Source organism: Aeromonas media (genome assembly GCF_000819985.1).
GTDB lineage: Bacteria > Pseudomonadota > Gammaproteobacteria > Enterobacterales > Aeromonadaceae > Aeromonas > Aeromonas media.
Map to the genome: position 1 here is coordinate 57,672 of NZ_CDBZ01000205.1, position 45,920 is coordinate 103,591.

The 45,920-nt window shown below is 62.0% G+C and carries 36 protein-coding genes and 1 pseudogene; 10 read left to right on the forward strand and 27 right to left on the reverse strand.

Annotated features, from left to right (window positions below; translation table 11 throughout):
* Positions 1–21: 21 nt before the first annotated feature.
* Entirely contained in the window at positions 22–276 is a 255-nt protein-coding gene (locus tag BN1127_RS18225; RefSeq protein WP_042650385.1) for a hypothetical protein, read from the reverse strand.
* 133 nt (positions 277–409) lie between these two features.
* On the opposite strand from BN1127_RS18225, the gene BN1127_RS18230 reads away from it, so the two are divergent.
* Positions 410–838 (forward strand): YccF domain-containing protein, encoded by a 429-nt coding sequence (locus BN1127_RS18230; protein WP_042650386.1) that lies wholly within the window; start codon positions 410–412, stop codon positions 836–838.
* Between the two features lie 90 nt (positions 839–928).
* Positions 929–1,519, forward strand: a complete 591-nt coding sequence (gene yfbR, locus BN1127_RS18235; protein ID WP_042650387.1) for a 5'-deoxynucleotidase — start codon at positions 929–931, stop codon at positions 1,517–1,519.
* 100 nt (positions 1,520–1,619) lie between these two features.
* Here yfbR and lolE read toward each other — a convergent pair whose 3' ends face one another.
* The 3 genes from lolE to BN1127_RS18250 form a co-directional block, all read right to left on the reverse strand.
* Complete coding sequence (gene lolE, locus BN1127_RS18240) at positions 1,620–2,861, reverse strand: lipoprotein-releasing ABC transporter permease subunit LolE (protein WP_042650388.1); 1,242 nt, start codon at positions 2,859–2,861, stop codon at positions 1,620–1,622.
* Positions 2,861–3,559: a lipoprotein-releasing ABC transporter ATP-binding protein LolD gene (lolD, locus tag BN1127_RS18245; RefSeq protein WP_042650389.1), complete on the reverse strand. Its 699-nt coding sequence runs from the start codon at positions 3,557–3,559 to the stop codon at positions 2,861–2,863. Before lolD ends, lolE begins: the two co-directional genes overlap by 1 nt.
* Before the next feature lie 97 nt (positions 3,560–3,656).
* The gene (locus BN1127_RS18250) at positions 3,657–4,892 is read right to left on the reverse strand and encodes a lipoprotein-releasing ABC transporter permease subunit (RefSeq protein WP_042650390.1); all 1,236 of its coding nucleotides are present in this window, start codon (positions 4,890–4,892) and stop codon (positions 3,657–3,659) included.
* A 312-nt stretch (positions 4,893–5,204) separates the two neighbouring features.
* On the opposite strand from BN1127_RS18250, the gene BN1127_RS18255 reads away from it, so the two are divergent.
* Positions 5,205–5,780: a PilZ domain-containing protein gene (locus tag BN1127_RS18255; RefSeq protein WP_042650391.1), complete on the forward strand. Its 576-nt coding sequence runs from the start codon at positions 5,205–5,207 to the stop codon at positions 5,778–5,780.
* A 40-nt stretch (positions 5,781–5,820) separates the two neighbouring features.
* A complete protein-coding gene (gene mfd / locus BN1127_RS18260; protein WP_042650392.1) occupies positions 5,821–9,273 on the forward strand; it encodes a transcription-repair coupling factor in 3,453 nt (1,150 codons plus the stop codon).
* 78 nt (positions 9,274–9,351) lie between these two features.
* Here the strand turns inward: mfd and fbp are convergent, their stop codons facing one another.
* Positions 9,352–10,386, reverse strand: coding sequence for a class 1 fructose-bisphosphatase (gene fbp, locus BN1127_RS18265; RefSeq protein ID WP_042650393.1), 1,035 nt, complete (start codon positions 10,384–10,386; stop codon positions 9,352–9,354).
* A gap of 372 nt (positions 10,387–10,758) precedes the next feature.
* On the opposite strand from fbp, the gene BN1127_RS18270 reads away from it, so the two are divergent.
* On the forward strand, positions 10,759–12,375 hold the full coding sequence (locus BN1127_RS18270; protein WP_042650394.1) for a peptide ABC transporter substrate-binding protein: 1,617 nt from the start codon (positions 10,759–10,761) through the stop codon (positions 12,373–12,375).
* Between the two features lie 49 nt (positions 12,376–12,424).
* Here BN1127_RS18270 and BN1127_RS18275 read toward each other — a convergent pair whose 3' ends face one another.
* From BN1127_RS18275 to sixA, 3 genes are all read right to left on the reverse strand, one after another.
* Positions 12,425–13,345, reverse strand: a complete 921-nt coding sequence (locus BN1127_RS18275) for a DMT family transporter (protein ID WP_042650395.1) — start codon at positions 13,343–13,345, stop codon at positions 12,425–12,427.
* Between the two features lie 198 nt (positions 13,346–13,543).
* Positions 13,544–13,750, reverse strand: a complete 207-nt coding sequence (locus BN1127_RS18280) for a DUF1107 domain-containing protein (RefSeq protein ID WP_005324080.1) — start codon at positions 13,748–13,750, stop codon at positions 13,544–13,546.
* Between the two features lie 133 nt (positions 13,751–13,883).
* A complete protein-coding gene (sixA, locus tag BN1127_RS18285) occupies positions 13,884–14,351 on the reverse strand; it encodes a phosphohistidine phosphatase SixA (RefSeq protein ID WP_005324078.1) in 468 nt (155 codons plus the stop codon).
* A gap of 162 nt (positions 14,352–14,513) precedes the next feature.
* Between sixA and BN1127_RS18290 the strand changes: the two genes are divergently transcribed.
* Positions 14,514–17,288: an insulinase family protein gene (locus BN1127_RS18290; RefSeq protein ID WP_042650396.1), complete on the forward strand. Its 2,775-nt coding sequence runs from the start codon at positions 14,514–14,516 to the stop codon at positions 17,286–17,288.
* A gap of 300 nt (positions 17,289–17,588) precedes the next feature.
* On the opposite strand, the gene BN1127_RS18295 is transcribed toward BN1127_RS18290, so the two are convergent.
* Together BN1127_RS18295 and BN1127_RS18300 are read right to left on the reverse strand one after the other, a co-directional pair.
* Positions 17,589–18,236 carry a thiopurine S-methyltransferase gene (locus BN1127_RS18295; protein ID WP_042650397.1) on the reverse strand — a complete coding sequence of 216 codons (648 nt, stop codon included), beginning with the start codon at positions 18,234–18,236 and terminating at the stop codon, positions 17,589–17,591.
* Positions 18,237–18,353: 117 nt separating this feature from the next.
* Positions 18,354–19,715 (reverse strand): leucine-rich repeat-containing protein kinase family protein, encoded by a 1,362-nt coding sequence (locus tag BN1127_RS18300; protein WP_042650398.1) that lies wholly within the window; start codon positions 19,713–19,715, stop codon positions 18,354–18,356.
* Positions 19,716–19,877: 162 nt separating this feature from the next.
* On the opposite strand from BN1127_RS18300, the pseudogene BN1127_RS18305 reads away from it, so the two are divergent.
* Positions 19,878–20,504, forward strand: a pseudogene (locus BN1127_RS18305) (methylated-DNA--[protein]-cysteine S-methyltransferase); the annotation flags it as partial.
* A 393-nt stretch (positions 20,505–20,897) separates the two neighbouring features.
* Here BN1127_RS18305 and BN1127_RS18310 read toward each other — a convergent pair.
* The 5 genes from BN1127_RS18310 to BN1127_RS18330 form a co-directional block, all read right to left on the reverse strand.
* Positions 20,898–22,181 carry a hypothetical protein gene (locus BN1127_RS18310; RefSeq protein WP_042650399.1) on the reverse strand — a complete coding sequence of 428 codons (1,284 nt, stop codon included), beginning with the start codon at positions 22,179–22,181 and terminating at the stop codon, positions 20,898–20,900.
* 917 nt (positions 22,182–23,098) lie between these two features.
* Positions 23,099–24,688: a glutamine-hydrolyzing GMP synthase gene (gene guaA, locus BN1127_RS18315; protein WP_042650400.1), complete on the reverse strand. Its 1,590-nt coding sequence runs from the start codon at positions 24,686–24,688 to the stop codon at positions 23,099–23,101.
* An 84-nt stretch (positions 24,689–24,772) separates the two neighbouring features.
* Positions 24,773–26,236, reverse strand: a complete 1,464-nt coding sequence (gene guaB / locus BN1127_RS18320; RefSeq protein WP_042650401.1) for an IMP dehydrogenase — start codon at positions 26,234–26,236, stop codon at positions 24,773–24,775.
* Positions 26,237–26,503: 267 nt separating this feature from the next.
* Positions 26,504–27,139: a YitT family protein gene (locus BN1127_RS18325; RefSeq protein WP_152565407.1), complete on the reverse strand. Its 636-nt coding sequence runs from the start codon at positions 27,137–27,139 to the stop codon at positions 26,504–26,506.
* Positions 27,140–27,769: 630 nt separating this feature from the next.
* Positions 27,770–30,976: an alpha-amylase family glycosyl hydrolase gene (locus BN1127_RS18330; RefSeq protein ID WP_231557515.1), complete on the reverse strand. Its 3,207-nt coding sequence runs from the start codon at positions 30,974–30,976 to the stop codon at positions 27,770–27,772.
* A gap of 383 nt (positions 30,977–31,359) precedes the next feature.
* Between BN1127_RS18330 and BN1127_RS18335 the strand changes: the two genes are divergently transcribed.
* Both BN1127_RS18335 and xseA read left to right on the forward strand, forming a co-directional pair.
* A complete protein-coding gene (locus tag BN1127_RS18335) occupies positions 31,360–32,274 on the forward strand; it encodes a DMT family transporter (protein ID WP_042650403.1) in 915 nt (304 codons plus the stop codon).
* Between the two features lie 161 nt (positions 32,275–32,435).
* Positions 32,436–33,800 carry an exodeoxyribonuclease VII large subunit gene (gene xseA / locus BN1127_RS18340; protein WP_042650404.1) on the forward strand — a complete coding sequence of 455 codons (1,365 nt, stop codon included), beginning with the start codon at positions 32,436–32,438 and terminating at the stop codon, positions 33,798–33,800.
* A gap of 55 nt (positions 33,801–33,855) precedes the next feature.
* Here xseA and hutW read toward each other — a convergent pair whose 3' ends face one another.
* The 12 genes from hutW to pspA all read right to left on the reverse strand — a co-directional run bounded on the left by hutW (position 33,856) and on the right by pspA (position 45,047).
* The gene (hutW, locus tag BN1127_RS18345; protein WP_042650405.1) at positions 33,856–35,229 is read right to left on the reverse strand and encodes a heme anaerobic degradation radical SAM methyltransferase ChuW/HutW; all 1,374 of its coding nucleotides are present in this window, start codon (positions 35,227–35,229) and stop codon (positions 33,856–33,858) included.
* A gap of 271 nt (positions 35,230–35,500) precedes the next feature.
* The gene (locus BN1127_RS18350; protein ID WP_042650406.1) at positions 35,501–35,989 is read right to left on the reverse strand and encodes an outer membrane lipoprotein YfiB; all 489 of its coding nucleotides are present in this window, start codon (positions 35,987–35,989) and stop codon (positions 35,501–35,503) included.
* 28 nt (positions 35,990–36,017) lie between these two features.
* Positions 36,018–37,259: a diguanylate cyclase DgcN/YfiN gene (locus BN1127_RS18355; RefSeq protein WP_042650407.1), complete on the reverse strand. Its 1,242-nt coding sequence runs from the start codon at positions 37,257–37,259 to the stop codon at positions 36,018–36,020.
* A complete protein-coding gene (locus BN1127_RS18360) occupies positions 37,256–37,771 on the reverse strand; it encodes a regulatory sequestration protein YfiR (RefSeq protein ID WP_081805885.1) in 516 nt (171 codons plus the stop codon). Before BN1127_RS18360 ends, BN1127_RS18355 begins: the two co-directional genes overlap by 4 nt.
* A 228-nt stretch (positions 37,772–37,999) precedes the next feature.
* Positions 38,000–39,547, reverse strand: coding sequence for a transcriptional regulator TyrR (gene tyrR, locus BN1127_RS18365; protein WP_042650408.1), 1,548 nt, complete (start codon positions 39,545–39,547; stop codon positions 38,000–38,002).
* Positions 39,548–39,687: 140 nt separating this feature from the next.
* Positions 39,688–40,026, reverse strand: coding sequence for a 4a-hydroxytetrahydrobiopterin dehydratase (locus BN1127_RS18370; protein ID WP_041205882.1), 339 nt, complete (start codon positions 40,024–40,026; stop codon positions 39,688–39,690).
* Positions 40,027–40,074: 48 nt separating this feature from the next.
* Positions 40,075–40,869 carry a phenylalanine 4-monooxygenase gene (gene phhA, locus BN1127_RS18375; protein ID WP_042650419.1) on the reverse strand — a complete coding sequence of 265 codons (795 nt, stop codon included), beginning with the start codon at positions 40,867–40,869 and terminating at the stop codon, positions 40,075–40,077.
* 220 nt (positions 40,870–41,089) lie between these two features.
* On the reverse strand, positions 41,090–42,121 hold the full coding sequence (locus tag BN1127_RS18380; RefSeq protein ID WP_042650409.1) for a YcjF family protein: 1,032 nt from the start codon (positions 42,119–42,121) through the stop codon (positions 41,090–41,092).
* 30 nt (positions 42,122–42,151) lie between these two features.
* Positions 42,152–43,558: a YcjX family GTP-binding protein gene (locus BN1127_RS18385; protein ID WP_042650410.1), complete on the reverse strand. Its 1,407-nt coding sequence runs from the start codon at positions 43,556–43,558 to the stop codon at positions 42,152–42,154.
* 75 nt (positions 43,559–43,633) lie between these two features.
* The gene (gene pspC / locus BN1127_RS18390; protein ID WP_042650411.1) at positions 43,634–44,035 is read right to left on the reverse strand and encodes an envelope stress response membrane protein PspC; all 402 of its coding nucleotides are present in this window, start codon (positions 44,033–44,035) and stop codon (positions 43,634–43,636) included.
* Positions 44,036–44,129: 94 nt separating this feature from the next.
* Positions 44,130–44,366: an envelope stress response membrane protein PspB gene (pspB, locus tag BN1127_RS18395; RefSeq protein WP_042650412.1), complete on the reverse strand. Its 237-nt coding sequence runs from the start codon at positions 44,364–44,366 to the stop codon at positions 44,130–44,132.
* Positions 44,367–44,369: 3 nt separating this feature from the next.
* Positions 44,370–45,047: a phage shock protein PspA gene (gene pspA / locus BN1127_RS18400; RefSeq protein ID WP_042650413.1), complete on the reverse strand. Its 678-nt coding sequence runs from the start codon at positions 45,045–45,047 to the stop codon at positions 44,370–44,372.
* Positions 45,048–45,242: 195 nt separating this feature from the next.
* Here pspA and BN1127_RS18405 point away from each other — a divergent pair.
* Positions 45,243–45,920: sigma 54-interacting transcriptional regulator (locus tag BN1127_RS18405; protein ID WP_042650414.1), on the forward strand; the 678-nt coding region annotated here is incomplete at its 3' end.

Here is a 45,920-nt window from a genome sequence, read left to right on the forward strand (position 1 = left end):
GCACTGTGTGCTGACCCTTTATTACCCCTGGGCAAAGCCCGGAGTCTTCCTGTTTATAAAGACAACGACTGTCTTTGTGATGAGAAAATATGACGCGACATTATAGCGGCGCACATTGGTCGCGTCGAGCCGCACATCCCCCATCCGGGGCACAGACAGCACAATTTGCGCAAGACTGCCTCCTATATGGGGAAGCCTTGCGCCTACTTCAAGCATCCGGCCCGCAATAATTTGCGCTTGCTCACCCTTTTGTGCGCCACACCATGCTTTTTTCATCTTCCTGCGTCGTCAGGGTGCATCCGATCAGCGGGTCTGCGACCCAAATTGTCCACCTTCTCGCATCAGCCATTGCGTCCCTCTGCGCCGCTCGCTATGGTGACTGCCAATTTATGAGTCTGGAGTGACCCACATGTCCTTTTTCCGCTTCTTGTTCAATCTGCTCTGGTTCGTACTGGGAGGCGTCTTCATGGGGCTGGCCTGGTGGCTGGCCGGGCTGCTCTGCTTCGTCTCCCTGATAGGGATCCCCTGGGGACGGGCCTGTTTCGTCATCGGCACCTTCTTCCCGTTTGGCAAGCAGGCGGTGAGCCGCAAGAGCATGACCGGCCAGAGCGACATCGGCACAGGTGCGCTCGGGATGATTGGCAACATCCTCTGGTTCCTGGTGATCGGGATCTGGCTGGCCATCGGCCACATCGCCTCGGCCCTGGCCTGCTTCGTGACCATCATCGGCATTCCGTTCGGCATCCAGCACCTCAAGCTGGCCCTGATTGCCCTGGCCCCCATAGGCCAGATGGTGGTGACCAACCACGAGGCCGAGTCCGGTCGCTATATTCGCTAAACAAGAATGCATCGCCAGGCTATGCCTGGGATGTCAAAAAAGGGCAGACTAGGGTCTGCCCTTTTTCATTGCCCCAGTTCGAGGTCTTCCATGCTGCCCAGCCACTTCTTCGCCAACCTCGCCCGCATGCGGCTCATCTACCGCTGGCCGCTGATGCGCAACATACAGCCGGAAAACATCGCCGAGCACAGCCTGCAGGTCGCCATGGTGGCCCACGCCCTCGGCGTCATCAGCAACCGGCTGTTTGATGGCAAGGTGGATGCCAACCACGCCGCCGTCATGGCCCTCTACCACGACAGCAGCGAGGTGCTGACCGGCGATCTGCCCACCCCCGTCAAGTATTTCAATCCCGAGATAGCCCGCGAGTACAAGAAGATTGAACTCGCCGCCGAACAGCGCCTGCTGGGCATGCTACCCCCCGAGCTGGTGGAAGACTTTCGCCCCCTGCTCGACTCCGGCGCCCAGGACGACACCCTGGCCCGGCTGGTGAAGGATGCCGACACCCTCTGCGCCTATACCAAGTGCCTGGAGGAGATAAATGCAGGCAACCGGGAGTTCGAGCCCGCGCGCAAGCGCCTCGAACAGATGCTGGAGGCCAGGATGAACCCGGCAATGCGCTACTTTATCGATGTGTTCGTGGCGAGCTTCTCGTTGCCCCTCGATGAGCTCAACGCCCACTAAGCCAGTCGGAACGACCAGAAGAGAGAAGGGCCCGCCGGTGCAGACCGGCGGACCCTTCTTTTTCAGTATATTGCCAGGCTTGGCAGACCTGGCTCGCGGATCAGTGACCCAGCTCCCGGGAGGGCACCAGAGCGCTCGCCCGCCAGGCGGGATAGAGGGTGGCCAGCAGACTCATCAGGATGGCGGCACTGGTCACTATCACCAGATCCTGCATGTGCAGTTCGGTCGGCAGGAAGTCGATGAAGTAGATGTCCGGGTTCAAGAAACGATGGCCGATCACCCCTTCGATGAAGCTCAGGATCTGAGTCAGCTTGCTGGAGAGCAGGCCCCCCAACAAGGCCCCGAGCAAGGCCCCGAGCACCCCGTTCACCATCCCCTGGATGACGAAGGTGAGCCGGATCTGGCCCGGGCTCGCCCCCATGGTCTTGAGGATGGCGATCTCGCTGCGCTTCTCGTTCACCGCCATCACCAGGGTGGAGACGATGTTGAAGCAGGCCACCGCCACCACCATCAGCATCACCACGTACATGACGGTGCGCACCATCTGGATGTCCTGATAGAGGTAGCCCTGGCGGCTCATCCAGCTGCTGATGTAGACGTAGTGCGGGAATTTGCGGGCGGCCGCCACAGTGATGGACTGCGCCTTGAGCACGTCGTTCACCTTGAGGCTGAAGCCTTCCACCGCGCTGCCCATGCCGGTGATGGACTGGGCATCGGTCAGGTGCATGAAGCCGAGCACGCCGTCGAGCTGGCCGCCGATCTCCAGCAGCCCCACCACGGTCAGGGTCTCCCGCCGGGGATTCTTGATCCCCGTCTCGTCTCCCCCTTGGGGCAGCAGCAGGGTCACGGGGTCACCTATCTTGACCCCCAGTTTGTCGGCGATGGTCTTGCCGAGGATCACCCCGTGCTCGCCCGCCTGGAGTTCACGAAAACCCAGCCCCGTCATGTAGTTGCCTGCATCTGACAGGTTCGCCTCGAGCTCGGGCAGCACGGCGCGCACCTGTACCCCCTTGATGGCGGAGCCGTGCTCCAGCAGGCCATCGAGGCGGATGACCGGGGCCGCAGCCTCGATCCCGGGCTGGGCCAGCAGGTAGTCCCGAAGCCTCGGCCAGTCCGGCAGGGGCGCCTCCATTCCGATGAGCTCACCGTGGGGCACCACAGAGAGCACTCTGTTTTTAAGTTCCCGCTCGAAGCCGTTCATGGCGGAGAGGCCAAGAATGAGGGCCATCACCCCGAGGGCTATACCGATCAGGGAAGAGGCGGAAATAAAGGCGATGAAGCCGTTGCGACGGCGGGAGCGGCTGTAACGCAGGCCCAGAAAGAGGGGCAGCGGCTTGAACATCAGGCGACCTCCGCCATGATGCCGCTCACCAGGGTCACCCGGCGGTGCAGCTTGGCAGCCAGGCTCAAGTCATGGGTGACCACCACGAAGGCCGTGCCCAGCTCCCGGTTGAGCTCGCAGAGCAGCTCGTACACCGCAGTGGCACTGGCATGATCCAGGTTGCCGGTGGGCTCGTCCGCCAGCACCAGGCTCGGCTCGTTGACCAGGGCACGGGCGATGGCCACCCGCTGGCGCTCGCCACCGGACAGCTCGGAAGGCCGGTGATTGAGACGGTGGGAGAGCCCCACCCGTCCCAGCATCCGGGTTGCCTTGTCGGTGGCGCTCGCCACCGACTCGCCGGCGATCAGCAGCGGCATGGCGGTGTTTTCCAGCGCAGTGAACTCGGCCAGCAGGTGGTGGAACTGATAGACGAAGCCCAGCTCCTGATTGCGAAAACGGGCCTGGGTCTTGCTGTCCCAGTGGTGGATGTCCTGCCCCTTGAACAGCACGGCGCCGCTCGAGGGGTTGTCCAGCGCCCCCATCAGGTGCAGCAAGGTGGTCTTGCCCGAGCCCGAGCTCCCCACCACCGCCAGCATCTCGCCGGGGGCGACGCAGAGATCTATCCCCTTGAGCACCTGGGTTTCCAGATTGCCCTCTTTATAGACATGGTTGAGGGCCTGACAGCGCAGCAGAGGCTCACAGGACTGGGGTTCATTCATAACAGGGGCTCCACTTATACCAGTGACCACATTGGCACCAGTCACAACGCCGGCACTCGCACCGGAGGTAACAACAGAAGATGATGGATTCACAGCGCTATTCATAACGTAATGCCTCGGCCGGTTTGACCCGGGCCGCACGGGCCGCCGGATAGAGGGTGGCACTGAAGCTCAGCAGCACGGCCCCCAGCAAGATGGTCATGACCTGGGCGGGTTCGACGATGACCGGCAGACCGCTGCCCCCCGCCGCCATATAGAGGTTGAGCCCCACCGCATCGAGCAGGGGGTTGAGTCCGAACGACAGGGCCAGCCCCGCCAGACCGCCAAACAGGGCGCCGATGACGCCGCTCGACGCCCCCAGCACCATGAAAATCTTGACGATCCCCGACTCGCTCATGCCCATGGTACGCAGTATGGCCACCTCCCCTTCCTTGTCGGTGACCACCATCACCAGGGCGGAGAGGATGTTGAAGGTGGCGACCGCGATGATCAGCACCAGCATCAGCCCCATCATGCGTTTCTCCATGGCCACCGCCTGGAAGAGCTCACCCCGCTCCCGGCGCCAGTCCTGCCACTCCAGTCCGTCCGGCAGCGCGGTTTTCACCACCTGGTCGGCGGCGAAGGGATCGTCGAGCCAGAGGCGGATGCCGCCCACCGTCTCCTCAGGCAGGCGCAGCAGGCGCTGGGCGTCCCCAAGGGCAATCAGCGCCACCTGGCTATCCACATCGGCGCCGACCCCGAAGATGCCGGAGACGGTGAAGATCCGCTGGGCCGGAACCCGGCCAAAGGGGGTGAAGCGAGTCCCTTCAGTCAGGATGAGACGCACCTCGTCGCCAATGGAGACCTTGAGGCGGTTGGCCACCCCCTGCCCCAGCACTATGTGGTATTGGCCGCGCTGCAGGCTGTCCAGCCGTCCCCCCAGCATCTGGGCATGGAGGATGTCATCCTTGGGCCAGCGGGCAGGATCTATCCCCTGCACGCTCACCCCGGTGAGCTGGCCCGGGCTTTGCAACATGCCTTCGCTGTCGAGCATGGGGGCCGTGGCCACCACGTGGGGCAACTTGTCGAGATCGGGCAGGCCGGGCGGATGGGCATCGATGCGCCCCGCCGGATTGGTCACCACCACGTGGGGGATCACCCCGAGAATGCGCCCCTTGAGCTGCCCCTCGAATCCGTTCATCACCGAAATGACCACCATCAGGGCAGCAACCCCGATGGCGATGCCAAAGGTGGAAAACAGGGAGATAAAGGAGACGAAGCGGTTACTGCGTCGCGAGCCTGCATAACGCAGGCCTATGGCCAGCGAGAGTGGCTGAAAAAGTCCAGTCTTCAAGGATATCTACGTTGCCAACAAAATAAGATGCCGGATAATAGGGTCTGTTGACGCCTCAACGCAAGCCGCGTTGCCGCAGCAGATGACGCCGGAGCTGGCGCAATGGCCCATTCCCCTGAGCCCAGGAGGCAGCCCATGGTGCCATGTTTAACCCAATGCGCAGGCCCCCGCCGCCATGTTGCGCCCCCACAGTGACGGGAGAGCCCCAGGGGCGGCTGGAGATGGCGTCTCGCACCAGGCCGGGGACGCCGCGGCGGGGCAAGGTCAACAGTGCCTATAAAAAATCGTCTATGACAACAAGGGATAGCCTCCATGCAGGAACAGTTCTTCAGCGTCACCCATGCCACGCCGGTCAATGTGATCCCCATGCCGGCCGACTTTCACCTGCCGACGCAGGAGGCCCTTGATGCCGAGCTACCCGAGCCCTTTCGCATCGCCTCCGCCATCACCTCCATCGACCTGGTGAGCAGCCGCCTGCTGCGCAACCAGAACGAATCCATGCACGATCTGGTGGAGATCATCAATCAGCAGTCCCGCAAGATCGACATGATCATGGGTTTCGTGCTGGCGGCGCAGGATCACCCCGAGCATCGCTTCCACACCCTGCGCTTTGGCGCCGGCCAGCTCACCTACCTGCACCCACGCCAGGGTCACGGCGAGCCGCCGCAGTTGCACCAGATAGTGCGGCTCAAGATCTTCCTGCGGGAAGAGGCCTCCGCCGTCTACTGCTATGGCGAAGTCAAGCAGCGGGAGCCCGGCGAGCATGGCACCCATGTGGTGCTCGACTATGTGCGGATCCGCGAGGATGACAGGGAGCTGCTGGTGCGTGCCAGCCTGCATGTGCAATCGAAACAGCTCAAGCTGCGTGCCCAAGAGCGTCAGCGCTAATCACAGCCAACGTCAACGTTAAAAGAATCAAACGATGCCAATGAAACTCCCCGCCTTGCCCGCCAAAGCGGGCCAGAAATTGACCCTGGGCCAGCTGGTCGGCAGCAGCCTGGCGCTGGTTGCAGCCCGCCTCACCCGGGAGGCCAACCGCCCCGTCCTGCTGGTGACTGCCGATACCCCGAGTGCCCTGCGCCTCGAACAGGAGTTGCAGTACCTGCTGGCCGACCAAGGCTGCCCGGTGCTGATGTTCCCGGACTGGGAAACCCTGCCCTACGACACCTTCTCCCCCCATCAGGACATCATCTCCCAGCGGCTCGAGACCCTCTACAGGCTGCCTCAGATGAGCAGCGGCGTGCTGATCGTGCCCATCTCCACCCTGATGCTGCGCACGGCGCCCCAGGCCTATCTCGACAAATACAGCCTGATGGTGACCAGCGGCCAGCGCCTCAACCTGCAACAGTTGCGGGGGCGTCTGGCCGAGGCGGGTTATGTGGCGGTGGAGCAGGTGCTGGAGCACGGCGAATTCGCCGCCCGCGGCTCCCTGCTGGATCTCTTCCCCATGGGCAGCAACCGGCCCTATCGCATCGACTTCTTCGATGACGAGGTGGACTCCATCCGCCCCTTCGATCCCGAGAGCCAGCGCTCCAGCGAGCCGGTCAAGTCGGTGAGCCTGTTGCCCGCCCGGGAATTTCCCACCGACGAGGCCGCCATCGAGCTGTTTCGCGGCCAGTTCCGCGAGCAGTTCGAGCTGTCGCGCGCCGAGGGCTCCGTCTATCAGGAGGTGAGCAAGGGGCGCTGGCCCGCCGGCATCGAATACTACCTGCCACTCTTCTTCAGCCAGACCGCCAGCCTGTTTGACTACCTGCCGGGCAACACCCTGCTGCTCACCGTGGGGGAGATCTACCCGGCGGCCCAGCGCTTCTGGAACGACATAGGCCAGCGCTATGAAGACAGGCGCTGGGACAACACCCGCCCCCTGCTGCCCCCCCAGCAAATTTACCTGCCGGTGGAGCAGCTGTTTGCGGCGCTGGGCCAGTATGGCGCCGTGCGCCTGCAGGAGGCCGCCACCGACGGCGGTGCGGGCCAGCACGACTTGCCCATCGCTCCCCTGCCCGACCTGCAGCTCGATCACAGCAAGGAGCAGCCCCTGCTGGCCCTCAGCCAGTTCCTGCAAGGCTTTGCCGGCCGCACCCTGTTCGCGGTGGAATCCGAGGGGCGGCGCGAGGGGCTCGGGGATCTGCTGGCGCGGATCGCGCTGCAACCCAGGGAGTTCGCCTCCCTCGAGGAGTTCGTCGGGAGCAAGGCACGTCATGGCCTGCTGGTCAGCCCGCTGGAGCGGGGCTTCCTGCTCGAACCCGCCGGGGCAGAGGCCCTGGCCCTCATCACAGAGACCGAGCTGCTCGGCGGCAAGATCAGAAGCAAGCGGCAGCGGGAGAAGAGCAAGAACCTGAGCTCGGATGCGGTGATCAGAAACCTCGGCGAGCTGACCCAGGGCCAGCCCGTGGTGCACCTGGATCACGGGGTCGGCCGCTATCTCGGGCTCGAGACCCTGGATGCCGGCGGCCTGCCCACCGAGTTCCTCACCCTGGAATACGCCGGTGGCGACAAGCTGTTCGTGCCGGTCACCAACCTCCACCTCATCAGCCGTTACACGGGGTCGGATAACCCCCCCAGCCACAAGCTCGGCGGCGAGGCCTGGGTCAAGGCCAGGCGCAAGGCGGCGGAGAAGGTGCGCGACGTGGCGGCCGAACTGCTCGATGTCTATGCCATACGCGCGGCGCGGGCTGGCTTTGCCTTCAAGCACGACAAGGAGAGCTACCGCCAGTTTGCCGCCAGCTTCCCGTTCGAGGAGACCGAGGATCAGCTCAATGCCATCAATGCGGTGCTGGGGGACATGTGCCAGGCCAAGAGCATGGACCGGCTGGTGTGCGGCGATGTGGGCTTTGGCAAGACCGAAGTGGCCATGCGGGCGGCCTTCGTGGCGGTGCACGGCGGCAAGCAGGTGGCCGTGCTGGTGCCCACCACCCTGCTGGCCCAGCAGCACTACGACAACTTCCGCGATCGCTTCGCCAACTGGCCGGTGCGGGTGGAGGTGCTGAGCCGCTTCCGCTCCGCCAAGGAGCAGACCAGCGTCTTGAAGGAGCTGGCCGATGGCAAGGTGGACATCATCATTGGCACCCACAAGCTGCTCGGCTCGGATCTCACCTTCAAGGATCTGGGGCTGCTCATCGTCGACGAGGAGCACAGATTCGGGGTACGCCAGAAGGAGAAGATCAAGGCGCTGCGGGCCGACGTGGATATCCTCACGCTCACGGCAACACCTATCCCGCGCACCCTCAACATGGCGATGTCCGGCATGCGGGATCTCTCCATCATCGCTACCCCGCCCGCCAAGCGGCTCGCCATCAAGACCTTCGTGCGCCAGCACGAGCCAGCCGTGGTGCGCGAGGCTGTGCTGCGGGAGCTCAAGCGCGGCGGTCAGGTCTACTACCTGCACAACGACGTGGAGAGCATCGAGAAGTGCGCAAGCGATCTCGCCGAACTGGTACCGGAGGCGCGCATCGGCATCGCCCACGGCCAGATGCGCGAACGCGACCTTGAGCGCATCATGTCGGACTTCTACCACCAGCGCTTCAACCTGCTGGTCTGCACCACCATCATAGAGACCGGCATCGACGTGCCGAGCGCTAACACCATCATCATGGACAGGGCGGATCACCTGGGGCTGGCCCAGTTGCACCAGTTGCGGGGTCGGGTCGGCCGCTCCCACCACCAGGCCTATGCCTACCTGCTCACCCCCCATCCCAAGCTGATGACCAAGGATGCGGCCAAGCGGCTGGAAGCCATTGCATCGCTGGAGGATCTCGGGGCCGGCTTTGCGCTCGCCACCCACGATCTGGAGATACGGGGCGCAGGCGAGCTACTCGGCGACGATCAGAGCGGCCAGATCGAATCGATCGGCTTCACCCTCTACATGGAGATGCTGGAGCAAGCGGTGGAGGCGCTGAAAAACGGCAAGGAGCCGTCGCTCGAACAGCTGATGAGCCAGCACACCGAGGTGGAGCTGCGCCTGCCGGCGCTGTTGCCGGACGACTACATCCCGGACGTCAACATGCGTCTGTCCATGTACAAGCGCATCGCCAGTGCGGCGGACGAGCAGGAGCTGCGCGAGCTGAAGGTGGAGCTCATCGACCGCTTCGGCCTGCTGCCGGAGCCGACCAAGACGCTGATGGAGATCGCGGCCTTCCGCCAGCGCGCCACGGCCCTGGGTATTCGCCGGGTAGAGATGAGCGATCGCGGCGGCTACCTGGACTTCACCCAGGAGACCAAGGTCAACCCGACTTATCTGGTAAAACTGCTCTCCGAGCAGCCACGTATCTATAAAATGGATGGACCCACCCGATTGCGCTTCCAGGTACCGAACCAGGAGAGAGCCATGCGCCTGAAACTGGTGGATGCCCTGCTGACGGATCTCGCCAGCCACAGCCTCTAGTGGCTAGGAGCGCCAAACAAAACGGGAGCCATATCGGCTCCCGTTTTTTATGTGACTATCGCCGCGACACGCCTGGCATCATCCCTGACGGGCCGGATCCTCGTGGGCGGAGAATTCCCGCATGAAGGCCTCGGCCCGCTCCACCATCTTGGTGGAGCCCACGAAATAGGGGGTACGCTGGTGCAGCGCCGTGGGCTGGATATCCATGATGCGACCAAAGCCGTCGGACGCCTTGCCACCGGCCTGCTCCACCAGGAAGGCCATGGGGTTGCACTCGTAGAGCAGGCGTAGCTTGCCGTTCGGGGAGTTGGTGCCGGACGGATAGATGTAGATGCCGCCCTTGAGCAGGTTGCGGTGGAAATCCGACACCAGGGAGCCGATGTAGCGGGAGGTGTAGGGCCTGTGGGTCGCCTCGTCCCGCTCCTGGCAATATTTCAGGTATTTCTTCACCCCGTCCGGGAACTTGATGTAGTTGCCCTCGTTGATGGAGTAGATCTTGCCCTCCTCCGGAATACGGATGTTCTCGTGGGAGAGGCAGAAGCAGCCGATGGAAGGGTCGTAGGTAAAGCCGTTGACCCCAAAGCCCGTGGTGTAGACCAGCATAGTGGAGGAGCCATAGACAACATAACCGGCGGCCACCTGACGGTTGCCCGGCTGCAGGAAGTCCTCCAGGGTCACCCCGGCGCCCGGCTTGCTGACCCGGCGATAGATGGAGAAGATGGTCCCGACCGAGACGTTGACGTCGATGTTGGAAGAGCCGTCGAGCGGATCGATCAGCACCACATACTTGGAGTGGCGGGAGAGCTCGGAATCGAAGGAGACGAAGTCCTCCTCCTCCTCGGACGCCATGCCGCACACCTCGCCACGGGCCTCCAACGCCGCCTTGAAGCGCTCGTTGGCGTAGACGTCCAGCTTCTGCTGCACCTCCCCCTGCACGTTTTCGGCCCCCATGGAACCGATGATGTCCGCCAGCCCCGCCTTGTTGATCTCCCGGTTCACCACCTTGGCGGCCAGGCGAATGGAGCTGAGCAAGGAGGTCAGCTCGCCGGTCGCGGTAGGGTAGTCCGCCTGTTTCTTGACGATGAACTCGCCCATGGTGATCATGTTTCGCATTCTTGTTCCTTTAAGATCGTTTCCGTTGGCCGTTGAAAACGTTTGCAAGTGTCGGCAAAAAAAGTGCCGATCCTCGGCAGCGTTATTTTGTAACCCAATGTAACGCCTGTTTTTTGTTTTTGCAGCGAATTAAGCCGGCGTATAAATCACCAGAAAACCCCGTCAGTACGGCATGCGGCGCTGAAAAAAGGGCTTCGATTGGTGTCTTTCATCATGTTAATTTGTGACGAGAATGCTACTTCACACTTCCTGTCTCCACTCTTCCCCATCCGGCATCCGCCTCGCAATGCCAGTCGGTCCCCCTCTTGAGATCTCACCATCAATCCCGCACACTGCTCTGGCTTTGGAAGCAAAAAAACATAAGGATATTCAATGAAAAGGACTCTCATTGCCGGTGCGGTTGCCGCCCTGCTCGCGCTCCCCGCGCTGGCGGCCCAGGTACCGGCCGGTACCAAGCTGCTGCCAGCAGAACAGCAAACCTTCATCCGCAACATCGGCACCGAACCCGCCTCCATCGACCCCCAGATGGTGGAAGAGACCGCAGGCAGCGACATCGTCAACGATCTGTTCGAGGGGCTCTACACCCTAGATGGCGACGGCAAGCTGCAGGCGGCGGGGGCGCTCGGGTACGAACTCGATGACTCCGGCACCGTCTACACCTTCAAACTGAGACCCGATGCCAAGTGGTCCAACGGCGAGCCGGTGACGGCAGCCGATTACGTCTATGGCTGGCAGCGGGCGGCGGACCCCAAGAATGCCTCCAACTATGCCTGGTTCATCGAGCTGACCGGTGTCACCAACGCCAGTGACGTGGTGCAGGGCAAGAAGAACCCAGATGCGTTGGGCATCAAGGCACTCGACACCCATACCCTGCAGATCACATTGAAGAACCCGGTGCCCTTTTTCCTGAAGACCCTCTCCCACTACACCACCTTCCCAGCGCCGAAGGCGACCATAGAGAAGTTCGGACATGAGTGGGTCAAGCCGGGCAACATCGTCTCCAACGGCGCCTTCGTGCTCAAGGAGTGGACTCCCAACGAGCGTCTCATCTCCGAGCGCAACCCCTATTACTGGGACAACCAGCATACGGTGCTGAACAAGGTGCTCTATCTGGAGATAGTCTCCGACACTGCCGCCTACAACCGCTATCGCGCCGGCGAGCTGCACTACACCAGCTATCCGCTGGAGCAGTACAAGCAGCTCAAGCAGCAGAGTCCGCAGGAGCTGGTGAGCGTACCGACCCTGGCCACCTACTACTACGTGTTCAATACCCAGCGCAAACCGTTCGATAACCCCAAGGTACGCAAGGCGCTGTCTCTTGCCATCGACAGGGACACCATCACCGAGAAGATCCTGGGACAGGGCCAGCTCTCTGCCTTCAGCCTGACACCGCCCATTGTGGACGGCTTCGAACTCAAGCGCCCGGCGAGCGAGCTGATGAGCAAAGAGAAGCGGATCACCCAGGCCAAGGCGCTGCTGAGCGAGGCCGGCTACGGCCCGGGCAAGCCCCTGGACGTGGATATCCTCTACAACACCAACGAGGGACACAAGAAGATAGCGCTGGCCATCTCCTCCATGTGGAAGCACAACCTGGGCGTCCAGGCCAAGCTCAACAACATGGAGTGGAAGACCATGGTATCGGCCCTCAACGAGGGAGATTTCGGGGTCAGCCGCTACGCCTGGAACGGGGATTACAACGATGCTTCCACCTTCCTCGACATCATGACCTCCAGCAGCAGCGCCAACAGCGGCAAGTGGTTCAACAAGCAGTATGACGCCCTGCTGGCCAAGGCCCATGACGCCAGAGATCCGGCCGAGCGCAACCAGCTCTATCAACAGGCCGAAGCCCTGATCGATGCGGAGGCCCCCATCGCTCCGGTCTACTTCTACGTCAAATCCCGCCTGCTCAAGCCCAACATCAAGGGTTACCCCTATCAGAACCCGCAGGATTTGGTCTACTCGAAAGACCTCTATCTGACCGCGCAATAAGGTTCGCTATCCCGTATACAAAAAGACCGCCTTTCGGCGGTCTTTCTTCTTAATCTTCCCGGCAGGTGGCCATCGCGAGCCGGGCCCGCCGCCGCACCATCACCGGTTTGACCAGCAGCTGCGCCAGCAGCACGCCAAGCAGTGTCATGCCGCCACCAATCAGGTGATAGCTGGTCAGCTCCTCCCCCAGCCAGCTGATGGCCAGCGCCGACGTCATCACCGGCAACAGGTTCATGAAGATGGCGGTACGGCTGGCCCCCAGCAGGGCTATCCCCTGCATCCAGAGCCAGGGCGAGAGGGCCGAGGTCGGGATCCCCGCATAGAGGATGAGCCAGAGCGCGCTGCCATCCGGCCATTTGCCATCCACCAGCAGGTAGAAGGGGGTGAGGAACAGCAGGCTGCAGAGCACCTGGCCGTAGAGCATGGACCAGTTGTCGAGCCCCAGATCCCAACGCTTGAGCAGCACGCTGTAGAGCGCATAGGTGGCCGCCGAGAGCAGCATGTAGACGGAGCCGATATGAATACCCTGGGTGAACAAGCGGGTCGGGTTACCTTGCCCCAGCAAGATGGCCAGCCCCAGGATGGAAATGACACCGCCTATCAGCGCGCCCCAGGTGGGGCGCTCGCGCAGCAGCCAGATGCTGAGCAGCACCGTCATCAGCGGGGTCAGTCCCATCATCAGCCCGATCTCGGTGGCTCCCAGGGTCTGGGCCGCGTAGTAACCGAAGGTCTGGTTCAACACCATGCCGAGCAGGGCCAGCATGGCCAGCCGGGAGAAACCGGCCCGCAGTTGGTCACGCATGCGCCAGGCCCGCCGCGCGAGGAAAGGAGTCAGTACCAGGGCCGCCACCATCCAGCGGGACCAGGCCAGAGCGGCCGGCGAGAGCACCCCCACCGCCAGCTTGCTGACGATGCCGTTGCCGGCCCAGATGGCCATGCAGGAGAAGGGGAACAGAAAGGCAAGGGGCATCACTATGTCCAGAGAAAGGGGGCAGATATTTCGCGGGAGTATAGAGAGGCAAACAGGATAAGCAAGCGCACTGATGCGGGGCGCGACAACCTCATCCAGAAATCGACTTGAACGGGCTCAAACTGCTTCACTCAGCCCCAGATACAATCATGCCCGCACAGGGCGGGCATGAGGGGGAGATGGCCATGCTGATGCAACTCAAGCGGCATCCATGTGCAGTCTCGATATCAACTCGTTGACTTCGAGCACCGTCTGACGATGGGGAATATCGGCTTGCAGTGGCATCATCAGCAGGCCCGACTGGAAATCGAAGCGCCCCCTGCCGTGGATGTAGATCCGTCCCTTGAAGAAGGTTTTGACATGCTTTGCCACCATCAGTGGCAGGTACTTCTTGAACACTCTCATCGTTTGCAACCTCTTGCAGTTGTATCCGTATGACAGCAGCTTATGCGAGATAATTCCGTTAAATTTGTATAAAAAACCGGAAAAATCGACTCTCTCTTCCCCAAAAAACCAACCTGTAACTTTTTATTAACTTTTATCGTATTGTATGCGGTCCTTCCAGCCAGAGCAAGACCCCCTTGCCATCTTGCCACTCGATGCAAGCCAGACCCGAGGTGGCAAACATGGGCGCACCTGCCGCCGGGCAGAGACTTTGCACCAGATACCCGACCAGGGGCAGGTGACTGACCATCAGGATATTGTCGTGGGTCGCCGCCAGCGCGGTGAGATAACTCGCCACGAAGGCCGGATCCCCGTAGGGGGTGATCTCGCCGCTCTCCTCGACCTTCAGGGCCTCGGGCAGCTCGGCAGAGATGGCCTGCCAGGTCTGTCTGGCACGCAGGTAGTTGCTGTGGATCACCAGGCTCAGAGAGCCTGTCAGCTGAGGGGCCAACCAGCCCGCCATGTGGATGGACTCTTCGATGCCTTGCTCGGTCAGTGGACGCTGTTCATCAGTCTTTGCGTTCATGCCAGCCTGGCCATGACGCATGATGTAGATTTTCATTACAACCTCGCCCAGGGGGCCTGTTTAAATAGCGGGGGGATCTTACCCCGCCATGCAGGGGGAAACAATTGCGCTACCTCTCAGAAAAGGGTTTGCCTCGTGAGATAGCGGGGTCGATAATCATGTTTAAATTCAAATAAATTCACCGCGAGTCACTCCCCAATGAGCCCATATGCCAGTCCCAACGACCATCGGCGGTATCACTATCTGGAGCTGGCAAACCGGCTCAGGGTCTTGTTGATCTGCGATCCCGAGACCGATAAATCGGCCGCCTCCCTGGCCGTCAACACCGGCCACTTCGATGACCCTGTCGATCGCCAGGGCATGGCCCATTTCCTTGAGCATATGCTGTTCCTCGGTACTCGTACTTATCCCAAACCCGGCGAGTACCAACAGTTCATGAGCCGCCATGGGGGCAGCAACAACGCCTGGACCGGCACCGAGTTCACCAACTTCTTCTTCGACATCGACAACGGCTTCTTCGAAGCGGGGCTGGACCGCTTCTCCCAGTTCTTCATCTGCCCCACCTTCGCCCCCGAGTGGGTCGACAAGGAGCGCAACGCGGTCGACTCCGAATACCGCCTCAAGTTGCAGGACGATGTGCGCCGCAGCTATCAGGTGCACAAGGAGACGGTCAATCCGGCCCACCCCTTCTCCAAGTTCTCGGTCGGCAACCTGGATACCTTGGCAGACCTGCCCGGCCGGGATCTGCGCTCCGACCTCATTGCGTTCTACGAAACCCACTACAGTGCGGATCGCATGGCGCTGGTGATGCTCTCTCCGGCATCCATTGAAACCCAGCTTGGCTGGTGTGATCGCTTCTTTGGCACCATTCTGGATCGCCGCCTGGGCCCTCCTGCCCTCTCGGCCCCCCTCTACCGGCTCGATGACCTCGGCATCCGCATCCAGATAGCCCCGGTCAAGGAGACCCGCAAGCTGGCGCTGACCTTCCCGCTGCCGAGCGTGGATGCGCTCTACGACAAGAAACCCCTCACCTTCCTGAGCCACCTCATCGGCTACGAAGGGGAAGGCAGCCTGCTCTCTCTGCTCAAGGCAAGAGGCTGGGTCAACCAGCTCGCCGCCGGAGGCGGCATCAGCGGTGCCAACTTCAAGGACTTTGGGGTGAGCTTCGGCCTCACTCCCTTGGGGCTTACCCATGTGGACGACATCATCGCCGACCTGTTCGGCTACCTGAAGCTCATCGAACGCGATGGCCTGCAGGCCTGGCGTTATGACGAGAAGCGCAGCGTGCTGGAATCGGCCTTCCGCTTCCAGGAGCGGGGCCGGGCGCTGGACACCGTCTCTGGCCTCGTGCTCAACCTGTTCAGCTATGCCCCGGACGATCTGATCCACGGCGACTACATGATGCGCGAGTACGATGAGCCCCTGATCCGGCGCTTCCTCGCCAAGCTGACCCCCCACAACCTGCGCGTGACCATACAGGCGCCGGAGGTGAGCACGGATCGCCTCGCCCGCTGGTATCAGACCCCCTACAGCGTCCAGAGCATCACCGAGGCGGAGAAGATCCGCTGGCAGCAGAGCGAGCCGGATCCCGCCTTGCACCTGCCCTCTCCCAACCCCTTTATCAGCAGCCGCCTCGATGCCAGAACGCCGGCCCTCAGCGCCGACATGCCGGCCTGTCTGGTCGACCGCCCCGGTTTTCGGCTCTGGCATCTGCACGAGCACCTGTTTGGGGTGCCCAAGGGGAGCCTCTATATCTCCATCGACAGCGAGCATGCGGTCAGAAGCCCTCGCCACATCGCCATGGCCAGGCTTGCGGTGGAGCTGCTCACGGATCACCTCAATGCCCTCACCTACCCGGCCGAGCTCGCCGGGCTCGGCTACCAGATCTATGCCCATCAGGGGGGCTTCACCATCAACCTGAGCGGCTTTGCCGACAAGCTGCCGCTGCTGCTCGACATGATCCTCGGCAACCGCACCCTGGGCTACCCGGATCCGGCGCGCTTCAGCGAAATCAAGGAGCAGCTCATCCGCAACTGGGAGAACCAGTCCAAGACCAGGCCCATCTCCCAGCTGTTCAACCAGCTCACCAGTTTGCTGCAACCGAACAACCCGCCGTTCGAGCAGTTGCTGCGCCACCTGCGCACCATAGCACTCGACGAAATGCCTGACTTCGTCAGCCGGCTCTTTGCCGAGGTGCACATAGAGACCCTGGTGCACGGCGACTGGACCGCCGCCGAGGCGCTTGAACTGGCCGCCCTGCTGGAGCGTCACCTCGGCGTCAGCAGCCAACCCAGTGCCGAGACCCGCCGCCCCCTTATCTCCATTCAGGACAGGGGCACCCTCATTCGCGAGCAGGGGTGCGATCACGAAGACTCGGCGCTCCTGGTCTATTACCAGTCCCGCACCACCCGGGCGCGGGATCTCGCCTGCTTCACCCTGGCCAACCACATCATGTCCTCCACCTTCTTCCACGAGCTGCGCACCCGCCAGCAGCTCGGTTACGTGGTGGGGGCCGGCAACCTGCCCCTCAATCGCCACCCCGGCCTCATCTTCTATATACAGTCGCCGGTGGCGGGACCGCAGATCCTGCTGGATGCGGTGGAGGAGTTCATCGATCTCTTCCCGCTGGCCATGCTGGAGTTTACCGAGCAGCAGTGGCAGGACAGCAAGGCGGGGCTGCAAGCCCAGCTCAGCGAGCGGGATGCCAACTTGCGCAGCCGCGGCCAGCGACTCTGGGGCAGCATAGGCAACAAGGATCTGGGCTTCGATCAACGGGAGCGGGTGCGCGAGGAGGTGGGCAGTCTCAGCCGCGCCGATCTGGTGCGCTTCATCACCCAGTTGCGCTCACGCACCTCGGATAGGCTGATCCTCTGCAGCTATGGCCTGGGCCACGAGCACGACGAGCGGATCACCGGCCAGTTCATTGACGATCCCCGGGCCTTCAGGCTCAATGCCGCCACCTTCGAAGCCTAACCAAGCCTCGACTCCCTCCCCACGGCAGATTGCGGGCAATAAAAAGCCGACCCCTGAGGGTCGGCTGGAAAAACCATAATCAATTGCGACCAGAGCCGCCAAAAGTGAACATGAGCGTGAAAATCAGACACTGAGTCGATGAACGGCCGAATGGTTCAAACCAGAGCGTATCGGTCGACACCTGCAGTGATTGAGAAACAGCCTCATCTTAGGCATTCCCCCGATTTGTCACGTTGATCTATGTCAAAGGAGGTAAAGAAGCGCGCTTTTCCTCTTCAGTGGCGGGATCACGCAGTCACCTCAGCCCCGACGGATCAGGCGATAGGCCACCTCATCGAAATAGGAGAGCTGCCCCGAGCGCACCCTGGGGTGATCCAGCTCGGCGGCGCGCCCCAGCACTTCCACGCTAAAGTCGCGTTCGAACAGGGTGCGCACCTCCATCTCCCCCACCGAGAACGGCGGCTGCACCTGCTGCTCCGGCTGATACTCGAGGGTCACCAGCAGCACCTGACCACCCGCCTCGATGAGGCGGCTCATCAGGGTCGCATACTGGCGGCGCATGGCCGTCGGCAGGGCGATAAGGGCGGCCCTGTCATAGGCGAGCCGGTAGCGGCGGCCAAGCTCGGGGACGGCGAAGAAATCCCCCTGATAGATGCGCAGGTCGTCGTGCAGGTGGCACCGATAGGGGCCCACCTCGCTTGTCTCTGCACTCAGATTGTTCTCGTCAAAAAACTGGGTAATGGCGAGCTCGGAGAGCTCGAAACCATCCACCGGATGCCCCTGACCGCTCAGCCAGAGCAGGTCGCGGGACTTGCCGCACAGGGGCACCAGCACGGGCTCACCCTGCTGCTGCGCCGACCACCAGGATTGCAGCCAGCGGTTGAAATCTGCCTGATGAAAGCCAATCCGGTTCTCTTTCCACTTCTGATGCCAAAACGCCGCTTCCATCATCTTCCTCTCGTCATCTGCAATGATGCATCAATATCACAACTTCATCGGGACGGCGCAAGCCTTGTTGTCCACTGCACAGGGAGCGAGGGTCCGATGACGTCCAGCCGACCGCACTCAGGCGCAGGCGGGCTCAGCCGCCATGGTGGTGGCCACGGCGTCTATCCGGGCAGCAATCTGTGTAAACGAGGGGCGCTGCAACACAGTCTCCAACAGACACGCTTCGGCCAGTGAATGGAGCGCCCCAAGCGCCTCGTCCCTGGGATGGCAGCGCGCCAGCAGCTCCTCCAGCAAACAGCCAAAGGCCCTGACCTCCAGACGCTCGAGCCGGGCAGCCCGCTCGCGGTCGGCGCGGTCATAACAGGAGGCGGCGCCGAAATCCCCGAGCAGCACCCGGCCCTGTTCCTGAACAGAGTGCAGCAGAGAGTGCAGCAGGTTGTGCGCGTAGAGATCCCCGTGCAGGATGCCGCGCTCATGCAGATGCAGCGCGGCGCTTGCCACCCCCTGCGCCATGGCAAGCAGCGCATTCGGAGTGAAGGTCAGATCCGCCGGATAGACATCCCGGGTGCAGGAGTCCAGGCTCGGCGGCCCCGCCAGGTTGACAAACCCGGGGTCTATCAGCGTCATCACCAGGGCCGGCATGCCAGAGGGGTGGCCGCTGACTCGGCCCGCCACCCCGATGAGATTGGGATGCCTGCCTGCGGCGAGCGACACCGCCATCTCGCAGCGAGGCAGGCCATCGCTGGTCACGGCCCCCTTGAAGAGCTTGACCGCCACCCCCTGCGTCTCCTCATCAGAGCGCAGTGCTGCGCGGTGGATCACGCCGGACGCCCCCTGCCCCAGTTGCTCCCCCAGCGTCAATGTATGCCAGGGGATCTCGGCCGCGGTTGCCGTCTCGCCGAGTCGGCGCTCCTGCTCGTCGCTAAAGGGGTTGCCTGCATAGGCCAGCCAGGCGAGGCGCGGCAAATCGAGCAGCCACTCGGGAAGCGCCTCCAGCCGGTTGGCGGCGATGCGCAACAGCTCCAGACGCTGGCAGTTGGCAAGGCTCGCCGGCAGCTCGCGCAGGCGGTTGCCGGAGAGCATCAGCTTTTGCAGGGCGGCGCACTGCCCCAGCGCGTCCGGCAGACCTTCAATCTCGTTATCGGTCAGGATCAACCAGCGCAGCCCCGCAGGCAGTGACGCGGCGGGAACCGTGGCGATCCGGTTGGCCTTGAACCCCACCATGGTGAGTGCAGGGCAGCGCCCCAACACCTCGGGCAGCTCGGTGAAGCAGTTCTCGGAGCAGAAGATAATGCGCAGCCTGGTGAATTCGGCCAGCTCGTCAGGGAGCCGATCCAGATCGTTGCCGGTGAGATCCAGCACCTCCAGCGTCTCCTTGAGGTTCAGGATCTCGGAGGGGAACACCGTCAGGTTTTCGGCAAGTTTGAGGTGGCGGGCGCCGCAGAGTTCGCCTGCGCGCAGCTGTTCCAGGGTATGCATGGGATCGTCTCTATCGGGGTGGTCGGCTCGCGGCCAACGGCGCCGCCGAGCACTCGCCCGGCGGCCACAAAGGAGGGGCATTATAAAGAACGACGGCCAGAGATCCCCTGTTTTGCTGCCACCAGGACTCAGGCACAAGAGCCTGCCGCGTAAAGAAAGTACGAGTCGCGCTCCCTGCTGGAGGTGGCCGACACCCTGGGCCTTAGCAGCGGCTCGCGGCTCTACGATCACTTCGTGCAGCTCGAAGCGGTGACGCCGGGCGAGTACAAGCAGCGTGGGGCCGTGCTCGTTATCGAGCACGGGGTGCACGACACCCCCTTCGGTCAGGCATTCGTCGCCCTGACCCCGAGAGGGATCTGCAACTTCTCGTTTCTCGATGATAAAGCCCTAGACGCGCCGCTGGCCGCCCTCGCCCAGCGCTGGCCTGCGGCCCAGCTGCGAGAAGCGCCCTTACGCACCCAAAGCGTCATCCACACCATGTTCGATGGCAGCAAGGCGCCGGATCGACCCATCTCGCTGCACGTTAGCGGCACCAACTTTCAGATCAGCGTCTGGCGGGCGCTGCTCGAGATCCCTCCAGCCAGGGTAGTGAGCTACGCCCAGGTGGCGAGCGCCATCAGCAATCCCAAGGCCACCCGCGCCGTGGGGTTGGCTGTGGGGGCCAACCCCGTCGCCTTTATGATCCCCTGCCACCGGGTCATCCAGCAAAACGGCAAGCTCGGCGGCTATCACTGGGGCGAGACTCGCAAACAGGCGATACACGCCTGGGAAGCGGCGAGGTATGAGTGAACATGGCCTTTTTCTACTCGCCCTGATGGGGGAGAAACTGGAGTGTTGGTTGTGAGTCAGCAGACAATCAGGCCGCGCCAGACAAACGTGCGGCGATATCAAGCGGGGAGATCAGAAGAATCGGGGCGCAGATTGCCCCTTCTGTTGCTTTGGTTACGGGGCGTGCGATCAGTTACACCACCCCAGCGAATTGACGAAGAGACGTAGGGTGCAATAAGCGCAGCGCATTGCACCGTTTGCCGAGCGGCTATTGAGCAAGCTATAAGGAACAAGAGTAGCGGTGCAATTTCATTGCATCCTACGGTGCTGAGGCGAACCCCGCAAATAGGCGATACACTCCTAGGAAGCGGCGAGGAATGAGTAAGGTACGGCCAATAACTACAAAGCTCAGATCTACGAGTAGTCTTCCAAAGTAGCTCTTACCTCTCCAAATTCCGGCATTCCATACCCATTACGCCCAATAATAGGTTTGTATATTAGTTCAAAGTCCACATTTATTTTATGCCCTGAGTACGGTCTATCCTCATCTATCTCACCTTGAATTTCTGCTGATGCAGCAACTACAACACTTCCATCCTTTGCATTTTTAATGCTTATGAACTCAGCATACTCAACCCCAAATGAGTGAGCATTAGTTTCAGCAATCACACTATTAACACTATCATCATTAATCAAGTCAAAAATATTACTTGAATCATCTAAAAAGTCTTTTGCCACATCCTCTTTTAGATCAGATGAAATAAACATAAATCTATCTAATTGTTCAAAGGTTCCAACCAAATGGTCAAATAGCACCGCCTCGTTGATATCTTCTTTGTGCTTTTCTATAACTTTTTTTAAGTCACCTAACAATGTGTTTCCATCGTATACAACACAAGACAATCCTCCTAGTTTTTGCCATGTGAAGGCATTGTCCGTCAACAACGAATCAACATCACCGTAACCAAAAGATACGGATATAGACTCAGCCATCAAACCCAAAGAAATCTGTAACCCATCTTCACGTAGTGATTTCGACAAAACATCTAAAAACAGATAGAGTGTAGGAAAGTGTAAATCGACTAACTCTTGATGATGTTTAGCTTTTGCTAATTCATGTGCTTGTTGTTCACGTTCATTTTTACGCTGTACTTCATCGGCTAGCAATTTTAATTCTTTAGCTTCAAACTCAGATTTCTCTTGCTTTGCTTTAGCTTCTCTAAGTTCAGCCTCTGCTTTTTCTGCATCAGCACGAAATTTTTCTGCTTCAGCATCTTTTTGTTTCAACTCGGCTTCAAGCTTCCTACCAATATATGGATTGGAAGGATCTGCTTTGTACAACCCCTCATTTAGCTCGGCTTTCTTCCTAGCTTTAATAATATCAATATTTACAATTTCAGTGTGCCTCCACTCCTCAGCTTTTTTTAAAATTTTGTGACTAACTACATTCAAGTATGGCAGGCCAAACGCATACAACAACGCGACTAAAAATGGCCAAAGCCATATGCTAAAATTTTCAAAATTAAGGGTATTTTCGAAAGCAATCAACCTTGCCTCTAGTGTATCACCGCCCCAAAAAAGCAATAGAAAACGCTTCCAATTAAATATAGCCCAAGCCCCAATAAAAGCGCCAAGAACAGGGCTTGTGACTTTTACTTTGTTATCGCTAAGCCAACTTTTTAGTAAATCTTGCACCATAAAAATTCCCCCTACACGCTAACTGTATCGCAAAACCATACAAAATAAAAAACACCATCAAAGCAAATTATTCAGTTCTAGATGGACAGACAGCAACAACATAATTTCCATTAATTTTTAATTTATTACAGAGACTTAACTGTGCTTTGATGACAGACTGTATTAGTCCATTATCATAACCTTCCGCACAACTCCACATCACCATTAAAACCAGTTTACAATCAATAACTTACAAAATATTTCAGCGCTCAAGCTACCACCCGACAACATCCAAACCTGCTGTGTACTACCTATGATGTTACTTTGGCTTACTTAATAGGTGACTCCATAGAGACAATCTCCAAACGACCATCCTAGCGAGCAAGGCAGATAAGAAAAAGAGTGAGATGGAATTTTCCTGAGCAAGATCAACAACCAATGCACACATATCAGCGGTGCCGGATCGTAGATAAAGAAAAGACGCACTCAGGCATCTTTCTTATTGGTGAGGTACAGAGGCTAGCCGGTCGATGATTTCCCCCCCTCCTAGCCTTGCCCCGCAACCGGATCAGATGGGGGTGATGGAGGTGATATGGGCCGAGCCATCCAGCGACTGGAAGATCTGCACCACGGCTTCCCCGTGGATGGAGTTGGGGAGCGGCACCGTTGTTTTGCATTTGAAACGGTAACTGGTGCGCCTACCATCACTTGCCTGGAGAAACAACAGCCTGCCGCCCTATGTGGACGCGATGGATGAAGCTCTGCCGATCGACTCAAGAACTCACCACGACAGCATTGGTAACACGGCCTCCATCCCCTGTGCCAGGAGCAAAATTTCCTCGCAAACGATTGGAAAAAGAAAAGGCGCCTCAAGGGCGCCTTTTTGACAGTTTTGCATGTTCGCAGGGAGAGGCGTTAGCCGCTTATTCCCACGCCTTTTATTCCCACTCAATGGTTGCGGGCGGCTTGCCGGAGACGTCGTACACCACGCGGGAGATGCCGTTGATCTCGTTGATGATGCGATTCGACACGTGGCCGAGGAAGTCGTACGGCAGGTGGGCCCAGTGGGCGGTCATGAAGTCGATGGTCTCGACGGCGCGCAGCGCGATGACCCAGTCGTACTTGCGGCCATCGCCCATGACGCCGACGGAGCGCACCGGCAGGAAGACGGCGAACGCCTGGCTGACCTGGTTGTAGAGGTCGGCCTTGCGCAGCTCTTCGATAAAGACCGCATCGGCCTTGCGCAGCAGATCGCAGTACTCTTTCTTCACTTCGCCAAGGACGCGCACGCCCAGACCCGGACCCGGGAAGGGGTGACGGTAGAGCATGTCGTAGGGCAGACCGAGTTCAAGGCCGACACGGCGCACTTCGTCCTTGAACAGCTCGCGCAGGGGCTCCACCAGACCCATCTTCATCTCTTCCGGCAGGCCGCCGACGTTGTGGTGGGACTTGATGACGTGGGCCTTGCCGGTCTTGCTGGCGGCGGATTCGATGACGTCAGGGTAGATGGTACCTTGCGCCAGCCACTTGGCGTTTTTGAGCTTCTTGGCTTCGTCGTCGAACACTTCCACGAAGACGCGACCTATGGTCTTGCGCTTGGCTTCCGGCTCGTCGATGCCCGCGAGAGCTGACAGGAAGCGCTCTTCGGCATCGACCTTGACGATCTTGAGGCCGAAGTGATCGCCAAACATCTCCATGACCTGGGTGCCTTCGTTCAGGCGCAGCAGGCCGTTGTCGACGAAGACGCAAGTCAGGCGATCGCCGATGGCGCGGTGCACCAGCATGGCAACCACGGAGGAGTCCACGCCGCCGGAGAGGCCCAGGATCACCTCGTCGTCACCCACCTGCTCGCGGATGCGGGCAACGGCGTCGTCGATGATGGTGGCCGGGGTCCACAGGCATTCGCAGCCGCAGATGTCTTTGACGAAGTGCTCCAGCATGCGGGCACCCTGGCGGGTGTGGGTCACTTCCGGGTGGAACTGCACGCCGTAGAAGCGACGGGCCTCATCGGCCATGGCCGCATGGGGGCAAGTCGCGGTCTGGGCTATGGTGGTGAAGCCAGCCGGGATCTCGGTGACCTTGTCACCGTGGCTCATCCAGACGTCCAGCAGTGCATGGCCGTTGTCGGCGATGGCGTCTTCGATGTTCCGCAAGAGGGCGCTGGTCTTGCCGGAGTGGCCCAGGACTTCGACCTGGGCATAACCGAATTCACGCAGGTTGGAGGACTGCACCTTGCCGCCGAGCTGCTCGGACATGGTCTGCATGCCGTAGCAGATGCCGAACACCGGCACGCCGGCATTGAACACGTACTCGGGGGCGCGCGGGCTGCCCGCCTCGGTCACGGATTCCGGGCCGCCGGAGAGGATGATGCCGCTCGGGTTGAACTCGCGGATCTGCTCTTCGGTTACGTCCCAGGCCCACAGCTCGCAGTAGACGCCGATTTCACGGACGCGACGGGCGATGAGCTGGGTGTACTGGGAACCAAAATCCAAGATAAGGATACGGTGGGCGTGAATGTCTTTAGTCATTTTATTCCTGCATCAGGCTGATGTTGTCACAAAAAGCATGGGATAAAAAAATGGTGGAAAAACGGGGCGCAGGGCCCCGTTTTATCAGCCCATCCGGTAGTTGGGGGCTTCTTTGGTGATGGTCACGTCGTGGACGTGGGACTCTTTCATCCCGGCGCCCGAGATGCGCACGAACTCGGCCTTGGTGCGCATGTCGTCGATGGTCGCGCTGCCGGTCAGGCCCATGGAGGAGCGCAGGCCGCCCATCTGCTGATGGATGATCTCTTTGAGGCGGCCCTTGTACGGCACGCGCCCTTCGATCCCTTCCGGTACCAGCTTGTCGGCGGCGTTGTCGGTCTGGAAGTAGCGATCGCTGGAGCCCTTGGACATGGCACCCAGGGAGCCCATACCGCGGTAGGACTTGAAGGAGCGGCCCTGGTAGAGCTCGATCTCGCCCGGTGCCTCTTCGGTACCGGCGAACATGGAACCCACCATGACGCAACTCGCGCCAGCGGCGATGGCTTTGGCCACGTCACCGGAGAAGCGGATGCCGCCATCGGCAATCACCGGGATACCGGTGCCTTCCAGGGCGTCGACGGCGTCGGAGATGGCGGTGATCTGGGGCACACCCACACCGGTCACGATACGGGTAGTACAGATGGAGCCCGGGCCGATACCGACCTTGACGGCATTGACGCCGGCGGCGGCCAGCGCCTTGGCGCCAGCGGCGGTGGCGACGTTGCCGCCGATGATTTGCAGGTCAGGATAGGCATCACGGGTCGCCTTGATGCGATCCAGCACGCCCTGGGAGTGGCCATGGGAGGAGTCAATCAGCAGCACGTCCACACCGGCTTCCACCAGGGCGGCAACGCGCTCTTCGTTGCCGGCACCGGCACCGACGGCGGCACCGACCCGCAGACGACCGCGCTCGTCTTTACAGGCGTTCGGCTTGCGTTCGGCTTTCTGGAAGTCTTTGACGGTGATCATGCCCTTCAACTTGAAGTCGGCGTTCACCACCAGCACCTTCTCGATACGGTGCTTCTGCATCAGGGCAACCACCTCTTCGCGAGGGGCTCCTTCACGCACGGTGACCAGACGATCCTTCTGGGTCATGATCTGTTCAACGGTCTGGGAGAGATCGATCACGAAGCGCACATCACGGCCGGTGATGATGCCGACCAGCTGGTTGCCGTCAGTCACCACGGGGTAACCGGCGAAACCGTTCTTGTGGCTCAGCTCCTTGATCTGGGCGATGGTCATGTCAGGGCGTACGGTGACGGGGTCGGAGACCACGCCACTCTCGTACTTCTTGACCTTGCGCACTTCTGCAGCCTGCTGCTCGATGGACATGTTCTTGTGAATGAAGCCGATACCGCCTTCCTGGGCCAGTGCGATAGCCAGACGGGCTTCGGTCACTGTGTCCATTGCAGCGGAAATCATCGGGATATTCAGGGAGATAGCAGACGTGAGCTTGGTACGCAGGTCGGCGGTATTCGGAAGAACAGTGGAGTGTGCTGGAACCAACAGTACATCGTCGAAGGTCAGCGCTTCTTTGGCAATCCTGAGCATGGCAATATCTCACCGTTGAGGAGTGGGGGTGTAAAATATTGCCGACAAATTTTACTCATGCATTGGCCAGTGGTAAAGAAGTTTTTTGAATTTTTTATGGCGTAGCCCGATTTAATACGACCAACGGGGCAAAAAACCAATAAATTCAGGCGTAACCATGCCTTTTTTCGCGACAAGATGATCTTTTTTGCCGTTGGCGGCCAAATGCCCGTGAAGCGCCCCTCGGGTCACTTTTCAACACTTCCCCTCCCCCGCAGGGGGCCGGACTCAGCTCCCCTGGTAGCGACCGGGTTTGTGCCAGTTCATCAGCATGGCGTTCATGGCGAGCGCGCTTAAGGTGGACCAGAGCAGCAGAGAGAGCGGCAGGGTGAGCAGGGAGAGCGCAAACACCAGCACATCGAGCACCATCTGGCTCTTTCCCGCATTGATGCCGGTACGCCTTTGCAGCCAGAGCGTCACCACGCCTATGCCCCCCACCGATGCGTTGTGGCGGGCCAGGGACAAGACCCCCATGCCGAGGAAGGTGCCCCCCACCAGGGCCGAAAACAGGGGGTGGACATAGCTCACCGTCAAGAGCAGCGGCACCGCCTGGGTGGCGGCCGAGAGGGCGACGTTGACGATCAGCGTCTTGACCATGAAGGCCCGCCCCATGGTGACGTAACCAAACACCAGGAAGGGCAGGTTGACCAGAAAGAAGAGCACCCCTATGGGCAGGCTGCTGACGTGGGCGAGCAGCAGGGCTATGCCCGCGATGCCGCCGGTGATCATGCCGGCGCACTTGAGCAGATTGAGGCCGACTGCGATAAACATGACGCCAAGCACCATGCCGTAGACATCGTCCTTGAGGCTGTGGGCCAGCCCCTTGTCCACAGAGAGTGGCTGCATGGTCATTTCACCTTCCATATGACTCCTTAACACCAATTGATTGTGGCGTCCCTTGCCCGAAAACCAGGCCGCTCCGGCACGGATGGCGGCGGTGCATTCAACCTGCTGACACCAACCCCCGACCTTGCGGCCCCCTGCCCCTGACATCGCCATCATGGGCATGACAAGTCACAGCAAAAAGAGCGCCAATCAAAACAAGAGTCCGAGATACCATCAAAAATCGAATTTAAATTCCGCATAGTCATCAAGAAACAGATGGAACATACCAATTCAGGGATCGACCCCTGCGCCGGATCAGCATGTTTACCCAATCCACTCAAAAACATGTCGCGGTAATTCCTGATTAACCCGTTTATTCGGTGGATCATGCCGATAAAATGCCACTTTAAAGCATGTAAGATGCCCATCAGGAGGGAGCCATGGGGGTGATACGGCATGTTTCTGCGGAATTGGGTTCAAGGGCAAACAACAAGGAAATGCACCACATCGGGGCAGTTGCACCAAAGACGTGCAATTCTGGGCCCTGCGTTTGCCTCGCTCGGCGCGACCTGGGTGGGATGGGCCTGCTCTACCTCCCCGCTTCACGCCTCGGCGCCATAAAAAAGTCGGCCCCAAGGCCGACTCGCTGCACACCGTGACAGGTTTCCCTTATTTGAGGTATTTGCCGTCAACCCCCACCTTGCCCGGGCCGTTCAGCACCCAGACCCGGGCCGAGTAGGCGGGCACCTGGAAGCTCAGGCTGCCGTTGCTGACGCTCTGGCTCGCGCCGGTTACCGCGTCCCTGTAGGTGCCGTTCTTCAGGCCGCTCAGGCTTATCTGCTGGGCCGAGTTGGCCGCGAGGCCCACGGCGGCATAGCTGCCTTGAGCGCTCAGGTCGCGCACGAAGCTGATGCCGCTCCCCCACTCGTTCACCTGGCTCATGGGCGCCTTCTGCAGGGCGGGCACCGCCTTGCGGATCTGGTTCAGGCGCTTGATGTGCTGATAGAGCGGGTGGCTAGGAGTCGCCGGGTTGTCCAGGACGTCGCCGTAGTAGGCGCGACCGGTCTGATCCACCGTCATGGTGGCCCCGTCGATGTCTTGCGGCTTGCCGGCCTGGAACATCACCTCCTCCCCGTAGTAGAGGGTCGGGATGCCCCGCGCGGTCCAGAGCAGGTTGTAGGTCATGGCCGCATTGCCCTCTTCCCCGCCGTAGCGGTACTTGAAGTCATTGTCCGGCCCCACGTCGTGGTTCTGGAAGAAGGTGATGAGCTTGGTGGCATCGCCATAGACCCAGTCCATCCCAAAGATCCCCCCCACCCCGCCAAAGCTCCCCTTGGTGACGTTGTCACGGAAGGTGGAAAAGAGGGAGAAGTCCAGCACCGAGAGGCCGGAATCACCCCCTGCGCGGGGATCCGCCGGATTGGCCGTGGTGCGGGTATACCACCAGGGGCGGATCACCGCCGAGGCGTTGTCATTGGCCAGCTCAGAGCCCCAGCCGGTGCCCTTGACCAGGTTCTCGCCAAACACGAACAGCCCCGGCTTGTGGGCCTGCCAATCGTGGACATAGGTCAGCAGCTCGTCCCGCTCGATGTGCTTCAAGGTATCGATGCGAATGGCGTCCACTCCCATGTCGAGGTACTGGTGGATGGCGCCGTTGAGGTAATCCTTGACGTTCTGGTTGCCGGTGGCGAGATCGATGCAATCCCCCGCCATGTGCTTGCGCTGCAGGGCGAGCGGGCTCTCCCAGTCGCCGCCGGACATGAAGCCGTCCAGGTGATACCAGCTGGGATCCAGGGTCTGGGCGTCGATACCGAAGAAGCGGTTCGGGTTGTAGCCTGCGCTCGGCACTGTGGCGCCGGTCTTGGGGTCCACCAGGGGCTGGATGCCCGCCGGATCGGACTGGCAGCGGGCCTTGTACCAGTCGGGGGCCGCCGGGTTGTCGTCGTCACAGCGGTTGGCGCTGGCATAGTCCCCGAGGTTGCCCTGATAGGGGCCGTTGTTGATGAGTCCCTGACTGGAGCCTGCCGGCACGTAGTATTTGACCGGCAGGCGATCGATCCAGGTCTTGCCGCGCAGGCCGTACTGGCTCGAATGGTTGATCACCACATCCTGTATCACCTTGAGCCCCTTGGCATGGGCGGCCTGGATGAACTCGCGATAACCGGCCCCCGGCGACTCCAGACGGGGATCGACCCGGTAGAAGTCGTAGGCGTGATAGCCGTGATAGTCGAGGCCGGAGCGGTTCTCCACCGGCGGCGTCACCCAAATGGCGGTGAAGCCGAGATCCTTGATGTAGTCGAGCTTCTCGATGAGCCCCTTGAAGTCGCCACGCCAGTGAGGATCCCCCGCCTTGTAGCGGTCCCGATTGTAGTAGTTGTTGCTCCCATCCCCATCGTAGAAACGGGCGGTCAACAGGAAGTAGATACTCTCGGCGCGAAAATCGCCGCTCGCCACCGGGGTCTCGCCAATCTGATAGCTGAAGCTCTGCACCCCTTGATTGCCGCTGGCGTCGATGGCGAGGGTGCGGATCACCAGATCGGTGCCGCTGCCCTTGTCGCTGGCGAGAATGGCCTGACCGGCGTAGCGGGGGGACGCCGTGGTGGGGGTGCTGCCGTCCGTGGTGAAATGAACGGCGGGGGCGCTGTCGTTATCGTCGCTCACTCCCAGGGTGATGGACTGGCTATCCACATAGCTCCCCGGGGCCGGGGTGGCGGTCACGGTGGGCGCCTGATTGTCGGCGCCGGCGAGCGGTGCCGCCTCCAGCGTCTTGTCCTGGCTGTCGAAGCAGATGCGGTAACTGGTGTTGGCGCTCACCTTGTAGTCCTGGGCCGGGTAAGCCTCGGTCCAGTCCCCCTTGCGGTCAATCTTGAAGCGGGGGTTGCTGCTGCCAAAGGTCTGCTCGGTACAGAAGGTCACTCCATCCTCGCTGGTCATGGCGGTCAGGCCCCAGTTGTTGGGGGTGCCGCGGAAATACCAGCTGCCGCCGGTCTGGGGGGCGGCAACCACCAGGCTCACGCTGCTGCTGCTCCTGGCCCCCTGATCGTCGGTAACCGTCAGGCCATAGGTGAAGGTGCCCGCCTGAGCTGTGTTGACGCTGATACTCTCCGTGGTCTCGCCGCTGCTCCAGAGATAGCTCGCTATCTGGCCGTCGGGATCCGTGGAGTCGCTGCCGCTCAAGGTCACGGTATCCCCCACAGCGACATTCAGGATACCCCCCGGGGTGATGACAGCGATGGGGGGCTGGTTATCGTCCCCGAGCGCCGTGATGCTGTAGGCCTGGGTCTGGTCATTGACCTGGAAGCGCACATTGCCGGTGCCACTCCAGAGGATGTCGCCGCCGCTGCGCTCGAGCACGCCATCGGCGTTGCTGTCGCCGAAGTTGATGGCCCAGTTCCCCGCCTGATCAAACTTGAGCCGCTGGTTGGTCTTGCCATCCATGTAGGCGTCGGCCTGCCACAGGTGATCCGCCACCAGCGTCATGGGCAGGCTGGCCCAGCCATTGAAGGTGCCGCGCACGTTGAGCTGCGGCAGCGTCTTGGCAAACCCTGCGGCCTCGCAACTCGCCACCGCCGTGGTGGTGATGGCCTGGGTGCCGGCATGGATGCGGATCTGATAGGAGGTATTGGCAGTGACCGCGTAGTCGGCGCTCGGGTAGCTCTGCTGCCAGTTGCCGTATCGGTCGATTTTAAAGCGCGGGCCGCCGCTGGCGTCCCCGCTCACGAAGCGCTGGCAGGTATCAAAGTTGACGCCGTCCGTCGACGTCATGGCGGTCGCCGCCCATCCATTCGCGGTGCCCCGGAAGAACCATTCCGCCGCCGTGCTCGGCGCCGTGATCAGGGTTCCCAACAATCCGGCCGCGAGTATCCATCTAGCCATTGATAGTCCTTTATTTTCATTGTTTTGTGTGTGACGCCTGTGTACCCAGGCATTCCCCCATCCGCAACGTCCCGCCTTCGGATGAGCCCGACCAGTCTAGAGTCCCGAGTGACCGACTCATGGCAAACACGCGCAAAATATGACCGGCGTCGACCTCACCATTGGCTGTATGTGATTGATAGCGCTTTCATTTCTTTGTATGGGAGTGAAGGGGAAGTCCCCCACCCGGAGGATATAGACGCGCCGCCCGTGGCGGTCACATCGGGGAACCTTATCAGCGCCTTTCCTACTGCTCTGGGCCGTTGCCATTGGGGGCGCTTGCCGCCATGATGCAAGGCCCCTTGCCATCTAGGGCAGCAGGGCGGTTCATTCAGGGAGAGAAGATGAGAACATCGGATTACGTGCGGCTGCTGGCGCTGGCGGCCATCTGGGGCGCCAGCTTCCTGTTCATGCGCATCGCCGCGCCCGCCTTCGGCTCGGTCAACACCACCTTCCTGCGGGTCTTTTTCGCCCTGGTCGGGCTCGCCGCCATGCTGTTGCTGCTGCGCACTCCCATGTTGTTTCAGGGCAAGCTCAAGTCCATCATGGTGCTCGGCATCATCAACTCAGGCGTGCCCTTCCTGATGTACGCCATCGCCGCGCTCTGGCTGCCCGCCGGTTATTCCGCCATCCTCAACGCCACCACGCCGCTGATGGGGGCCCTCATCGGCTTCTCCTTCTTCAACGAGACGCTGACCTTGCGCAAATGGAGCGGCGTCATGCTGGGGCTGATGGGCATAGGGCTCACCACCACCACGGGGGAGGTCGACCTGAGTGGTCAGCTGGCCATCGGCGTGCTGGCCTGCCTCATCGCCACCGCCTGCTATGGCTGCGCCGGTTTTCTCACCCGGCGCTGGATCAGCGAGCGGGGCGGCCTCGACGCCAAGCTGGTGGCCTTTGGCAGCCAGCTCGGTGCCTGCCTCTTCCTGCTCCCCTTCTTCGGCTACACCCTGGTAACAGGCCCCACCGTCAACTGGGCCCTGCCCGAGGTGTGGGCCAGCGTGCTCGCGGTCGGCTTCATCTGCACCGCCCTCGCCTATCTGATCTACTTCAGGCTGATCGCCGATATCGGACCCCTGCGCTCCCTGACGGTCACCTTCCTGATCCCGCCCTTTGGCATACTGTGGGGCTATCTGGTGCTCGGCGAGACCCTCACCGGCGGCTTCGTGGCGGGCGGCGCCATCGTCTGTCTCGCGGTCTGGCTGGTGGTGAGCCCGAGCAAGGCCGCCAAACCGGCCAAGGCGCAGCCACAGAGCTAACTGCCATCTGCCGGACCCCATGGCTCGGCGTCTGGCACAGCCAAACTGGTGCCAGATGCCGCTGCTGCCACAGACATGGACTCGGCGGATGGGCTGAACTGGGGTAAGATATGCCCCATCGTTTTCTCCCCGCCCCGGCGGACACAGCAGCAGGGCCAGCCTTGAACCACCTCGACGAATCCAGCCAGAGCAGGCAACAGCAGATCTTCACCGTCACCCGCCTCAACAGCGCCGTGCGCATGATACTGGAGCAGGATCTGGGGCTGGTGTGGCTGACTGGGGAACTCTCCAACCTGGCGATGCCAAGCTCGGGCCACTGGTACTTCTCCCTCAAGGACATCTCAGCCCAGGTGCGCTGCGCCATTTTCAAGGGCAACAACCGCCGGGTGCCGTTCCGGCCGCAAGATGGCATGCAGGTGCTGGTGCAGGCGCGGGTCTCCCTCTATGAGCCCCGGGGCGACTACCAGCTCATCATCGAATCCATGCAACCCGCCGGGGACGGCATGCTGGCCCTGCGCTTCGAGGAGCTCAAGCGCCGCCTCGGCGCCGAGGGGCTGTTCGACGAGGGCCGCAAGCGCCCGCTCCCCCGCGAGCCACGCGCCGTGGGGCTGATCACCTCGGCCACCGGCGCCGCCCTGCACGACATGCTGACGGTGCTGGGGCGCCGCGCCCCGGATCTCCCGGTCTTCATCTATCCGACTCAGGTGCAGGGCAGCGCCGCCATCGGCCAGATCGTCGCGGCCATTGCCCTGGCCAACCGCCGCGCCGAGGTGGACGTGCTCATCGTCGGGCGCGGCGGCGGGTCGCTCGAAGATCTCTGGTGCTTCAACGAGGAGGCGGTGGCCCGCGCTATTGCCCACTCCGCCATCCCGGTGGTGAGCGCCGTGGGCCACGAGGTGGATATCACCATCAGCGACTTCGCCGCCGATCTACGCGCCCCCACCCCCTCCGCCGCCGCCGAGCTGGTGGCACCGGACAGAAGCGCCCGCGCCCAGCGCCTTGTGCACCTCAAGCAGCGCCTGGTGCAGGCCATCTCCCGGCGCCAGACCGCCGCCCGCCACGGCTTCGCGCTGCTGCAAAAGCGGCTCGACCATCAGGATCCCAAGCGCCGGCTGGAGCAACAGTCCCAGCGTCTGGACGAGCTGTCCGGCCGCCTGCAGCAACTGCTCAATCTGCGCCTGCATCAGGGGGAGCGGCGCCTCGCGAACCTCGAACTGCGGCTGCAGTCCAGGAGCCCGGAAAAACTGCTGGCCGCCGGCAAGCGTCGCCACCAGCTGGCACAAGAGCGGCTCCATACCCTGATGAACAAGCGTCAGGATCTCGCCGCCCACCGCCTCGCCATGCTGAGTGCGCGCCTCGACGGGATAAGCCCGCTGGCCACCCTGGGGCGGGGTTACTCCATCACCCGTACCCCCAGTGGCGAGGTCATCAGCCGCGCCGCCCAGGTGAGCCCGGGCCAGCAACTGGTCACCACGCTCGCCGAGGGCAGCCTGCGGGTGCGGGTGGAGGAAGTGAACAACCAATAACGAAAAGGGGGCCTTCAAGCGGCCCCCTTTCCTTTCTCGTTTTTCTCCCTGCCCGCTACCCCCGCGAGTGATGCCGGGCCCCGCCCGGATGAGCGGCGTGGGTTGCCGCCTCCCCTCCCAGGGGATTTGACTGCAGATACTCGAACAGACCCGCCTGCAGATTGACGGTCCAGAAGCGCCCCGCCAAGGTCAGCGCCAGTGTCTCCCCGGCCAGCTCGGCCAGGCCATGCTGTTGCCAGCGTTCAAAGAGCGGCAACAGATGCGCCCGCAAGGAGGGCGCCAAGCGCCCGAGAGCCAGCCAGCCGGTGTCGAGGCCACCACGCAGCAGGCCATCGACGGGCGCGTTGGGATTGGGCCTCATCACCATGCCGGGGGCACGCAGACCGGCCGCCAGCGCCTCGTGCCAGGCTGCCAGATCCCGGCCATACATGAGGCCGTGGCCATGGATGTTGCCCCCCGCCCCCGCGCCGAAGGGGAGGATCTCGGCGCCGCGCTTGGCCATCTGGTTGTAGCGGCTCTGCTCGGCGTCGCTGCGCCGCCAGTGGCTGCAGGAGAGGCACTGCCAGCCCCCCTGCTCCAGGGTGTGGGCGCCATAGGCATACATGGCCGCCCGCTGCTGGCCATCGGCGCACCAGCCGAGCCGGCCCTTCTCCTGCGCCCGATCCAGATTGGTGCCCTGCATGGAGATGAGCTGGTAGAGATCCACTCCGTGCACCCCGCTGGCCATCACGTCCGCGATGTCCTGGCGCCACAGGGCATCATCCTGCCCCGGCAGGCCGAAGATGAGATCCGCCACTATGACGGCTGCGTCATCCCGGGTCAGCTCCCCCAGTCGGGCGAGCAGTGTCTCCCTGTCGTCGAAACGGGCCGCCTGCTGGCGCACTGCTGTGTTGAAGCTCTGCACCCCGAACGAGAAGCGGTTGAAGCCCCCCGCCAGGGCCGTCTGCCACTTCACATCATCAAAACCGTTGAGCCGCCCCTCCAGGGTCAGCTCCGCATCCGGGGTCAGGGGGAAAGCGCGAATGGCCCTGGCCAGTCGCCCCAGATCCGCCGCCGCCATATCGGTCGGGGTGCCGCCCCCCACGTAGATGGCCGAGAAGGGACGGCTCTGGCCAAAGGGAGACTCGGCGGCCCGTTGCAGGTCGTCGCACAGGGCCGCCATGTAGTAGCTCATGCGCGCCGGGTTGGCGCCGTTTTCGAAGAAGTTGCAGAAGCTGCAGCGCTTGCGGCAGAAGGGAACATGGATATAGAGCGCCCGCTCCTGGGATTCGCTCGGTCGCTGCCACCAGGCTCGCCAGCCGGCGTCGTCCAGCGTCAAGGGGGCTGCGCCGCCCCGGCTGGCATGGGCCGAGGTCTTGGTGCCAAAGGCGAACTTCAGGGGATCCGGGGTGGCGAGCCCCGTCATGGTCGGGGTGAATAGTGGCGTCATCACTGGCAGGTTACCGTCTTGAAATAACGCAAATGATAACGAATATCAGTTGAGCTCCGTGTTGTGCTGGATCAAGTCCGGGACATTGAGAGGAACTCATAGCCCCCCGCTATCTGGGTGCGAGAGAGTATGTAGAGCGGGATCATGCAGGAGGAGTGGCAGGAAGAGAGCCACTCTCCGCCAGGAGAGTGGTGGCACACACGCATTCGGGCTAACGAACGAAGGGATCCGGAAAACCGGATGATAGCAGTTGATGCAGGGCGTTGGCCGATCAGCCGTTGTCGATGATGATGGCGACCCGGCGGTTCTCCGCCCGTCCGGCGGCGGTGCCGTTATCGGCGATGGGCGCCTCTTCCCCGCGTCCACGGATGTCCAGGTTGGCAGCGGGCATACCCACCGACGCCAGCACCTCGGCCACGGACTGGGCCCGTTTCAACGAGAGCTGCTGGTTGTAGGCCGCCTCGCCGTTGGAGTCGGTGTGGCCGTCCACCCGGGCCCGGTTCAGACCCACCTCAATCAGGGCCCTGCCCAAGGCTTCCACCACCTGGCGGGTGCCGGGATTGAGAGCCCCCACGTTGTTGGCAAAGAGCACCTTGTTGGAGATATCCAGGGTCCAGCCCTCGTCGGTCAGGTGAAACCCCTGCTCCTTGAGTGCGGCGATCTGCTGCTCGGTGAGGCCCTTGGGCGCGCTCTGGCAAGCCGCCAGACCACCGAGCAAGAGCGCGAACAGACCCGCTCCCATCAGGTTGAAAAAAGTCATTGTTCTTGTCCTTTCATTATTTTCAATTTCAAGTGGTTGTCTTATGGTCTCCGGCTCCCTCCCTGCGTTGTCGTTTGGATTCATACATGGCACCGTCGGCGAATTGCAACAGGGCTTCTGCCGTCCCCCCCTGTTCGGGGTAGAGGGCGGAGCCGACGCTCACCCCTATCTGCAGATGGTGGCCATCGCTCAAGACCACAGGAGTGGTCATCGCCTGCTGGATCCGCATCATCACCTCGCGCACCTCACTCTCCTGATGCACCGGAGAGAGCAGGATGACAAATTCATCCCCTCCCAATCGACACACCAGATCCATGGGCCTGAGCTGATGCTGCACCCGCCGCGCCAGCGCGATGAGCACCTCGTCACCTATGGCATGGCCCAGGTTGTCATTGATCTGCTTGAAGCGGTCACAATCCAGATAGAGCAGGGCAAACCGCTCATGCCGGGTGTGTCCTGCCTGGATGGCTTGCTCCAGCCGCGCCTCGAACAGCGCCCGGTTGGGCAGACCGATGAGAGGGTCATGGGTTGCCTGGTGCAGCAGGCTGGCATTCTCCCGCTTCTGGTGAGCCTGCCAGGCCTCCAGCTCGTCGAGCAGGGAATTGAAGTCTTCCCCGAGCGCGTGCAGTTCGGCGATGTTGGCCGCCGGTACTCGCTGCTTGAGGGCGCGCTGGCGGCTGACGTTATAGGCAACCTCGGTCAGGGCCTTGAGGGGGGCCGTGATGGATCGCTGCATCCGGCGCGCCACATAGAGCGCCCCCAGGATGCTGAGCAACAGGCACACCAGGGTCGCCATCAGGGTCTGCAAGAGAAAGCGCAGCAGGTATTGTCCGTGACCGACCAGGTGGACCCGGGCTATCTCCTTGTTCTCCCGCACCATGGAGAGCTCCACCGGCCCCGGCAGGATCAAGCGGGCCAACTGCTGTTCCAGGCTGGTCCAGGGGGTCGTGATGTCCCGCCGCCAGCTCGCCAGCACCTGACCGTCGGGCAGCAGAATACTGGCGCTGGCGATGTCCTCCCGGGAGGTGATGGTCTCCAGGGCATCCTTGGCCGCATCCTTGTCATCGAACACCACGGCCGCCTCCGTGGTGTAGCTGATGGCACGCGCCACCAACTTGAGGTTGTGATCCGCATAGAGACGCAGGGCCAGCAGCGCCGTGATGGTCAGGAAGAGGCCCGCCATGCAGACGGCGGTCAGGGAGATCATCATGTGGGTACGCCCCAGGCTCTGTCGCAGCGTGAGTCGAGGGTTTGCGTGATTGATTGTCATCGCGCGTCCTCATCCGCCCTGGCGAGCTTCAGTACGGCCGGGTGCACCCGCACGCCGCTGCGGGCCAGTGCATCCAGGTTGACCCGAAAGCGCACCCGCTCCCCTGCCTGCAGACAGAACACCGCATCGGCGATGCACTCGCGGCTCTGCTCGCTGATGCTGAGGATGGCGTGACCATGCAGACGCTCGAACAGGGCTAGGCGTTGCTCTGGGGTCAGCACTCCCAGATAGATCACATCGCAGCGCCGAAACAACGCCTCGTCGTCGAGCTCGTAGCGATGCACATCGACCGGGCGGCCATTGGCCTGTTGTCTGATGGTCAGCAGCGACGCCGCATATGCTGTGGGCGCGGCGACACAGAGCCGCAGTGTGGCAGGCTCGCTGGGCCAACGGGTGTAGCTGAGGATATCGAGCACGGTTTGACGCACCATGTCGCTGCGGATCTCGGCCGAGGTCGCGGCCACCGCCACGTTGGCCAGTGCCAGCATGCAACACAGTGGCAGCAACCACATGGAAATCCGGATGAAACAAAACAACTGCATGATGCCCGCGCTTAAATCCACGTCGGTACCGGGATGGGCCGACGCCCATGAAGGGAGTGCCAGAGAGGAGTCGCACCGAGCTTACCAGCCGCGCGGCGGCTCCCCATCCGGACACACACCGGCTGCGTCATCTGGCGTCGCAGCGATGGCGACCGCCCACTCCAGGAGGGGCGTCCTGGGTGCACACCGCCTTCGGAGTTACTTTTTACCAATCCCGTATTCGCGCAGCTTGTTGGCGATGGCGGTGTGGGAGACCCCGAGCCGCTTGGCCAGTTGGCGGGTAGAGGGGAAGGCCGGGTAGAGCCGCTCCAGCAGCCGGCTCTCGAAACGCTTCACCGCCTCGTCGAGCCCCCCTTCGAACCACTCGTCGATGAGCGGCATGGCATCGGCCGCCACCGGCAGATCCACGTGTTCGGGGCCGAGTTCGTCCCCTTCCAGCAGGGTCATGGCCCGGTAGAGGCAGTTGCGCAGCTGGCGCACGTTGCCGGGCCAGCGGTAGGCGGTCAGGTATTCTGCCATGTTGCGGGTAAAGCGCGGGCGCGGGCGCTGCAACTCGATCGCGAAGCGGGAAACGAACTGCTGGGCCAGCGCCATGATGTCCGCCTTGCGCTCACGCAGGGGGGGCAGCGCCAGACTCAGCACATTGAGGCGGTAGTAGAGATCTTCCCGGAACTTGCCTTCGTGCACCAGATCCAGCAACTGCTTCTGAGTGGTGCAGATGAAGCGCACGTTGACCCTCACCTCCTGCTCGTCCCCGACCCGGCGAAAGACCCCGTCTTGCAGCACCCGCAGGAACTTGGTCTGCAGATGGGGTGACATGTCGCCTATCTCGTCCAGCATCAGGGTGCCGCCGCTCGCCAGCTCCAGCACCCCGCGCTTGCCCTCGGTGTTGTTGCCAAAGGCACCGGGAGCGTAGCCAAACAGCTCGCTCTCGGCCACGTTGTCCGGCATGGCGGCGCAGTTCAGGGCCATGAAGGGGTGGCTGGAGCGCAGGCTGGCGCCATGGCAGGCACGGGCCAGCAGCTCCTTGCCGGTGCCGGTCTCGCCGACGATGAGCAGGGGTGCATCCTGCATTGCGAGTTTCGCGGCCTGGGCCAGCACCTCTTTCATCTTCTGGCTCTCGGCCTGCAGGTGTTCGAAGCCTCCCACCTCCACCGCATGGAGCGCGCTGAAGTGCATGCCGACCCGGCGGGCGGATTTGAGCACCACCACGGCGCCGGCCAGGGCTTGCTTCCCCTTCTCTTCTGCCACGAACAGCGGCATCAGATCGCCGAGGTACTCCTCACCGCCGAGGCTGAGTTTGCAGGTCTGGGGCTTGATCTCGCTCGCCTCCAGCCAGCGGGCGAAGGAGAAACCCTTGACCAGGGATGCGAGCGCCACCCCGCGCACCTCTTCCGGCGGCAGCGCCAGGGTAGTGAGGGCGGCCTGGTTGGCCTGGGTCACACGTCCCTTGCTGTCGAGGGAGAAGACCAGATCCGGCAGCGCCTTGAGCAGGGCCTCTATCTCGTGATGCTCTCGCTCGGAGGGCATGTAGGGGATGGTCTTGACGTCATAGACGCCGGGAATGCGGCGGATCTCCGGCATCAGATGCTGGAAATCGCGAAACTCCAGCTCGGGGAAATTGAGATAGATGATGCCTGAGGTATCGATTTCGATGCCGCGCAGATCGATGTTGTGCTCCACCAGTCGGTCGAGCAGTTCCCGGGTCAGGCCCAGACGGTCTTCACAGCTGACTTCAAGACGCATTCGGAACACACTTCCTAGCTAACATTCTGAATAGCCGGATGATACAGACTCGATCCCGCCAGTGCGAGCGCTCCCCCATAAAAATGCGGGCCTGCCCCGTTTTCACCGGGCAGGCCCTGTTGCTTCGCGTCAAGCCGCGGTTACTTCATCAGCTCGTCGGTGCGTGCTGCCATGATGAAGTCGTTGCGATGTAACCCTCCTATCTTGTGGGTCCACCAGCTCACTGTCACCTTGCCCCACTCGGTCAGGATCGCCGGGTGGTGGAACTCGGCCTCCGCCAGCTCCCCCAACCGGTTGGTGAAGGCCAGCGCCTCCTTGAAGTTGCGAAAGGCAAATTCGCGCCTCAGTTGCAGCTCGCCGTTCACCACCAGGGGCTGCCAGTCGGGGATGGCGTGCATCAGCTCGCTTAGCTCCTGCTCGGTCACCCTGGGGGCATCGGCGCGGCACGCTTCGCACCGTTGGGTTGCCAGTTCAGACATTCGGGACTCCTTTCATCAATCATGTTGTGGAATGGGTTGAAAACGGGTTCAGCTCGCCTGCCGGCCAGGGGCCGGGGCAAAACGGGGCGGACGCAAGCCGAGGCGACGGGCCTCGGCCACCGCAGCCATGATCTCCTGTGGCCCCAGACGGTAGAGACACGCCAGGTTCGGCAACACGAAATAAGTGGGCTGCATGATGTCGATGCGATAAGGGGTGCGCAGCACCTCCAGCAGATCAAAAGGTTGCAGCACCGGCTGCCCGGAAAGCGCATAGGCGGTCTCGCCGATGGAGGAGAGGATGCCGCCGCCGTAGATGCGCAGGTCATCGCCCTCCTGCACCAGCCCGAACTCCACCGTGAACCAGTAGAGCCGCGCCAGATAGACCCGATCCTCCTTGCTGGCGTTGAGCCCGAGCTGGCCATAGAGGTGGGTGAAGTGGGCAAAAGCGGGGTTGGTCAGCATGGCGCAGTGGCCGAAGATCTCGTGGAAGATGTCAGGCTCCTGCAGGTAGTCGAGCTCGTCCCGGCGGCGGATGAAGGTGGCCACCGGAAACTGGCGATCAGCGAGCAGGGCGAAGAAGCGATCGAAGGAGATGAGCGCGGGCACGGCGGCCACCGACCAGCCGGTGGTGGGGGTCAGGGCGGCGTTGATCTCCCCCAGTTGCGGGATGCGATCCCGAGGCAGTGCGAGCCGAGCCAGCCCCGCCCGGTATGCGTCGCAGGCCTTGCCCTCGAGCGCCGCGAGCTGGCGCGCGATCAGGATCTGCCAGGTCCCCTGCTCTTCCTCCGAGTAGTGGATGACGCCCTGCTCGTCCGGTTGGTGTGCTGTGTAGCTACTTGCCATGATCCCTGCCATCTCCCGCCCCTAGAGGCTCCTTGTCGTTGCTCTTCAGGATCACTGTAACGGCTTGCCCATCAAAAAAACAGCCGACCCCCAGGTCGGCTGCCTGCCACAGATGTAAATAATTTGTGACATCCAGATCTGCTTTCCCGGGGCGCTGTGGTGGCGCAAACGACCCGCACGGGGAGAGATCAGGCAGGCTGATCCCCGCCCTTGAATGGCACTATGACTTGCGAAGATAGCCCGCCAGCTGGCCGACAAGCCGCTTGCGCAGCTCCCCGAGCCTGGGTTTCTCGTCCGCACACCAGGGCAGAGGGCGGCACGCCTCTATGGTGCGCAGCCCAAGGCGAGCGGTGAGCAGGCCGGCCCCCACCCCTTGCGCGGCGCGGGCGGAGAGCTTGGCGGTCAGCTCGGCCCCCAGCAAGTCCATCCCCACCTCGGTCACCAGCTCGGTGGCGCCGGCATAGAGCATGTTGCGAAACACCTGGCGGATGAGGCGAATGCGGCTCCAGTAGCCGAGCTCGATGGCGTAGACATCGGCGATGTCCTCGATCATCCGCAGGTTGCGCCAGAGCATCAGCATCATGTCGACGGTGGCGAGCGGGCTCAGGGCCACCAGCACCGCGGCCTCCCCGGACCACTTGGCGACCCGGGCCTGGGCGAGTTTATCCCGCTCCCCCAGCACCAGCTGGCTATAGAGGGTCAGCACCTCCCGATCGCGGTGGCTCTCGTCGAGCTGGACCAGCCAGTTGTTATATCCCTCCCGCCCCTTGTCGCCGCTCTTTTCGGCCAGGGCCTCGCAGAATGCCTGCCCCTGCCCCACCCCCTGATGGGCGAGCAGATCTTCGGCCCTTGAGCGCACATCCTGGCGCCGCTTGAGGGTGCGCAGCCGCAGCCACTCGCGCCCGACCACGCCGGCCGTGCCCACCGCCACCAGACCCGAAGCCAGCAGCCAGGCGCCGCCCCAGAGCGGGGTGGTGAGAAACTGGTCGTAGAGGAAGGCGCCAAACTGGCCCAGGGAGAGCAGACCGACCGCCCCCAACCCCCAGGCCAGCAGGCGATGACGACGGCGAGGCCTGACAGTGAGCGCGGGTTCGACCTCGGTGAGCTCGTCCAGCGCCTCGAGTCGTTCGAAGCTCTCCTCTTCCAGCCGCTGGGCCGGTGCCGGGGGCGGCGTCTCGCTCGCCACCGACAGGGTCGGCTCCAGGATCACCTTGCCTTGCAGCGGCACCGTCTGTGTTGTCTGATCGTTCATCTTGTTGTCTGCTCCTTGGTGCGGCGCCGGTTATTCGAGGTGATCCCCGAGCAAGAACTCCAGTGCCGCGTCCAGCCGGATATGGGGCAGCGCCTGATGGGCGCTCATGGGCATGGGGCGAAATGCCTGAAAATCGAAGCCCTGGGTGCTCCACCACTGAGCGGGTGGAATATGGGGTGGCACCTCCCCCGGGAAGAGCAAGAGCGGCTCCCCGGCCAGGCTGGTGCCGCGGATGGCCGGAAACTCGCGACCATTAGCGACCCCCTTGCCCACCTCGGTGGCCTTGATGGCGGCCAGCGCCAGGCATTCGGTCTCTATCCCCTCGAAGCGGGCCTGACCCCGGCCGCTGCTCACCAGATGCTGGAGCAGGGAGACCAGGGGCCCGTGCTGCTCCGGGGTGACGTGATCGGCCTTGCTCGCCACGAACAGCAGCTTGTCGATGCGCGGGGAGAACAGGCGGCGCCACCAGTTGCTCTTGCCATAGGCGAAGCTCTCCATGATGCGGGCGATGGCCTGCTGCATGTCGCCAAAGCTGGCGGCCCCGGCGTTGAGGGGCGCCAGGCAGTCCACCAGCACTATCTGGCGATCGAAGCCCGCGAAGTGCTGCTCGTAGAAACCCTGCACCAGGTGCTGCTTGTACTGCTCGAAGCGCTGCTTGAAGGTGGCGTAGAGGGTGCCATCGGCGGGCTCCCGGGCTGGCTTGTCCCACACCCAGGGCACGAATTGCAGCAGCGGCGCCCCGGCATACTCCCCCGGCAGCACGAAACGGCCCGGCTGGATGAGATGCAGCCCGAGCTCCTGCTTGCAGGCGTGCAGATAGTCGGTGTAACGGGCCGCCAGCTCGCAGGCCGGCCGCTCCTCAAAGGCTTGCTCGGCCTGCCAGCCGCGGGTCAGCCAGTCGGCGGCCAGGGCCTGCAGCTCGGGGCGGCGCAACTGGGTTGCCACCTGCTCGCTCCACTGCTCGTAGCTCAGATCCAGCAGCGGCAAGTCCAGCAGCCACTCGCCGGGGTAGTCCACCAGATCCACATAGAGGGTGGAGATCTCCCCCAGGTGCCGGCGCAAGGGGTGGCGGGTGCGGTAACGGATTTCCAGGCGCACCTCGGCCACCCCACGTGTCGGCTCTGGCCAATCGGGAGGGTCACCAAACAGGGCATCGAGGCCCCGCTCGTAGGGGAAGGTGGGGATGTGGGCGTTTTGCTGGGGAACCCGGCGGGCGCCGAGGATCCGCCCCTGACGATGGGCATCCCACAGGGGCAGACGGCCGTCGATGGCGGCGTGCTCCAGCTGGTTCACCAGCGCCGTGATGAAGGCGGTCTTGCCGCTGCGCGACAGGCCGGTGACCGCCAGCCGGATGTGGCGATCCCGAGCCCGGTTCACCACCTCAAAGGCCTTGTGCTGCAGCACAGACCATGACTGTTCGAGTTTGTTGCGTATCAAGGCGGGTCTATTTCTCCTGTCACAGCCGAACCATGGGGATAAGGGCCGGGCCACAGCCTCGCGCCCTTGCGGTACTTACAGCTTGCTGAACTCGCGCTGCAGGGTGAACTCCTTGGAGGTCACCAGCTTCTCGAGACGCTGCACCCTTGGCTCGAGCGCGTCGAGCTCCTGGGCGATGCGACCGAGCGCCTGATGGGGAGTGACGCCGGCCTGCCAGCTGCGCGCCTTCATGCGCACCTCGCTAAAGTCCGCCTCCTGCTCCCCAAACAGGGTGACAGGTTTCTTGTCGAGCAGAAACCAGGCGGCGATGTAGGCGGTGAAGGTGATGAAACCGGCAAAGATGAGGCCGCTGATGGCCAGCAGCCGCACTATCCAGGTCTCCACTCCGAAGTAGTCGGCAAGGCCGGCGCAGACGCCGGCTATCTTGCCCTTCTGGGGATCCCGGTAGAGATTGCGAGAGTTATTCGAAGCCCTCATACCTTGTTCCTCCAGCCCGGGGCCTCGGCATCCGGAATGAAACCCGGTGTACCGACCGACGCAGGCTGCATGTGATGGCAGCAATGGATGGCATTCATACCCTGTTCCTCCAGCCCGGGACCTCGGCATCCAGAATGGATTCCAGGGCCCCGACTCTCTCCTGCATCTTCTCGGCACGGACCAATAACCCCTGCAGCTGCTCCCGCTCATTGTCGGCGAGCCCCGCACCAATCCGGCCCTTGGCGCGATAGTGCAGCACCAGCCAGATGGGGGCCACTATGACCATGAAGACGATGAGTGGCGTCGCCAATATCCCAAGAATGTCTTCCATTCATCACTCTCCTTTCGAGGCAGTGTCGCTCTGGCCGAGCTTCTTGCGCATGGCCTCGAGCTCGCGGCTAATCTGATCGTCCGCTTCCAGCTCGGCAAACTGCTGGGCGAGGGCCTTGTCGGACTGTCCCAGATCGGCACGGGCTTCCATCTCGTCGATGCGGCGCTCCATGCGCTCGAACTTGCTCACCACGGCCTGGCTGTCGCCACGGGCCACCTGGCTTTGCACGTTCAGGCGGCTGCTGGCCGCTTCGCTGCGAATGGCCATCGCCTTCTGGCGGGCACGGGCGTCTTCGAGCTTGGCTTCCAGCTGGCGGATCTCGTCGCCCAGCTTGTCGATGCCGCTGTCCACCGCCTGCTGCTCGCGATAGAGCGCCTCGGCCAGCTCGCTCTGCTTGTTCTTCTCGATGAGGGCGGCCCGGGCCAGATCCTCACGCCCCTTGGTCAGGGCCAGCTCGGCCTTGGCCTGCCATTCGTTCACCCGCTCCTGATGGCGGCTGACCTGACGGCCGATCTCTTTCTGGTTGGCGAGGAAGCGGGCCAGGTTGGAGCGCTCCTTCACCAGTTCATCTTCCATCTCCTGGATGATCAGGCGCACCATCTTCTGGGGATCCTCGGCCTTGTCGAGCAGGGACGTCAGATTGGAATTGATGATGTCGGCCAGGCGGGAAAAAATACTCATGGTTGTACTCCTGTGATGGGCATTGGGTTGTTTCTCCATTGACAATGGCAACTTGTGTGCCAATCTGGAACAATAATTAACTTGTTGATTTATATGGGCACTCTCCATGAGTCGCAAGATGCCCGGAACAAGAGATGATAAAAATAACCAACTTTTAGTAAGATTAACCAGATTTTTCAACGAACAGGGATCAGGATGACCACGGCCACGGAAAGTCTGTTGGGTGAGTCCAACGCGTTTCTAGAAATCATCGAGCAGACCTCGCGACTCGCCCCCCTGCGCAAACCTGTGCTGATCATCGGCGAGCGGGGGACCGGCAAGGAGCTCATCGCCCACCGCCTACATTATCTCTCGGATCGCTGGGATCAAAGCTTTGTCACCATCAACTGCGCCACCTTGAGCGAGAGCCTGCTGGAAACCGAGCTGTTCGGCCACGAGGCGGGCTCCTTCACCGGCGCCGCCAAGCGTCATCAGGGCCGCTTCGAGCGGGCCGATGGCGGCACCCTGTTCCTCGACGAGCTGGCCACCACCAGCGCCCGGGTGCAGGAGAAACTGCTGCGGGTCATCGAGTACGGTGAATTCGAGCGCGTCGGCGGTGCCAAGGCGCTCAAGGTGGATGTGCGCCTGGTGTGCGCCACCAACGAGGATCTGCCGCAGCTGGCGGCTCGGGGACAGTTTCGTCACGATCTGCTGGACCGGTTGGCCTTCGATGTCATCACCCTGCCCCCGCTGCGGGAGCGACGGGAGGACATACTGATGCTGGCGGAGCACTTCGCCCACGGCATGACCCGGGAGCTGGGGTATCCGCTGTTTGCCGGCTTCTCCCGCAAGGCGACCCAGTTGCTGCAAGACTACCCCTGGCCCGGCAACGTG

Excerpts from the sequence above, each read along its gene's own strand:
- BN1127_RS18290 (WP_042650396.1), top strand. The coding sequence starts at position 14,514 with ATGAGCCCATATGCCAGTCCCAACGACCATCGGCGGTATCACTATCTG.
- pspA (WP_042650413.1), bottom strand. The coding sequence starts at position 45,047 with ATGAGTATTTTTTCCCGCCTGGCCGACATCATCAATTCCAATCTGACG.
- BN1127_RS18335 (WP_042650403.1), top strand. The coding sequence starts at position 31,360 with ATGAGAACATCGGATTACGTGCGGCTGCTGGCGCTGGCGGCCATCTGG.
- BN1127_RS18355 (WP_042650407.1), bottom strand. The coding sequence starts at position 37,259 with ATGACAATCAATCACGCAAACCCTCGACTCACGCTGCGACAGAGCCTG.
- BN1127_RS18270 (WP_042650394.1), top strand. The coding sequence starts at position 10,759 with ATGAAAAGGACTCTCATTGCCGGTGCGGTTGCCGCCCTGCTCGCGCTC.
- lolE (WP_042650388.1), bottom strand. The coding sequence starts at position 2,861 with ATGTTCAAGCCGCTGCCCCTCTTTCTGGGCCTGCGTTACAGCCGCTCC.
- tyrR (WP_042650408.1), bottom strand. The coding sequence starts at position 39,547 with ATGCGTCTTGAAGTCAGCTGTGAAGACCGTCTGGGCCTGACCCGGGAA.
- BN1127_RS18325 (WP_152565407.1), bottom strand. The coding sequence starts at position 27,139 with ATGGAAGGTGAAATGACCATGCAGCCACTCTCTGTGGACAAGGGGCTG.
- BN1127_RS18360 (WP_081805885.1), bottom strand. The coding sequence starts at position 37,771 with ATGTGGTTGCTGCCACTGTGTTGCATGCTGGCACTGGCCAACGTGGCG.
- BN1127_RS18310 (WP_042650399.1), bottom strand. The coding sequence starts at position 22,181 with ATGGTGCAAGATTTACTAAAAAGTTGGCTTAGCGATAACAAAGTAAAA.
- BN1127_RS18380 (WP_042650409.1), bottom strand. The coding sequence starts at position 42,121 with ATGAACGATCAGACAACACAGACGGTGCCGCTGCAAGGCAAGGTGATC.
- mfd (WP_042650392.1), top strand. The coding sequence starts at position 5,821 with ATGAAACTCCCCGCCTTGCCCGCCAAAGCGGGCCAGAAATTGACCCTG.
- BN1127_RS18280 (WP_005324080.1), bottom strand. The coding sequence starts at position 13,750 with ATGAGAGTGTTCAAGAAGTACCTGCCACTGATGGTGGCAAAGCATGTC.
- lolD (WP_042650389.1), bottom strand. The coding sequence starts at position 3,559 with ATGAATGAACCCCAGTCCTGTGAGCCTCTGCTGCGCTGTCAGGCCCTC.
- yfbR (WP_042650387.1), top strand. The coding sequence starts at position 929 with ATGCTGCCCAGCCACTTCTTCGCCAACCTCGCCCGCATGCGGCTCATC.
- phhA (WP_042650419.1), bottom strand. The coding sequence starts at position 40,869 with ATGGCAAGTAGCTACACAGCACACCAACCGGACGAGCAGGGCGTCATC.
- BN1127_RS18255 (WP_042650391.1), top strand. The coding sequence starts at position 5,205 with ATGCAGGAACAGTTCTTCAGCGTCACCCATGCCACGCCGGTCAATGTG.
- pspB (WP_042650412.1), bottom strand. The coding sequence starts at position 44,366 with ATGGAAGACATTCTTGGGATATTGGCGACGCCACTCATCGTCTTCATG.
- sixA (WP_005324078.1), bottom strand. The coding sequence starts at position 14,351 with ATGAAAATCTACATCATGCGTCATGGCCAGGCTGGCATGAACGCAAAG.
- guaB (WP_042650401.1), bottom strand. The coding sequence starts at position 26,236 with ATGCTCAGGATTGCCAAAGAAGCGCTGACCTTCGACGATGTACTGTTG.
- BN1127_RS18350 (WP_042650406.1), bottom strand. The coding sequence starts at position 35,989 with ATGACTTTTTTCAACCTGATGGGAGCGGGTCTGTTCGCGCTCTTGCTC.
- BN1127_RS18370 (WP_041205882.1), bottom strand. The coding sequence starts at position 40,026 with ATGTCTGAACTGGCAACCCAACGGTGCGAAGCGTGCCGCGCCGATGCC.
- BN1127_RS18230 (WP_042650386.1), top strand. The coding sequence starts at position 410 with ATGTCCTTTTTCCGCTTCTTGTTCAATCTGCTCTGGTTCGTACTGGGA.
- pspC (WP_042650411.1), bottom strand. The coding sequence starts at position 44,035 with ATGAGGGCTTCGAATAACTCTCGCAATCTCTACCGGGATCCCCAGAAG.
- BN1127_RS18225 (WP_042650385.1), bottom strand. The coding sequence starts at position 276 with ATGAAAAAAGCATGGTGTGGCGCACAAAAGGGTGAGCAAGCGCAAATT.
- BN1127_RS18275 (WP_042650395.1), bottom strand. The coding sequence starts at position 13,345 with ATGCCCCTTGCCTTTCTGTTCCCCTTCTCCTGCATGGCCATCTGGGCC.
- BN1127_RS18300 (WP_042650398.1), bottom strand. The coding sequence starts at position 19,715 with ATGCATACCCTGGAACAGCTGCGCGCAGGCGAACTCTGCGGCGCCCGC.
- hutW (WP_042650405.1), bottom strand. The coding sequence starts at position 35,229 with ATGACGCCACTATTCACCCCGACCATGACGGGGCTCGCCACCCCGGAT.
- BN1127_RS18295 (WP_042650397.1), bottom strand. The coding sequence starts at position 18,236 with ATGGAAGCGGCGTTTTGGCATCAGAAGTGGAAAGAGAACCGGATTGGC.
- BN1127_RS18330 (WP_231557515.1), bottom strand. The coding sequence starts at position 30,976 with ATGGCTAGATGGATACTCGCGGCCGGATTGTTGGGAACCCTGATCACG.
- fbp (WP_042650393.1), bottom strand. The coding sequence starts at position 10,386 with ATGCGAAACATGATCACCATGGGCGAGTTCATCGTCAAGAAACAGGCG.
- guaA (WP_042650400.1), bottom strand. The coding sequence starts at position 24,688 with ATGACTAAAGACATTCACGCCCACCGTATCCTTATCTTGGATTTTGGT.